This is a genomic window from Arthrobacter crystallopoietes, from assembly GCF_002849715.1.
GTDB lineage: Bacteria > Actinomycetota > Actinomycetes > Actinomycetales > Micrococcaceae > Crystallibacter > Crystallibacter crystallopoietes.
Map to the genome: position 1 here is coordinate 3977571 of NZ_CP018863.1, position 57671 is coordinate 4035241.

At 64.5% G+C, this 57671-nt stretch carries 46 protein-coding genes and 1 tRNA gene (2 of these 47 cut by a window edge); 30 read left to right on the forward strand and 17 right to left on the reverse strand.

All coding sequences use genetic code 11. The features are described from left to right. Positions 1-1468: the 3' portion of a transcriptional regulator gene (locus AC20117_RS18335; RefSeq protein WP_074702425.1), read on the forward strand. The gene continues 563 nt to the left of window position 1, outside the view; the window shows 1468 of its 2031 coding nt (coding positions 564-2031); the start codon falls outside the window, past its left edge; the stop codon is at positions 1466-1468. On the opposite strand, the gene pepN is transcribed toward AC20117_RS18335, so the two are convergent. Next, on the reverse strand, positions 1469-4090 hold the full coding sequence (gene pepN, locus AC20117_RS18340) for an aminopeptidase N (protein ID WP_074703417.1): 2622 nt from the start codon (positions 4088-4090) through the stop codon (positions 1469-1471). It abuts the gene before it with no gap. 102 nt (positions 4091-4192) lie between these two features. Between pepN and AC20117_RS18345 the strand changes: the two genes are divergently transcribed. From AC20117_RS18345 to AC20117_RS18360, 4 genes are read left to right on the forward strand one after another with little or no spacing between them, the layout of a single operon-like run. Beyond that, complete coding sequence (locus AC20117_RS18345) at positions 4193-5758, forward strand: circularly permuted type 2 ATP-grasp protein (RefSeq protein WP_074702424.1); 1566 nt, start codon at positions 4193-4195, stop codon at positions 5756-5758. Positions 5759-5795: 37 nt separating this feature from the next. After that, positions 5796-6722, forward strand: a complete 927-nt coding sequence (locus tag AC20117_RS18350) for an alpha-E domain-containing protein (protein ID WP_074702423.1) — start codon at positions 5796-5798, stop codon at positions 6720-6722. Next, positions 6719-7570 (forward strand): transglutaminase family protein, encoded by an 852-nt coding sequence (locus AC20117_RS18355; protein ID WP_074702422.1) that lies wholly within the window; start codon positions 6719-6721, stop codon positions 7568-7570. Before AC20117_RS18350 ends, AC20117_RS18355 begins: the two co-directional genes overlap by 4 nt. A gap of 17 nt (positions 7571-7587) precedes the next feature. Beyond that, on the forward strand, positions 7588-8583 hold the full coding sequence (locus AC20117_RS18360) for an adenosine deaminase (RefSeq protein ID WP_236777365.1): 996 nt from the start codon (positions 7588-7590) through the stop codon (positions 8581-8583). A 30-nt stretch (positions 8584-8613) separates the two neighbouring features. Here AC20117_RS18360 and AC20117_RS18365 read toward each other — a convergent pair whose 3' ends face one another. After that, positions 8614-10056 carry an SDR family NAD(P)-dependent oxidoreductase gene (locus AC20117_RS18365; protein ID WP_074702420.1) on the reverse strand — a complete coding sequence of 481 codons (1443 nt, stop codon included), beginning with the start codon at positions 10054-10056 and terminating at the stop codon, positions 8614-8616. 114 nt (positions 10057-10170) lie between these two features. After that, entirely contained in the window at positions 10171-11439 is a 1269-nt protein-coding gene (gene glgC / locus AC20117_RS18370; RefSeq protein WP_074702419.1) for a glucose-1-phosphate adenylyltransferase, read from the reverse strand. Positions 11440-11543: 104 nt separating this feature from the next. Here glgC and glgA point away from each other — a divergent pair, with 104 nt between their 5' ends. Further along, positions 11544-12740 carry a glycogen synthase gene (gene glgA / locus AC20117_RS18375; protein ID WP_074702418.1) on the forward strand — a complete coding sequence of 399 codons (1197 nt, stop codon included), beginning with the start codon at positions 11544-11546 and terminating at the stop codon, positions 12738-12740. A 53-nt stretch (positions 12741-12793) separates the two neighbouring features. On the opposite strand, the gene AC20117_RS18380 is transcribed toward glgA, so the two are convergent. Together AC20117_RS18380 and AC20117_RS18385 are read right to left on the reverse strand one after the other, a co-directional pair. Then, the gene (locus AC20117_RS18380; RefSeq protein WP_074702417.1) at positions 12794-14911 is read right to left on the reverse strand and encodes an acyl-CoA dehydrogenase family protein; all 2118 of its coding nucleotides are present in this window, start codon (positions 14909-14911) and stop codon (positions 12794-12796) included. 10 nt (positions 14912-14921) lie between these two features. Next, on the reverse strand, positions 14922-15653 hold the full coding sequence (locus AC20117_RS18385; RefSeq protein WP_083339861.1) for a TetR/AcrR family transcriptional regulator: 732 nt from the start codon (positions 15651-15653) through the stop codon (positions 14922-14924). Positions 15654-15728: 75 nt separating this feature from the next. Here AC20117_RS18385 and AC20117_RS18390 point away from each other — a divergent pair, with 75 nt between their 5' ends. Genes AC20117_RS18390 through AC20117_RS18405 form a run of 4 tightly spaced genes read left to right on the forward strand, consistent with a single transcriptional unit; the run spans position 15729 to position 20575 of the window. Beyond that, positions 15729-17078, forward strand: a complete 1350-nt coding sequence (locus tag AC20117_RS18390) for an acetyl-CoA C-acetyltransferase (RefSeq protein ID WP_074702415.1) — start codon at positions 15729-15731, stop codon at positions 17076-17078. A gap of 3 nt (positions 17079-17081) precedes the next feature. Continuing rightward, positions 17082-18425, forward strand: a complete 1344-nt coding sequence (locus tag AC20117_RS18395) for a 3-oxoacyl-ACP reductase (protein ID WP_074702414.1) — start codon at positions 17082-17084, stop codon at positions 18423-18425. Beyond that, complete coding sequence (locus AC20117_RS18400) at positions 18422-19321, forward strand: MaoC/PaaZ C-terminal domain-containing protein (RefSeq protein WP_074702413.1); 900 nt, start codon at positions 18422-18424, stop codon at positions 19319-19321. The genes AC20117_RS18395 and AC20117_RS18400 overlap by 4 nt, the downstream gene beginning before the upstream one ends. A 24-nt stretch (positions 19322-19345) precedes the next feature. Next, positions 19346-20575 carry a kynureninase gene (locus tag AC20117_RS18405; RefSeq protein WP_074703416.1) on the forward strand — a complete coding sequence of 410 codons (1230 nt, stop codon included), beginning with the start codon at positions 19346-19348 and terminating at the stop codon, positions 20573-20575. 58 nt (positions 20576-20633) lie between these two features. Here the strand turns inward: AC20117_RS18405 and mshA are convergent, their stop codons facing one another. Then, entirely contained in the window at positions 20634-21866 is a 1233-nt protein-coding gene (gene mshA, locus AC20117_RS18410; protein WP_074702412.1) for a D-inositol-3-phosphate glycosyltransferase, read from the reverse strand. 161 nt (positions 21867-22027) lie between these two features. Here mshA and AC20117_RS18415 point away from each other — a divergent pair, with 161 nt between their 5' ends. After that, positions 22028-22525: a DUF2231 domain-containing protein gene (locus tag AC20117_RS18415; RefSeq protein WP_074702411.1), complete on the forward strand. Its 498-nt coding sequence runs from the start codon at positions 22028-22030 to the stop codon at positions 22523-22525. On the opposite strand, the gene AC20117_RS18420 is transcribed toward AC20117_RS18415, so the two are convergent. The 3 genes from AC20117_RS18420 to AC20117_RS18430 are packed head-to-tail and all read right to left on the reverse strand — an operon-like array spanning position 22522 to position 25582. Beyond that, complete coding sequence (locus AC20117_RS18420) at positions 22522-23688, reverse strand: FAD-dependent oxidoreductase (RefSeq protein WP_074702410.1); 1167 nt, start codon at positions 23686-23688, stop codon at positions 22522-22524. The two genes, AC20117_RS18415 and AC20117_RS18420, sit on opposite strands and share 4 nt — an antisense overlap. After that, complete coding sequence (locus AC20117_RS18425; RefSeq protein WP_074702409.1) at positions 23681-24382, reverse strand: class I SAM-dependent methyltransferase; 702 nt, start codon at positions 24380-24382, stop codon at positions 23681-23683. The genes AC20117_RS18420 and AC20117_RS18425 overlap by 8 nt, the downstream gene beginning before the upstream one ends. A gap of 21 nt (positions 24383-24403) precedes the next feature. Then, a complete protein-coding gene (locus tag AC20117_RS18430; protein WP_074702408.1) occupies positions 24404-25582 on the reverse strand; it encodes a type III polyketide synthase in 1179 nt (392 codons plus the stop codon). A gap of 251 nt (positions 25583-25833) precedes the next feature. Here AC20117_RS18430 and AC20117_RS18435 point away from each other — a divergent pair, with 251 nt between their 5' ends. The 5 genes from AC20117_RS18435 (at position 25834) to AC20117_RS18455 (ending at position 30621) form a co-directional block, all read left to right on the forward strand. Next, positions 25834-26529 carry a phosphoribosyltransferase gene (locus tag AC20117_RS18435; protein WP_074702407.1) on the forward strand — a complete coding sequence of 232 codons (696 nt, stop codon included), beginning with the start codon at positions 25834-25836 and terminating at the stop codon, positions 26527-26529. A gap of 69 nt (positions 26530-26598) precedes the next feature. Beyond that, complete coding sequence (locus AC20117_RS18440) at positions 26599-27915, forward strand: ATP-grasp domain-containing protein (protein ID WP_074702406.1); 1317 nt, start codon at positions 26599-26601, stop codon at positions 27913-27915. Next, the gene (locus AC20117_RS18445) at positions 27912-29951 is read left to right on the forward strand and encodes a CocE/NonD family hydrolase (protein ID WP_074702405.1); all 2040 of its coding nucleotides are present in this window, start codon (positions 27912-27914) and stop codon (positions 29949-29951) included. Before AC20117_RS18440 ends, AC20117_RS18445 begins: the two co-directional genes overlap by 4 nt. 28 nt (positions 29952-29979) lie before the next feature. Beyond that, a complete protein-coding gene (locus AC20117_RS18450; RefSeq protein WP_418202259.1) occupies positions 29980-30180 on the forward strand; it encodes a DUF6480 family protein in 201 nt (66 codons plus the stop codon). A gap of 6 nt (positions 30181-30186) precedes the next feature. Further along, the gene (locus tag AC20117_RS18455) at positions 30187-30621 is read left to right on the forward strand and encodes a hypothetical protein (RefSeq protein ID WP_074702403.1); all 435 of its coding nucleotides are present in this window, start codon (positions 30187-30189) and stop codon (positions 30619-30621) included. A gap of 117 nt (positions 30622-30738) precedes the next feature. Here the strand turns inward: AC20117_RS18455 and AC20117_RS18460 are convergent, their stop codons facing one another. Continuing rightward, a complete protein-coding gene (locus AC20117_RS18460; protein ID WP_074702402.1) occupies positions 30739-31224 on the reverse strand; it encodes a hypothetical protein in 486 nt (161 codons plus the stop codon). Between the two features lie 223 nt (positions 31225-31447). Here AC20117_RS18460 and AC20117_RS18465 point away from each other — a divergent pair, with 223 nt between their 5' ends. From AC20117_RS18465 to AC20117_RS18475, 3 genes are all read left to right on the forward strand, one after another. Continuing rightward, on the forward strand, positions 31448-33124 hold the full coding sequence (locus AC20117_RS18465) for a glycoside hydrolase family 13 protein (RefSeq protein WP_074702401.1): 1677 nt from the start codon (positions 31448-31450) through the stop codon (positions 33122-33124). 85 nt (positions 33125-33209) lie between these two features. Beyond that, positions 33210-33623 (forward strand): CBS domain-containing protein, encoded by a 414-nt coding sequence (locus AC20117_RS18470; RefSeq protein WP_074702400.1) that lies wholly within the window; start codon positions 33210-33212, stop codon positions 33621-33623. 18 nt (positions 33624-33641) lie between these two features. Further along, positions 33642-35432, forward strand: coding sequence for a thiamine pyrophosphate-requiring protein (locus AC20117_RS18475; RefSeq protein WP_074702399.1), 1791 nt, complete (start codon positions 33642-33644; stop codon positions 35430-35432). A gap of 6 nt (positions 35433-35438) precedes the next feature. Here AC20117_RS18475 and AC20117_RS23580 read toward each other — a convergent pair whose 3' ends face one another. From AC20117_RS23580 to AC20117_RS18490, 3 genes are all read right to left on the reverse strand, one after another. Then, positions 35439-36557 (reverse strand): FUSC family protein, encoded by a 1119-nt coding sequence (locus AC20117_RS23580; RefSeq protein WP_074702398.1) that lies wholly within the window; start codon positions 36555-36557, stop codon positions 35439-35441. Positions 36558-36614: 57 nt separating this feature from the next. Then, positions 36615-37436, reverse strand: coding sequence for a DUF1684 domain-containing protein (locus AC20117_RS18485; protein ID WP_101632640.1), 822 nt, complete (start codon positions 37434-37436; stop codon positions 36615-36617). A 77-nt stretch (positions 37437-37513) separates the two neighbouring features. Next, positions 37514-38362 (reverse strand): metal-dependent hydrolase, encoded by an 849-nt coding sequence (locus tag AC20117_RS18490; protein ID WP_074702397.1) that lies wholly within the window; start codon positions 38360-38362, stop codon positions 37514-37516. Between the two features lie 217 nt (positions 38363-38579). Here AC20117_RS18490 and AC20117_RS18495 point away from each other — a divergent pair, with 217 nt between their 5' ends. After that, on the forward strand, positions 38580-39377 hold the full coding sequence (locus AC20117_RS18495) for an SRPBCC family protein (protein ID WP_083339859.1): 798 nt from the start codon (positions 38580-38582) through the stop codon (positions 39375-39377). 899 nt (positions 39378-40276) lie between these two features. On the opposite strand, the gene AC20117_RS18500 is transcribed toward AC20117_RS18495, so the two are convergent. Beyond that, positions 40277-40777, reverse strand: a complete 501-nt coding sequence (locus AC20117_RS18500) for a PGPGW domain-containing protein (RefSeq protein ID WP_236777366.1) — start codon at positions 40775-40777, stop codon at positions 40277-40279. Between the two features lie 313 nt (positions 40778-41090). On the opposite strand from AC20117_RS18500, the gene sbnA reads away from it, so the two are divergent. From sbnA to AC20117_RS18540, 7 genes are all read left to right on the forward strand, one after another. Next, the gene (gene sbnA, locus AC20117_RS18505; protein WP_074702395.1) at positions 41091-42164 is read left to right on the forward strand and encodes a 2,3-diaminopropionate biosynthesis protein SbnA; all 1074 of its coding nucleotides are present in this window, start codon (positions 41091-41093) and stop codon (positions 42162-42164) included. A 56-nt stretch (positions 42165-42220) separates the two neighbouring features. Next, a complete protein-coding gene (locus AC20117_RS18510) occupies positions 42221-45535 on the forward strand; it encodes a Pls/PosA family non-ribosomal peptide synthetase (RefSeq protein ID WP_101632755.1) in 3315 nt (1104 codons plus the stop codon). After that, the gene (locus AC20117_RS18515; RefSeq protein ID WP_074702394.1) at positions 45532-48123 is read left to right on the forward strand and encodes a non-ribosomal peptide synthetase; all 2592 of its coding nucleotides are present in this window, start codon (positions 45532-45534) and stop codon (positions 48121-48123) included. Before AC20117_RS18510 ends, AC20117_RS18515 begins: the two co-directional genes overlap by 4 nt. Beyond that, a complete protein-coding gene (locus AC20117_RS18520) occupies positions 48123-49115 on the forward strand; it encodes a TauD/TfdA family dioxygenase (protein ID WP_074702393.1) in 993 nt (330 codons plus the stop codon). Before AC20117_RS18515 ends, AC20117_RS18520 begins: the two co-directional genes overlap by 1 nt. An 11-nt stretch (positions 49116-49126) precedes the next feature. Further along, positions 49127-50194 carry a 2,3-diaminopropionate biosynthesis protein SbnB gene (sbnB, locus tag AC20117_RS18525; protein WP_074702392.1) on the forward strand — a complete coding sequence of 356 codons (1068 nt, stop codon included), beginning with the start codon at positions 49127-49129 and terminating at the stop codon, positions 50192-50194. Positions 50195-50245: 51 nt separating this feature from the next. Continuing rightward, complete coding sequence (locus AC20117_RS18530) at positions 50246-51388, forward strand: LuxE/PaaK family acyltransferase (RefSeq protein ID WP_074702391.1); 1143 nt, start codon at positions 50246-50248, stop codon at positions 51386-51388. Between the two features lie 765 nt (positions 51389-52153). Then, positions 52154-52462 (forward strand): hypothetical protein, encoded by a 309-nt coding sequence (locus AC20117_RS18540; RefSeq protein WP_074702390.1) that lies wholly within the window; start codon positions 52154-52156, stop codon positions 52460-52462. A gap of 41 nt (positions 52463-52503) precedes the next feature. On the opposite strand, the gene AC20117_RS18545 is transcribed toward AC20117_RS18540, so the two are convergent. Together AC20117_RS18545 and AC20117_RS18550 are read right to left on the reverse strand one after the other, a co-directional pair. Then, entirely contained in the window at positions 52504-54081 is a 1578-nt protein-coding gene (locus tag AC20117_RS18545) for a hypothetical protein (RefSeq protein WP_139186834.1), read from the reverse strand. A gap of 359 nt (positions 54082-54440) precedes the next feature. Further along, a tRNA-Leu gene (locus tag AC20117_RS18550) sits at positions 54441-54524 on the reverse strand. 197 nt (positions 54525-54721) lie between these two features. On the opposite strand from AC20117_RS18550, the gene AC20117_RS18555 reads away from it, so the two are divergent. Beyond that, the gene (locus AC20117_RS18555) at positions 54722-56026 is read left to right on the forward strand and encodes a M20/M25/M40 family metallo-hydrolase (protein ID WP_074702388.1); all 1305 of its coding nucleotides are present in this window, start codon (positions 54722-54724) and stop codon (positions 56024-56026) included. A gap of 14 nt (positions 56027-56040) precedes the next feature. Then, entirely contained in the window at positions 56041-57198 is a 1158-nt protein-coding gene (locus AC20117_RS18560; RefSeq protein WP_074702387.1) for an acyl-CoA dehydrogenase family protein, read from the forward strand. Between the two features lie 15 nt (positions 57199-57213). Here the strand turns inward: AC20117_RS18560 and AC20117_RS18565 are convergent, their stop codons facing one another. Next, positions 57214-57447 (reverse strand): DUF5703 family protein, encoded by a 234-nt coding sequence (locus AC20117_RS18565; RefSeq protein WP_074702386.1) that lies wholly within the window; start codon positions 57445-57447, stop codon positions 57214-57216. Between the two features lie 52 nt (positions 57448-57499). On the opposite strand from AC20117_RS18565, the gene AC20117_RS18570 reads away from it, so the two are divergent. After that, positions 57500-57671 carry the 5' portion of a hypothetical protein gene (locus AC20117_RS18570; protein ID WP_074702385.1) on the forward strand. It continues 116 nt past the right edge of the window, so the window shows 172 of its 288 coding nt (coding positions 1-172); it begins with the start codon at positions 57500-57502; its stop codon lies off the right edge, out of view.

Consider the following 57671-nt stretch of genomic DNA (forward strand, 5'->3'; position numbering starts at 1 on the left):
GGCCGCTGTCTCCGGTGAACTGGATGCCGTATCGACGGGAATGGTCTACTGCGAGCTCGTGTGCATGCTCCAGGGGCTCGCTCAGTACGACCTCGCCGAAGAGTGGACGGAGGCTATGGAGCGGTGGCGCCACGGAAACGGTATCGGCAGCACCCATGGTCGCTGCCGTGTCCACCGTGCCCAGATCCTGCGGCTTCGCGGGGCAACCGCCGAAGCGGAGCAGGTGGCCCTGGCGGCCTGCGCGGAGCTCCGGCCATACCTTCGGCGCGAGTTCGGGTGGCCGCTTACAGAATTGGGCCGCGTGCGATACCAGCTGGGCGACCTAAATGGTGCGGAGGAAGCTTTCCTTGCAGCTCGCCAGGCTGGCTGGGATCCGGAACCGGGACTCGCCCTTGTGCGGCTGGCCCAGGGCGATGTGGCTTTGGCGGCCGCATCCATCCGGGACTCGCTCGAACATCCCGTGACCGTCCCTTCCAAGGAACTCCCGCCGAACACCGCACTACGCCGGGCACCGCTGCTGGCCGCGAGCGTCGAGATCGAAGCGGCGGCCGGAGACCTCGTGGCCGCCCGTGACTCCGCCGACGAACTTGCCCAGATAGCCGCCTCGTTCAAGAGCAGAGCGTTGTCTGCCAGTGCGGCCATGGCGAACGGGCGGGTGCAGCTCGCTGCCGGTGAGGTGCCCGGCGCCCGGAGTGCCTTCCAGAGTGCCGTGCAGCTGTGGAGCTTGGTAGGAGCGCCCTACGAAGTCGCCTTGGCGCGCACCGGGCTCGCACAGGCGCACCGCGTCGCGGGGGATGAAATCAGTGCCGGCCTGGAGCAGGCGGCTGCCGATGCCGCCGTCGAAAGCCTCAGAGCAGGCCATAAGGCAGAAGAGCGCAAACGCGGGTCCAACTCCTTCCGCCGGACAGGCGACTACTGGTTCATCTCCTTCGAGGAAAACACTGTTGCCCTGCGCGATCTGAAGGGGCTTCACTACTTGGCGCGGCTCCTCGCACATCCCGGCAGGGAGTTCCACGTGCTCGACCTCGTAGCGAGCGGGACTGATCCGGCCGCAGTCCATGCGGGTCTGCCTGATCCCGAGCTCGCGTCCTCCGGCTGGGGAGACGCAGGCCCCATGCTGGACCACCAGGCGAAGAACGCCTACCGTCGGCGGCTCGCTGAGATCGATGAGGACCTCGATGAGGCCCGTCTCCTGCGGGACCGCGGACGCGTTGTCCAGGCGGAGGCGGAACGCGAGTTCCTCATCCGCGAGCTATCGAGGGCCGTCGGACTCAGCGGGCGTGGCCGGCGCGCCGGCTCCGCATCCGAACGCGCCCGCGTCAGCGTGACCCGGGCAATCCGCCATGCCATGGACCGGATTCGTGAGCACGACCCGCCGTTGGCGGAGCATCTCGGGCGGGCCATCCGGACGGGGACTTACTGCGTCTATCTCCCAGACTCACGCGTCAACGGGGCCTGGGTAACCTGATCAGAACGCCTGGACCAGCTGCCGCCCCTGCACGGTGAGGGCGCGGAGCAGATGGTCGCGCTGCTCGATGACGATCCGGCGCAGAGCGGCCGGCGCGTCGCTGTGGCCGGCCAGCCATTCATCGGTACGGACAACGACGGCGTGCTGCCGCGGTTCGGTGCCCGGCTCCAGGTCCTGGGCGAGGGGATAGAAGCCCCTGACAATGCGGCTGGCGATCTCGATGCTCTTCTGCGCCCAGACGCTTTCGATGCTCTGGAAGTAAGGCTCGATGTAGGGGTCCAACAGTTCATGGCCGGCGGCGGTAAAGCCGTCGATGGTCGCATCGAGCAGTTGGTTGGACAGTTCGGAGCCGGCCACTGCGTCTGCCCAGGCCTGCGCCTTAACGGCAGGATCGGGACGCGCAGTCATGGCTGTCAGGTGGCCGGCTCTGCCGGCTGCGGTCAGGTCCGACGCCAACTCCGTGTCCAGCTGCTCCTGGCTGGCGTGGCCGGTGGCGGCGATTGCCTGCCAGAAACGCCAGCGCAGGTCGGTGTCCAGTGTCAGCCCGGCAACGCGCTCAGTGCCCTTGAGCAGGTCTGCGATGTAGCCGGCACAGCGCGGCGTCGAGCGGGATAGCGCGGCCAGGGACCGGGCCCAGGTCAGCTGCTGGTCGCTGCCGGCCGCGGCCTTCCCTAGGTGCAGCCGCACGGAGTCAACAAACCGCTCCCGCTGTACCGTCCGCTCAGCCGCCGGCAGGTAGCGGTCCAGAGCGGTCCTGGCACAGTCGAGCAGCACCTGCAGCACGCCGTTGTCCGACTCGGCGGGAGCGAAGCGTTCGACGGCGCCAAGGTAGTCTGCCGGTGCCAGCAGTCCGTCGCGGGTCATGTTCCATAAGGCCGACCAACACAAGGCACGGGCCAACGGATCGGTGATCTTATCCAGGGCAGAGAGCACGGTCTGCAGCGAGGCGGCATCAAACCGGACCTTGGCATAAGTCAGGTCATTATCGTTGACCAGCAGCAGCGCCGGGGCGGGCCGCCCCGCGAGCTCCGGAACGTCCGTTGCGGCCCCGGCCAGATCCAGCTCCACTGAATCGGTCCGCACCAACGCACCACCGGCGTCGAAGTCGTAGAGGCCCAGCCGGAGCCGGTGCGGCCGGTCCACGGTCCGGGCGGTGACGGGATCCATTGCATCCTGGAGCAGCCGCACCCGAGCCAGCCGGCCGCCGTCGTACTCAATCTCCGGAACCAGCGTGGAAATGCCGGCAGTCTGCAGCCACAGTGAGGACCAGCGGGCCATGTCCCGCCCCGAGGCGTCGCTGAGGACGGTCAGGAAATCGTCAAGCGTGGTGTTCGAGTAGGCGTTGTCCCGGAAATACTGGCGGGCGGCACCGATAAAGGCGTCGAAGCCAACGTAGGCGACCAACTGCTTGAGCACCGAGGCGCCTTTGGCATAGGTGATCCCGTCGAAATTCTGCTTGGCGGCCTCCAGGTCCCGGATGTCGGCGACGATCGGATGCGTAGTCGGCAGCTGGTCCTGCACATAGGCCCAGGCCTTGCGGCGGTTGGCGAAGGCGACCCAGGCGTCCTTCCACCTGGTGGCTTCCACCAGCGCCAGCGAGCCCATGTAGTCGGCGAAGGACTCTTTGAGCCAGAGGTCGTCCCACCACTGCATCGTGACCAGGTTGCCGAACCACATATGCGCCATTTCGTGCATGATGGTGTTTCCGCGGGCCTGGTACTGGGCATCGGTGGCCCGGGATTTGAAGACGTAGGTCTCGGTGAAGGTGACCAGCCCGGGGTTTTCCATGGCACCGAGGTTGTATTCGGGCACGAAGGCCTGCTCGTACTTGCCGAAGGGGTAGGGGTACTCGAACAGCTCGTGGAAAAAGTCCAGTCCGGCCTTCGTGATCGCGAAGATTTCCGCCGCGTCGAAGGCCTCCGCCAGCGATGACCGGCAATAGGCGCCCAACGGGACCTCCAGTTCGGTGCCGTCCGCAAGGGTGCGCTTCCAACTGTCCTCGACGACGTGGTACGGCCCGGCGAGGACAGTGGTGATGTAGGTGGAGATGCGCTCTGTCGGGGCAAAGCGCCAGATTGAGAATCCGGGCGTGGAGGCCATCTCCTCACACACGGCCAGCGGGCTGTTGGAGGACACCTGCCAGTCCGACGGCGCAGCGACATTGAAGGTGAAGCTGGCCTTGATGTCGGGCTGTTCGAAGTTGGCGAAGACCCGGCGGGCGTCGGCCGGCTCATACTGCGTGTACAGGTAGATCCGGCCGTCCGCGGGGTCCACGAACCGGTGGAGTCCCTCACCGCTGCGGCTGTAAAGGGCAGTACCGACGATGGTGACTTGGTTTTCGGCGGCCAGGTCCGCGAGGTGGATGCGCGAGCCGTCCACGACGGCGTCCGGATCCAACTGGATCCCGTTCAGCATGACCGAGTGGATGCCATCGTGGATGAAGTCCACAAAGGTCCCGGCTCCCGGTTCATTGCACTTGAACGTGATGACGGAGCGGGAGATGTAGCCGGTTGCCTCCGGGTCCAGGACGCTGCGCAGGTCCAGCGCTACGTCGTAGTTCTCGACTTCGATCAGTTCTGACCGTCCGCGGGCTTCCGACCGGCTAAGATTCTCGTTCTTCACCCGGCCCATTTAACCACGGCTGCCGCTGCACCGGTCCGCTGTGAACACGCTGTTGTGGGGCAAAAGCGTGTGCCGGAGCGAAATACGTGAAACGCTTTTGCCATGTCGGACTTGTTTGAGGACTACGCCACCGCGGCGAAACGCAGCCCTGCCTTCGACGAGATGTTTGGCGCGGGCCAGTTGCCGCGCGCCGAGTATGCGCATGTAGCGGCCGCGCTGGGCGAATTGACGCTGGCGGATGTCACTGCCCGGGCAGATTCCATGGCGCGTACCTTCCTGGACCGCGGAGTCACCTTCGACTTCGCCGGCGAGGAACGTCCTTTTCCGCTGGATCTGGTGCCCCGGATCATCTCCGGGTCCGACTGGAACATTCTGGAGCGCGGCGTCACCCAGCGGGTCCGGGCGCTGGAAGCCTTCCTGGACGATGTCTATAACCGGATGTCGGTGGTCGCGGACGGCGTCATCCCGCGCAGGCTCATCACCTCCAGCGCCAACTTCCACCGCGAAGCGTACGGCTTCGATCCGGCCGGCGGAGTGCGGGTGCATATCGCCGGAATCGACGTGGTCCGCGACCAAGCCGGCACTTTCCGTGTCCTGGAGGACAACGTCCGAGTACCCAGCGGCGTGAGCTACGTGATCGAGAACCGACGCGCCATGGCGAAGGGCCTGCCGGAGGCATTCGGGCAGCAGCCCATCCGGCCGGTCGAGGAATACCCGCGGCGGCTGCTTTCGGCGCTGCGCAAAACCGCACCTGCCGGCGCAGAGGATCCGACCGTCGTCGTACTTACTCCCGGCGTTTTCAACAGCGCCTATTTCGAGCACACCCTGCTGGCAGGACTGATGGGCGTGGAACTGGTCGAGGGACGGGACCTGATCTGCCGCGGCAACCGGGTCTACATGCGCACTACCGGCGGCGAACAGCGCGTGGACGTGATCTACAAGCGGATTGACGACGAGTTCCTCGACCCGCTGCAGTTCAGATCCGATTCTGTGCTGGGCTGCCCGGGCATCGTCAATGCGGCCCGTGCCGGCAATGTGACCATCGCCAACGCGGTTGGCAACGGCGTCGCCGATGACAAACTGGTATACAGCTACGTGCCGGACCTGATCCGCTACTACCTGAGCGAAGAGCCCATCCTCCCCAACGTGGACACCTTCCGGCTGGAGGAACCCCAGGCCCGCGAAGAAGTCCTGGACCGGCTCGACGAACTGGTGGTCAAACCGGTGGACGGTTCTGGCGGCAAAGGGCTGGTGATCGGGCCCGATGCCACCAAGGAGGAGCTGGAGACGCTGCGCGCCAAAGTTCTCCGGGATCCAAGGGGCTGGATTGCCCAGCCGGTGCTCCAGCTGTCCACGGTGCCCACCATGTCCGGCGGCCAGTTCAGTCCCCGGCATGTGGACCTGCGCCCCTTTGCGATTAACGACGGCGACGACGTCTGGGTGCTGCCCGGCGGATTGACCCGGGTGGCGCTGAAGGAGGGGTCGCTGATCGTCAACTCCAGCCAGGGCGGCGGGTCCAAGGACACCTGGGTGCTGGCCGACGATTCGGCCGACGCGCAGGTCGAAACGATCGGCAGTCCTGCGGTTGTGCCTGCCCCGCCGGTGCGGGAACGGGCGAGTGTCTGGCCCGTGGATTCAAACTGGCCCGACAGCCAGCCGGAACAGTGAAGGACGTTGTGACAGTGAACCAAGGAGGCAGGAACCGATGCTGAGCCGCATTGCGGAATCCCTGTTCTGGATAGGCCGGTATGTGGAACGAGCCGATGGCACGGCGCGCATTCTGGACGTCAATCTGGAGCGGCTGAACCAGTTGCAGCCGGACGAGCAGCGCCTGGTAGCGCGGCAACTGCTTGGGATCATGGGCTCGCGCCCGGACACTGACGATTTCGGCCTGGGTGATCTGCTGAACAAGCTCGCCTATGACCGCGTGAGTCCGACGTCCATCGCCGGTGCCCTCGGAGCCGCACGCGAAAACGCCCGCCGGGCGCGCGAGACCGTCTCCTCAACGCTCTGGGAAGGGCTGAACACCACCTGGTACGGGCTCAGCCAGCACCGCAAGGATGTGGTGGGCACGTACCGGTTCTGCCACTGGGTGCTGGAACGCACGGCCATGATCAAAGGCCTGGCCGATACCACTATGAGCCACGACGAGAGCTGGCAGTTCCTTGCCTTGGGCCGCAGCCTCGAAAGGGCGGACATGACGGCCCGCATGCTCTCCACCCAGGGGGTGCTCTCTGCGGGGCTGTCCTGGGTGAATATGCTGCGCTGCGCGGGAGCTTACGAGTCCTTTCTCCGCACCCGGCGCGGGGCCTCGGGTGAAGAACAGGCCGCGGAGTTCCTGCTGCTGGACCGGTTGTTTCCGCGGTCCATTGTTTACGCGCTGAGCGACGCCGAAAAGGCTCTCGAGCGCCTGGATCCGTCCTACCAGCGGATCGGCTTCATCAACGACGCGCGCAGGATTGTCGGCCAGGCCCGCACCTTCCTGGAGTTCCACCAGCCCGATGACCTGCTGGCCGAGTTGCCCGAGCATATGGACCGCGTGCAGAGGGCCTGTGCCCAGGCTTCCGATGCCGTTACCCGGACCTACTTCGCCCAGCCCATTGATCTGTCCTGGGTAGGGGAAGTGTCATGAGCAGGCTGCGCATAGAACACCGGACCGGATACCGTTACGACCGCAGCGTCACGCTCTCCTACAACGAGGCACGGATGACGCCCCTCACCGACTCCCAGCAAGTGGTGCTGGAATCATCCCTGACGGTCAGCCCATCGAGCGCCGTCGTCAGTAACTACCGCGATTACTGGGGCACCCGGGTGACGGCCTTTGACATGCAGACGGCGCACGACTTTCTCGAAGTCACGTCTCTGACCACGGTAGAGGTCCACCGCAGCCAGCGGATCCCGGCAGCGGAGGAACCAGCGGACTGGGACGTGCTGCGGTCGGATCCGGTCCTCGACGACTATGCCGATTGGCTGCCGCAGACCCGTCTCAGCGAGCCCGGCGAGGAGGTCGGGAAATCCGTGCGCGAATTGACGGATGGCCTGCCGCCGCATGAGGCCGCCCACGCCCTGATGGCCTGGCTCAAGGCGGAAATGCAGTATGTCCCCGGCGTAACAGGGGTGCAGTCCAACGCTGAGGAAGTATGGAACCACCGCAAGGGCGTCTGCCAGGACCTGGCGCATCTGGGCATCGGCGCGCTGCGAGGCCTCGGTATCCCGGCCCGGTACGTCTCCGGGTACCTGCATCCCAAGCCGGACGCGGGGATCGGGGAGACGGTAACGGGGGAGTCCCACGCCTGGCTGGAGTGGTGGGACGGAGAATGGCGCAGCTGGGATCCCACCAACGCCGGCCCGATCAGCGACCTGCATGTGTCCGTGGCACGCGGCAGGGACTACCGCGACGTCTCTCCGCTAAAGGGCATACTCTCCGGCGGCGGACGGTCCGAACTCAAGGTGCAGGTCGAGGTAACCCGGCTGGCATGAAGACGCAGAGGAGCGAAATGACCGAGCTACCTACCGTGGAACTCCACATCCACATCGAGGGAACGCTGGAGCCGGAGCTGATCTTCCGGCTCGCCGAACGCAACGGCATCGAGCTGCCGTATGGAGATATCGAAGAGCTGCGCCGGCACTATGAGTTCATCGACCTGCAGTCCTTCCTGGACCTGTACTACAGCAATATGGCCGTACTCCGGACCGCGGATGATTTCGCCGACATGACCAGAGCGTACCTAACGCGCGCGGCTGCCGCGGGGGTACGCCACGCGGAAATCATGATGGACCCGCAGGCCCACCTGTCCCGCGGAATTCCCTTGGCCACCTCGGTGGGAGCCGTTGCCGAAGTGCTGGCGAAGAGTGAATCCGAATTCGGAGTCAGCACCGAGCTGATAGCCGCATTCCTGCGGGATCGCCCCGCGGAAGAGGCACTCGCCGTACTGGACGAGCTGCTTGAGATGGAAGTACCGATCATCGGTATCGGCCTGGATTCAGCCGAGCGGGACAATCCGCCCCGGAACTTCGTGGCGCTATACGAGAGGGCCCGCCAAGCGGGCCTCAAATGCGTAGCACACGCAGGGGAAGAGGGGCCGCCCGACTACATCCGCGAGGCGCTGGACCTGCTGGCCGTGGATAGGATCGACCACGGTATCCGGTGCATGGAGGACGAGGAACTGGTAGAGCGCCTCGTTGCCGAGCAGGTTCCGCTCACTGTCTGCCCGCTATCCAATGTGCGCCTGCGGGCAGTGGACACGTTGCCCGAGCACCCGCTGCCGCAGATGCTGCAGCGCGGCCTGAACGTCTCGGTAAACTCGGACGATCCAGCGTACTTCGGCGGTTATATGGACGAGAATTTCCGCCAGGTACGTGCGGCCTTCGGTTTCAGCAGTGCCCAGTTGGCCGATCTGGCCGCAAATTCGGTGAGGTCAGCCTTCCTGACGGACACACGCCGGCGCGAATTGCTGGCCGAGGTCGAACAGTGGCGGCAACAGCACCAGTAGCACCACATAGCTCTCGGCTTGTGACCGGCCCTACCATGGTGAGGGCTTGTAGTCCTTCAGGAAGCAGCCGTAGAGATCCATGCCTTCTTCGCCCTGGACCACGGGGTCATAGACACGGGCGGCACCGTCGACGAGATCCAGCGGCGCGTGGAAACCCTCGTCGGCCAGCCGCATCTTGGTGTGGTGCGGCCGCTCATCGGTAATCCAGCCGGTGTCCACGGCAGTCATCAGGATGCGGTCTTCGGTGAACATTTCTTCGGCGCTGGTCCGGGTGAGCATGTTCAATGATGCTTTGGCCATATTGGTGTGCGGATGGCCGGGCCCCTTGTAGCGGCGCGAGAACTGGCCTTCCATGGCGGACACGTTCACGATGTACTTCCGCCGTGCGGGAGAAGCAGCCATGGCGGGTCGCAGCCGGCTGACCAGCAGGAACGGCGCGGTCACGTTGCACAGCTGGACTTCGAGCATTTCCAGCGGATCCACCTGGTCGACAACCTGCGTCCAACTGTTAATGTGCGTGATGTCCGGCACCAGTCCACCGGCGTCGATCGCTGTTCCGTTGCTAATCCGGTCCGGCGTTGCAGAACGGGCGGTCAAGGCCAGGGCCGTGATCTCGTCCGCCGCGAGCACGGGATGGGAGGAAACCGAGCCGGCCAGGGCGATCGGATGCTTGTCATGGGCGTGGCCGAAGGTCACCAGTTCGGGGACAGTGCCGGCCCCGGCAGGCAGCGGCTCCGATTCGGCGTCCACGAGTGGCCGGTAGGCATTGGGGGAGCGGCGCACGGTCTGGGCGGCATTGTTGATGAGAATGTCCAGCGGTCCCGCTTCGGCGACGGAATCTGCCAGGGCGATAACCTGTGCCGGGTCGCGCAGATCGATCCCGACAATGCGCAGCCGGTGGATCCAGTCCGCACTGTCTTCCAGCGCCATGAAACGGCGTGCGGCATCTTTGGGGAAACGGGTCGTGATCGTGGTGTGGGCGCCGTCGCGCAGCAGCCGCAGGGCGATGTACATGCCGATTTTGGCGCGGCCGCCGGTCAGCAGGGCACGCTTGCCGTGCAGGTCGGCCCGCGCTTCCCGCTTGCTATGGCTGAATGCGGCGCACTCCGGGCAGAGCTGGTGGTAAAAGGCGTCCACCTGAGTGTACGGCTGCTTGCAGATGTAGCAGTTCCGCGGCCGGAGCAGATGTCCGGCCACATCGCCCCGGGCGGAGGAGGTTAGCTGCAGCCCCTGGGTTTCGTCGTCGATCCGGTCCTCGGCCGCGGTAGCAGTCCGCGACATGACCTCCCGGTCGGCGGCAGCAACGGCGTCGCGCTTTTGGATCTTGCGGTGCCGCTTGACGGACTTGAACATCTTCCCGGTGGCGCGGCGCACTGCCACATAGTCCGGATGGTCCTCATCCAGGACATGGATCTGCTCGAGCACTTTCACGCACGCGGCGATTTCTTCCGGGGTCAGGTCTGGCTTGCTCATGTGGTGCTGTTTCACTCCGGAAGACTTGGCAGGGGAAGGCCCGCATCGATACCGGGCCTTGCCAAGTTTACTGCCCCCGGGCTCCGTCCGTTGAACCCGGGGACAAGGGCCTGCCTACGGGGTGACCACCGGCGACGGATTCTGGAGCAGGACTTCCTGGCCCTTGCTCAACACCGTCAGTCCGGAATCGGTCACGGTAAATCCACGCGCGCGGTCCAACTCGGCGTCGACGCCGATGCTGGCGCCGGCAGGTACGTGCACATTCTTGTCCAGAATGGCCCGGCGGATGACAGCGCCTTCGCCCACAGTGACCTTGTCCATCAGCACGCTGTCCGATACTTCCGCCCGCTCAGCCACAAACACATTCGTGGCGAGAACCGAGCCGGAGACCTCGGCACCCGAGACCACAACACCTTGGGACAGGATCGAATCGAGCGCGGTCCCGGCGGCCCCGCTGACACCGCGGACCAGTTTGGCCGGCGGGGAAACGGACTGCCGGGTATAGATGGGCCACTCCAGGTTGTACAAGTTGAACGCTGGCAGCGGGCTGATCAGATCCATGTGCGCGTCATAGTAGGAATCCAGCGTTCCGACGTCGCGCCAGTACTGCTGGTCGGCAACCGTTGAACCGGGCACGTCATTGGCCGTGAAGTCGTAGACGGCAGCCTCACCGCGGTTCACGAAATACGGGATGATGTCCCCGCCCATATCGTGGTTAGTATCCAGCCGTTCCGCGTCGGCTTCCAAGGCAGCCAGCAGCGCATCGGTATTGAACACGTAGTTACCCATGGACGCCAGGAAACTGTCCGGATCATCCGGCAAGCCCGGGGTGCTGGCGGGCTTTTCGACGAAGGCCTTGATCCGTGTCGGAGCATCCGGGTCGGTTTCGATCACGCCGAACTGGTCAGCCAGCTTCAGCGGCTGGCGGACGGCGGCCACAGAGGCCGGGGCGCCGCTGGCAATATGGTCTTCGACCATCTGGGAGAAGTCCATCCGGTACACATGGTCGGCACCAATAACGACGACGATGTCCGGGTTTTCGTCATGGATCAGGTTCAGCGACTGGTAGATAGCGTTGGCACTGCCCAGGAACCAGCTCTTGCCGCGGCGCTGCTGCGCCGGCACGGACGCCACATAGTTGCCCAGCTGGGTCGCCATCCGCCAGGTCTCGGAGATGTGCCGGTCGAGACTGTGCGACTTGTACTGGGTCAGCACCACAACCTTCCGGTACTCCGAATTGACCAGGTTGGACAGCGCGAAATCGATCAGCCGGTAGCTGCCGGCAAACGGCACGGCAGGTTTAGCCCTGTCCGCCGTCAATGGCATCAACCGTTTGCCCTCGCCGCCTGCTAAGACTACGGCGAGAACTTTCTTCTGTGGCATTGCACTTTCCCCGTTCGGTCGCTTAGTTCGTCCGTGAACAAACTATGAAGTTCCCCACGACTTCAGACTAGAGGAGAACCCCCCGGTGCACTACGTTAGGTTTCGTGCGGATAGATATTGTGACGAAGGAATTCCCCCCTGCCATTTATGGCGGCGCTGGTGTTCATGTGGCCGAGCTCAGCCGTGTGCTGGCAGACAAGGTGGACCTGCGCGTCCATGCCTTCGGGGCTGACCGCCCCGCCGACTTCCATGGGGCCACGGTGCGCAGCTATGCGGTGCCGGCGTCCCTGAACGAGGCCAATCCGGCGGTCCAGACACTCGGAGTTGACCTCGAGATGCTCGCGGGTATCGAGGGCGCCGACCTGGTCCATTCACACACCTGGTACGCCAACATGGGCGGACATCTGGCCGGCCTGTTGCACAACATTCCGCACGTGTTAAGCGCGCATTCACTTGAGCCGCTGCGCCCGTGGAAGGCCGAGCAGCTCGGCGGCGGCTACGCGGTTTCTTCCTGGGTGGAGAAGACCGCCTATGAGGCCGCGGCGGCAATCATTGCGGTGTCCGCTGGCATGCGAAACGACATCCTGCGCAGTTACCCCAACGTGGATCCGGACAAGGTGAAGGTCGTCCACAACGGCATCGACGTCGAACTGTGGCAGCGGGATGAAAACGACGACGCCGTTCGCGCCCTGGGTATTGATCCGTCCCGTCCCAGCGTGGTGTTCGTGGGCCGGATAACGCGCCAAAAGGGCGTGCCGTACCTGCTGCGCGCGGCCAAGCTGCTGCCGCCCGAGGTGCAGGTTGTGCTCTGCGCCGGCGCGGCCGACACGCCGGAACTCGGTGCCGAGGTCAACGCCCTGATCGAAGACCTGCGCGCGGAACGTGACGGCGTGGTGCTGATCGAGCGGATGCTTCCCCGGAACGAGCTCATCCAGGTGCTCAGCCATGCCACGGCCTTTGCCTGCCCGTCTATTTATGAACCCCTCGGCATCGTCAACCTCGAAGCCATGGCCTGCGGTGCGGCGGTCGTCGCCAGCGCCACCGGAGGCATTCCGGAGGTCGTCGACCACGGCGTCACCGGAACGCTGGTTCCACTGGAACAGGTTCAGGACGGCACGGGAACGCCGCTGGATCCCGAAAAGTTCGTGCAGGATTTCGCGGCCGCGTTGACCGAGACGGTCAGCGATCCGGCCCGTGCCCGGAAGCAGGGCGAGGCCGGACGCCGCCGCGCGGAGGAGCATTTCTCCTGGCATTCCATCGCGGAAACCACCCTTGAGGTCTACCGCAGCGTTCTGAAGTAGAGCGCAGAGCCCCGCCGAACGGGCAATCTTGGTCGGCGGGGCTGAGCGTTAGGTCAGTTCCCGGCCGCTGCCCGGCGTTTCTCCCGCTTGGCCGCGGCCTTCTGGCGGGCGATCAGGATTTTCTCGTCCACGGGAGCCTCGCCGCTGGCCCGGCGTGTGCGTGCGTACGCCATGGCTTCTTCCTGGCGCATGCCTTCCGCACCGGATGCGATCTTCGCGCGCAGGTGCTCCGGGCCGTAGCCAAAGGCATCCACCAGATCCAGCGAGAACGGGCGCAGACGGGCAAGCAGCCTGTTGATGTAGTCGCCCAGCGTCCGGGCGCGCTGCGCGGAGAGCCGGCCGTTCATCAGGTACCAGCCCAGGTTCTTCTCCACCAGACCCAGCCCAAACAGGTCACGGACCCAAGTGAGGACCTGGCGGGTGTCCCGGTCCTCGATGCCGGGCAGCGCCCGGGTGAAGGCCTCCCACTGCAGCAGCTCGGCATGCGCGCGCGCCGCCTCGATGAGCTCGTTCTGGTGCTCGTTGAACAACGCGGCGGCATCGGCCTGCGGCATTCTGCTGGCGCTGCGCAAAGCGTTGCCCGCCTCCTTGACCATCGCGGACACCCGTTCCGTCAGCAATTGGCGCTGGGTATTTTCATCCTTGAGGTAATTCGCGGACTTTTTCCCGGAACCGCTGTCGACAAAGGTCTGGGCGACCTGCCGCAGGCCGGTCCTATGCAGCGTGGCGTCAGCGGCCTTGTGGGCCACCCAGCGGGCCATCACGCCGAAGTCGGCATGGCGGAATTCCTTGGCATAGTCCGCCAGCAAACGCTTGGCGACCAGCTGCAGCAGGACGTTGTTGTCCCCCTCAAAGGTCGCGTAGACATCCAGATCTGCGTGCAGCGACGGGAGCCGGTTCTCGGCGAGGAAACCGGCGCCGCCGCAGGCCTCGCGGCACTCCTGAATGGTGTCAAGGGCATGCCAGGTGCTCAAGGATTTGAGGGCCGCGGCCAACGTTTCCAGGTCCTGCCGGTCTTCGTCGGTGTCGTGGGTTCCCGAAAAGACACCGTCGAACTGCTCGAGCAGTTCCTCGTGGGCAAACGAGGCTGCATAGGTAGTCGCAAGCCTTGGCAGCAGGCGCCGCTGATGGCGCTGGTAGTCCAGCAGCACTTCCTCGGTAGTCTCCGAAGCCGCGTTGAATTGCCGCCGCTCGTTGGCATACTTGATCGCGATGGACAGCGCTACTTTGCTTGCGGCTACGGCCGCACCGTCCAGGGACACCCGTCCCTGCACCAGCGTGCCCAGCATGGTGAAGAAGCGCCGGCCAGGGCTGGCAATCGGGGAGCTGTAGGTGCCGTCTGCCGCGACGTCGCCGTAGCGGTTAAGCAGGTTGGTGCGAGGGATACGGACATGGTCAAAATGCAACCGGCCGTTGTCGACACCGTTCAAACCGCCCTTAAGGCCATCATCCTCACCGCCGACGCCGGGCAGGAAGTTCCGCTGTTCGTCGCGGATGGGGACAAAGAAGGCATGCACACCGTGGTCGACACCGCGGGTGATCAGATGCGCAAAAACGACGGCGGCAAGCCCGTCCTTGGCCGCGTTGCCCAGATAGTCTTTCCACGCCGCCCGGAACGGTGTGTGCAGCACGAACTCCTGGCTCTGCCGATCGTATGTCGCGGTGGTGCCGATGCTGGCGACGTCGGAGCCATGCCCCGTTTCCGTCATTGCAAAGGCGCCCGGAATGTCCATGTTCATGATCCCGGGTAACCACTTGTCGTGGTGTTCCTTGGTGCCCAGGTGGAGCACGGCTGAGCCGAAGAGCCCCCATTGAACGCCGGCCTTGATCTGCAGTGACGGATCCGCCACTACGAGCTCCTCGAAGCCTGCAATGTTGCCGCCATGATTGTCTTCTCCGCCGAGGTATTTCGGGAACGCGCGGTGGACCGCGCCGCTGTCCACGAGGTATTTGAGCTGACTGGATACCCGCTCCCGGTGTTCGGTCATGGTCAGCCCGTCAATACCCTGGACCTCGGGTCGGCCAGCCAGCTCGCGTGCCTGCCGGCGAATGTCCGCCCAGTTGCCGAGCAGGTGGCTGCCCAGTGCGGCAACATCGACGGCGGCAGGCGCCGTGATGCCGTCTTCCGGGAGTTCGGGGGCGCTTGCGGTGGGGACTGTCACTTGGGTCATCCTTGATCCTTCAGCTGGTCGTTTTGTTCTTATTGCTAGTACTGCCGCCGGCGTTCGACGCGATCTGGGCGATGCCGTCAAAGAGCCAACCGGTGAGCTGCTCAGTCATTTGCTCCCTGCTGGGCTTGTCGTCGCCTTCGGGCGCTCCGAGCCAATGCTCGCCGGCCGCGCGGACCATGCCGATGGCGGCGGGAGGCCAGTATGCGGCGGCTTTGAGCTGGGCCTCGGTGCTCCTGCCCGCCGTGAGATGGGCAAGGAACGGAGCCTCCATCATGGCCGTCACGGCCGCGAAAAAGTGGCTCAGGACCGCTGCGCCGCCGACGCCGTCGGGCTCGATTCCTGGTGCGGCCGATGGATCTGCTCCGCCGGGCCGGGTAACAAAGGCATAGACATGGGGCGATGATTCAGCCATTTGCAGGTAGACGGAAACCATCGCATGCAGCCCTTCGCGGGCTGTTGTTGCGGTCTCCGCGGCTTCCTGCAGTTTGCTCTGCATCCGCCCGATCACCACTTCGCCGACCGCCCGCTGGAGACCCGCCTTATCGCCGAAATAGCGGTAGAAGACTGGTTTCGAGGTGCCTGCCGCCGTGGCGATCTCTTCCATCGAGGCGTCCGGGCCCAGCCGGTGAACAGCCTGCCGGGCGGCCCTGATGAGCTCACGGCGCCGTGTAGCCCGGTGGGCATCCCAGCGCGCCGATCGTCCATCTGCTGCAGGTTGTCCGTGCGCAAGAGCTGTATTCACGATACCCAGCGTATCAGGTACGCTAGGTAGCAGTAACTACCCGATCTGCCACCGAACTCCAAGGAGAACGCCCCCATGGCTGCTTCACCCGATGTGTCCGCCGCGTCCACTGACTCCGCCGCTGGTGCGGGAATCCGCAAGGCGGTAGTCATCGGTGGAAACCGCATCCCGTTCGCCCGCGCCAATGGCGCTTACACCAAAGCCAGCAACCAGGACATGCTCACCGCAGCCCTCGACGGCCTCGTTGCCCGCTTCGGCCTGCAGGACGAACGCATCGGCGAAGTCGCCGCCGGGGCGGTGCTCAAGCATTCCCGGGACTTTAACCTCACCCGCGAAGCCGTGCTCGGCTCCGCGCTCTCGCCGGAGACGCCCGTTTACGACCTGCAGCAGGCCTGCGCCACGGGACTGGAAACGGTCATGGGACTGGCGAACAAAATCAAACTGGGTCAGATCGAATCGGGAATCGCGGGCGGTGTGGACTCCGCCTCCGATGCACCGATAGCAGTCAGCGAGGGACTGCGCGCAGTGCTGCTGGAGATGAACCGTGCGAAGACGTTGCAGCAGAAGCTCACGGCCGTCGCCAAACTCAGGCCGAAGGACCTGGCGCCCAATGCCCCGGGTACCGCTGAACCACGTACGGGGCTGTCGATGGGGGAGCACCAGGCCCTGACCACTGCGGCTTGGAATATCTCCCGGGAAGCACAGGATGAACTGGCCCTGGCCAGCCATAAGAACCTGGCCGCTGCCTACGACCGCGGCTTCTTCGACGATCTGGTCACCCCGTACCATGGCCTCACCCGCGATGCTAATCTTCGCGCCGACACTTCGCTGGAGAAGCTCGGCAAGCTGGGTCCGGTATTCGGCAAGAGCCTTGGCGAGAAGGCGACCATGACCGCCGGCAACTCCACGCCGCTGACCGACGGTGCATCGACCGTCCTGATCGGTTCGGAAGACTACGCCCGCGCGCACGATCTGCCCATGCTTGCGGACATCGTCGACTCGGAAGCGGCAGCCGTAGACTTTGTGCACGGCAAGGAAGGGCTGCTGATGGCACCGGCCTACGCCGTCCCGCGGTTGCTGGCACGGAACAACCTCACCTTTGAGGACTTCGACTACTTTGAGATCCACGAAGCCTTTGCCGGCACCGTGCTGTGCCACCTGGCGGCGTGGGAGAGCGAAGAATTCTGCCGCAACAAGCTCGGACTGCACAAGCCGCTCGGAGCCATCGACCGCAGCAAACTCAACGTCAACGGTTCCTCGCTCGCGGCCGGCCACCCCTTCGCCGCCACCGGGGGACGGATCGTAGCGACGCTGGCCAAGCTGCTCCACGAAAAAGCGGCAGCCGAGGGCAATCGCGGACGCGGACTGATCTCGGTCTGCGCAGCAGGCGGCCAGGGCGTCGTCGCCATCATGGAGGCCCGCTAAGCCATGACGGATTCCTACCTGACGCTCGTCAACAGCGGACTGTCCAAGAACATCGCGAAGAAGCTTGGCCTGCCACGGCCGGCCATCCTGCGGCGCTACCACCCGGGCCAGCCCTTGGTTCCCGGACCCGTGCTACTGATTGGCAGCAGTGCCGGTACCGAGGCGCTGGCCACGGAGCTGCTGGCATGGGGACTCGATGTTCGCCGGCACGCCGGACCCAAGGACAAGCTGGGGGCGATTGTCGCGGTGCTGGACGAGGTGTCCGATCCCGAGGACCTCGCCGAGCCGATGTTGACCGTCGGAGCCTCGCTGCGGAGCCTCCTTCCGGGCGGGCGCGTCGTGACGATCTCCCGCCTGGCGTCCGCTGCGGAAGCCCCGGCACGGGCGGCAGCCCGGCAGGGGATCCAAGGCGCACTGCGCTCCCTCGCGCATGAACTGCGTGGCGGTGCCACCGGCAACGGCATCCTGCTCGACGACGGCGTGGATGCCAAGGCACCGAGCGCATTGGCAGCGCTGCGCTTCTTCCTCTCCGGACGCAGTGCCTACGTTGATGGCCAGTTCCTGCTCGTCGGCTCGCCAGAAGGGCAGCTACCGGCAGACTTCGACCAGCCGCTGGCGGGGCAGGTCGCCGTCGTTACCGGTGCAGCCCGTGGCATCGGCGCTGCCATAGCCAAAGTCCTGCACCGCGATGGAGCGCGGGTTATCTGCGTGGATGTACCGGCCGCCGGCGAGCAGCTGGCGAAGGTATCCAACGAAACCGGCGGAACGGCGCTGCAGCTGGACATCACAGGTGAAGCCGCCGGGCAGAAAATCCTGGAACACGCCCACAGCCGCTACGGAAGGCTGGACATTGTGGTGCACAATGCCGGCATTACGCGGGACAAACTGCTGGCAAACATGGATGAGGCAAAGTGGAATTCGGTGATCAACGTCAATATCGCCTCCCAGCTGCGGATCAACGAGGTCCTGCTGGCCTCCGAGCTGTTCCCGCAGGCTCCGCGCGTGGTCTCGCTTGCCTCGACGAGCGGCATCGCCGGCAACCGGGGGCAGACCAATTACGCGGCTTCCAAGGCCGGCGTCATCGGCATGGTGGCCGCCTCTGCGGGAGCCTTCGCCGAACGCGGCGGTTCCATTAACGCCGTCGCTCCCGGCTTCATCGAAACCGAGATGACGGCGAGGATTCCTATGGCGACGCGGGAAATCGCACGCCGAATGCTGCCGTCCCTGCAGCAGGGCGGACTTCCGCTCGACGTCGCCGAGACGATCTCCTTCCTGGTCAGCGATGCCGCCGGCGGCATAAACGGACAGACCCTGCGCGTCTGCGGCCAGAGCCTGGTGGGCGCATGAGCACCCGTGAAGCCATTGCGCTCCCGGAACTGCCTTCCCTGTCCAAGCTGTATGTCAGCGCTCTCTCGACGGCCGCGAGGACCAAGCTGGGATCACTGGAACGCAGCCATGCCCTGCCCCACGTGCAGCACACCGTCACAGACGTGCAGGTCAGTCTGGAGCACGTCACCACGTTCCAGCACCTGCTGCACGGCACAGTGCGGGACAGCCTGCCTTCTGTGTTCGTCCACTCGGTAGCGTTCCCGGTAGTCATGAGTGTGCTGACGCGTCCGGATTTCCCGCTCCCGCTGCTGGGCATGGTCCATCTGGGAAACCGGGTGCGGCACCTGCGCAGCATCGACTTCAGCGAACCCCTGACAGTCACGGCGTGGGCGGAAAACCTGGCCGGACATCACGCGGGCACCTGCCTGGACGTGCGCGTCGATGTCCAGGCAGCGGGGGAGAACGTCTGGGAAGGCACGTCCACCTACCTGGCCAAGGGACTGTACCTGCCCGGCCTGGACAAGACGAGCCGCCCCGAACGCCAGGACTTCGTGCCGCCCCAACCGACGGCCAAATGGCGTCTTGGTCCGGAAGCAGGACGGGAGTATGCCGCCGTCTCCGGCGACTTCAACCCGATCCACCTGAGCGCGCTGTCCGCCAAAATCCTCGGTCTGAAACGTTCAATTGCGCATGGCATGTATTTGGCCGCCCGGGTCATCAACAGTGTCGAGGCTGTCGCAGCCGAGCCGTTCGCCTGGGACATCGAGTTCGCCGCACCGGTATTCCTGCCCGCCACGGTTGCCCTGCGGATCGAGGACCACGAAGTGGAGGGCCGGTGGGATTCGGCAGACTTCACCGGCTGGGGCGAGCGCAGCCACCGCAAGCACTTCAGCGGCAGCGTCCGCGCCCTATGACCCGCCGGAAGTATGCTTGGCACCATGACTGAAGACCACGGATTGCTGAAGCGTGCCCGCGAGCTGGACGCAGCGGACCAGTTGGCGTCGTTCCGGGCCCGCTTCGTGGGGCACGACGACGCCACGGTCCGCTCGTATCTGGACGGCAACTCCCTGGGACGCCCGCTCCAGGCCAGCGTGGAGCGGGTCCAGGAACTGATGGTGCACCAGTGGGGCGGCCGCCTGATCCGGGGTTGGGACGAGACATGGCTGCAGTTGCCGAAAAGCATCGGGGACCAGCTGGGCCGGGTGGCGCTGGGCGCCGCGCCGGGCCAGTGCATCGTGGCGGATTCCACCACCGTGCTCCTGTACAAACTGGCCCGGGCTGCGATCCAGGCCCGCCCCGGTCGTAACAGGATTGTCATTGACCGCGACAATTTTCCGTCCGACCGGTTCATCGTGGAGGGCATCGCTGACGAATGCGGACTCGGACTGGACTGGCTCGAGCCACCGCAGGATGGCGGCGTGGACGCCGAGCTGGTCCGGTCGGCCGTCGGTCCCGATACGGCACTGGTGCTGCTCAGCCACGTGGCCTACCGGTCCGGATATCTGGCCGACATGCCCGCGATTACGCAGGCAGTGCACGACGCCGGGGCACTGGTCTTGTGGGATCTGTGCCATTCCGTTGGTGTCATCCCGGTGGAGCTGGACGCCTGGGGCGTGGATCTCGCCGTCGGATGCAGCTACAAGTACCTCAACGGCGGTCCCGGCGCCCCGGCCTGGGCCTATGTCAGCGCCGAGCATCAGCAGTTCCGGCAGCCGATCCAAGGGTGGATCGGCAGCGCCGCTCCCTTCGAGATGGGGCCGGGCTATGAACCTGCGCCGGGCATCGGCCGGTTCGCAAGCGGTACGCCGCCGATCATCGGCATGACGGCCATCCAGGACATGGTGGACCTGATCGGCAGCGCCGGAATCCAGAATGTTCGTGACAAGTCCGTGGCCCTGACGGAATTTGCCGTCGAGGTGACGGAGGAGCTGCTGGCGGGCTACGGCGTCGTTATTTCCTCGCCCCGGGACCCCGCGGAGCGCGGCAGCCATATCACCATCGACCATCCGTCATTTAAGAAAGTGGTGGGCAGGCTCTGGGACCAGGGAATCATTCCGGACTTCCGCGAACCCGACGGCCTGCGGCTGGGACTGTCGCCCTTGTCCACCAGTTTCGAAGAGGTCTACGTCGGGGTGGCAGCGATCGAGGCGGAACTGGCGCTCGGCTGATCAGGCTGCTCGCCCGCAGGCCCGGTGGCAGCACCGCATGTGAAGGGCGACGGCGCCACTACGCGAAGTGGTCCACGGCATGCTGGTAGCTGTGCGCGGTCAGGGCAGCTGTCTGTTCCCAGCCAAAGGCGGCGGCATGGATCGACGCGCTGGCCCCGAGGCGGCGGCGGAAGTCCGGGTACTCGTACAGCTCGCGCAGGGCCGAGGCCCAATCCTGTGCCGCGTGCCCGTCGACCAGGAGCCCGGTAACGCCGTGGCTGACCGCCGAGGGCAGGCCTCCGACGTTCGTGGCGACCACCGGTGTGCCGCAGGCCTGTGCCTCAAGCGCCACCAGGCCGAAGGACTCGCTGTAGGAGGGCACCGCCACCACGTCGGCGCTGCGGAAGTGTTCGGCCAGTTCCGCAGCGCCCACCGGCGGCAGCAGCCGGACGGTCTCCTCCAGGCCCAGCTGGTGGATCAACGGTCCCAGTTCCAGCTTGCTCGTGCCGCTGGCTTCACCGATGACGGTGATCTGCAGGCGCATGTCCGGGCAGAGCTCCTTCAGCCGGGCCGCCGCGTTGACCAACACCTGGGGTCCTTTCAGGGCCTGGATCCGACCGGCGAAGCAGATGTGGAAAACGTCCGGGGCGATGCCTGCGCTGCGCCGCGCCTCGTCCCGGCCTTCCGGCGTGAAGTTCGACAAATCCACCCCGGGCGGAACCACATCGATCTTGTCTCCGGCGGTCCCGTACAGCTCCTTGAGTTCAGTGGCTTCGGTAAGCGTGTTGGCGATGAGGCGGGCAGCGCCGTCAGCGATGTCCTGCTCGCCGGTGATCCTGATCTGCGGCTCCGGGGATTCGCCGGACTGCAGGTGGCGGTTCTTGACCTTGGCCAAGGTGTGCATCGAATGAACCAAGGGCACGCGCCAGTCGTGCTGCAGCTGAAGCCCCACGGCGCCGGAGAGCCAGTAGTGGGAATGGATGACATCGTAGGGGCCGCCGTTGTCGGCGGCCGTGAACCTGCGCAGTTCTGCCTCCAGCCGCGGCAGCAGCCGGGGGAGTTCCTCTTTGGCCACGGTGTCCGCGGGGGCGCCGGGCAAGTGGATGACCCGTGCTCCGGGCCGCGGGTATTCAACCGGCTCCTGGTCTTCCACCGTGGAGCGGGTGAAGACATCCACCTGCGCCCCCATCGCGATCAGTTCCCGGGAGACTGCCCGGACATAAACGTTCATGCCGCCCGCATCGCCGCCGCCGGGCACGGCCAGCGGCGAGGTATGGAGGGAAAGGACCGCGATTCGGCGCAGGGTGCGCATGGGCTTCCTTCCCTCAGGGCTGGCGGACGTAGCATCAACTTTAGTCGCTGCTGAACCTTCTGCCGCCCGGACGCGTCTGGATCAGTAAACGCATTCGGGTCGATGAAACGTCACAGCCGGCCGCAGCAACGGAAGCCATCGGAGTTAAGGGGAACACCGCCATGGAGTACGAAGTCAATGGGCTGCCGATGCATGTACTGCTGGTCCATGCCACGGTCATCGTGATTCCGGTTGCAGCGCTGTGCACCATTCTGAGCCTGGTCTGGCCGACGGCGCGGCGACGTCTGGGCATAGTCACCCCGCTGATCGCCCTGGCCGCGCTGGTGCTGGTTCCAATAACAGAGCAGGCCGGGGATTGGCTGCTCACGCGGATCGATGTAACACCTCTGGTGCAGGAGCACCAGAGGTTGGGTGAACAGATGCTGCCCTGGGTGATCGGCATCTTTATCGCGGCCTTGGGCCAATGGTTGTGGTTCCGCTACGGCACGTCCGCGGCGGCCGGCATCCGCCGCAAGCTCGGCGCGGCCGGGACCCGGGTACTTGCTGCCGTGGCCGTACTGGTGGTTGCGGCCGTGTGCGTGGGAGCCACGGTCATGATTGTCCAGGTGGGCGAATCGGGCGCCCGGGCCGTATGGCAGGGCAGCTTCAGCGAGGATTAGTGCATTGTAAACCGGCGGGCCACCATGGCGGCTGCACCGGGGATTGCCAGGGCGGGCAGCAGCAGGCTGTTCCGGGCATCCAGGACCGCTGGCCGAAGCGGGCGGCCAAGCGCCATATTCAGGTGGGCCTGCCATCCTGCCGTGGCGGCTGCGGCACGCCGGCTGCTGTCGAACACCCGCAATTGTTCTCTGGTGTCCTGTCCCTGAAGTGCCGCGGTGATGATCGGGGCAAGCGCGGCAGCGTCCAGCCACCCCAGGTTCATGCCCTGTCCGCCGATGGGGCTGATTTCATGCGCGGCGTCCCCGATCAGGGCAACGCGGCCGTGAACCATGCGGCGGACTCTCCGCGAGCGCACGGCGAACGAGCTGAGCATTGAATTGCTGGCGACGTCCACGGTCCGGCCGGTGCGCCCGGAGATCAGATCGGCCAGCCGGCCGGGCTCCGGTTCAGGGTCCAGGGCGTGGGTCCGGACCACCCAGCGGCGGAGGCCCCCGGGCAACGGAAACGACTCGACGATGCCGTCCGGCTCCAGGTAGAGAACGGCGGTGTCTCCGTCGGAGGTGTTGTCCGCGAAGTCGCCCATCAGGTAAGTATCGGGATAATTCCGCGATGTCAGGGGCGCCTTCAGAAGGTCCCTGATGGTGGAACGGGCACCGTCGGCCGCCACGGCCAGCCGGGCTTGGACCGTCTCCCGTCCTTCGTCGATGCTGCCCCCGGCACTGCCAGCGGTCCCGCCGCAGCGGCTGGCTTCCAGCGTGACCCGGCCCCCGCCGTCGTCAATCCTTTGGGCTGTCCTGCCGTAATGAACCCTGCCCCCAAGCGCGCGCAACCGTTGCTCCAGGATCCGTTCCGTCATTACCTGTGGCACTGCGAGCACGTACGGATGCGGTCCGGGCACGCGCCCGAAGTCCAGGACGGCGATGTCGCGGCCGCTTCGGCGCGCCACTCCGTCCCTGATCCGCACACCGGAGGCAACCAGCTGTTCCGCAACCCCGGCTTCGGCCAGCACGGCGAGCGCGGGCGGGTGGATCCCGATCGCACGCGAATGATCACTCCGCCGCCTGCGCTGCTCGAGGATAACGACGTCGATGCCCCGCTTCCGGAGCAGAATTCCGAGCAGCAGTCCTACCGGACCGGCGCCCACGATGGCAACGTCATGCATGGTTGAGAGGCCTGTAACTAAGCAGGTGGTGGAACGGCCTCTTGGTGCTGACGGTCCAGCCTCGCGGCACAAGCTGTTGCAATTCGCCCGAGGTGTAGCTGCGGCGGATGGAAGTCAGCCCGTCCTCGCGGATGAAGGAACCGGGGAAGAACGGCAGCGTCCCGACGGAAAAAAGTGCATAGGCCAGCGGGCTGCGGCGGATGTCGTTGTGCATGACGGCCCGGCGGCACAGCTGCTGCGAGTCTGACAGCAGCGCCGCCAGCTGGGCCCCGTCCAGATGGTGGAGCAGGTGGTTGGATGTCACGAGGTCGAAGGAGCGTCCTTGTGCCACCAGCTCGGAACTGAACGCGCGGCGGAACACCAGACCGTTCACCTTGGGCCGGGAGACGGCGAAGGCATGCGCCCGCTCATCCGGGTCGATCGCAGTAATGTCCAGCGGGATGCCGTCGCGCGCGGCCCACTTGGCGATGGCCCGCGGGATATCGCCTCCGCCCGAGCCGATATCCAGCAAGGAGTTGGGACCATTCGGCCTCAGCAACGGGCGCAGCTGCCGCCGGTAGATGCCGTGCCAACCCGACACTGCCCAGTTGATGAGCGGAAACTGCCGGTACGTGCGCTCCAGCTTCCGCACATCACAGTCAGCCCGGTCCATCTCCTCGACGGCATCGACCGCCCGCTCGGCCAGAAATCCCACTGCTACTGCTGCCTGCCGCGCCTAGACAGTAGCCGGCTCGCTGGCCGCTGCCGGCGTCGTCGTGAGCGTCGGTGCGCCGCTCTTGGTGAACAGGCCGGTCTCCACGGTGAGCCCCGGACCGAAGGCCATCGAGCAGATCCGTTCGTCGTCTCCTGCGAAGGGCGCGTCCATAATGTGCTTGAGCACGAACATCACCGTGGCGCTGGACATATTGCCGTAGTCGCGCAAGGTCTCCCGGGCCGGGACCAGCTGGTCTTCGCGCAGCTGCAGTTTTGCTTCCACCTTGTCCAGGATGCTGCGTCCACCGGGGTGGATGGCCCAATGCTCGATCTCCTCGTAGGGCCGGCCCTGCACGGCGTCATCGCGGGCCAGCAGGGGTTCCAGCGCGCCGACGATATGCTCGTCGATGATGTGCGGTACATAGGTGCCCAGCACCATCTCGAAGCCCTCATCGCCGATGTTCCAGGCCATGGATTCCTCGCCGACAGGGGTCAGCACCGTCTCGAAATGATCGAGCACAATACCAGGGGACGACGACGGCAGGTCGCGGGCGGTGACAATCGCCGCGGCGGCGCCGTCGGCGAACAGGGACGAGCCCATGATGGTATCCGGGTCATTGGAAGTGCGCACGTGCAGTGTGCACAGTTCCGCGGTGACCACAAGGACAACTGCGTCCAGATCAGCCTCGCAGAAGGACTTCGCGGCGCGCAGAGCGGGAAAGGCTGCGTAGCAGCCCATGAAGCCCAGATGGTAGCGCTGGACAGCGGGGCTCAGCCCGAGAGCCCGCACCACCTTGTAGTCCGGTCCGGGATTGAAGAACCCCGTGCAGGAAACGGTTACCACGTGGGTCACATCGGCAGCGGTGATTCCGGGACACGCGGCCATAGCTTTCGAAGCCGCCTCGATGAAGAGCGGAGTGGCTGCATCCGCAAACTTGTCGTTGCGGACCTTCGTACTGGGACTCAGGATGAGCCGGCTCTCCGGATCGAAAAAGACCGGAGTGTCCGAGCGGCGCTGCAAGGTCAGTTCTTCTACCGCCGTATAGCGCGTCTCAATACCGGAGTAGTCAAAGGACGTACCCACCAGCCTCTGGCCCAGGCGGGTCAAGCCGGGTTGGGCGGCGAAGACGTCGCGCACCTGGGACTGGACCAGAACGGTTTCGGGAACGGCGGTTTTAAGGGACCTCATGGTGACCGGCATAGTTCATTCTTAGAGGAGCCGGGTTCGGAAAACAATGGCTCGGAGCCGATCAGCACCCGGAGGCCGGCGACTTTGTTGTTCCGCTCCCCGCTGGTCCAACCTGGGTGTGATCCCGCAGCCCATGGCGCCAGTCACACCTTCAGCAAGCTCCTTGTCACCTTCGGGTATCGGTCATACGGTGGAGGAAACGCCACGAACTGAACAACCGCCGGCATGGGTAACGGAACCAACTGCCAAGGATGGGAAGTGCAATGACTACTAACCGGAACCGCAGGGAGCGCTACGCCGACCGGCAGGACGCTGGCAGAACGCTCGCCTCGGAACTGGACTCCTACAGTGGCCGCCGGGATGTTCTGGTACTCGGCTTGCCTCGGGGCGGCGTCCCCGTAGCCGCAGTCATCGCCGAAAGCCTCAAGGCCCCGCTGGACGTAGTCCTGGTCCGCAAGATCGGCGTTCCGGGTCATCAGGAGGTGGCCATGGGAGCGATGGCTTCGGTGGCCGGCTCCATTGACACCGTGCGCAATGAAGACGTGCTGGCCAAATTCGCCAAACGATACGGCGACTCGAGTGCCTTTGACCAGGTTGCTGCAAAGGAACGCGCGGAACTGGACCGCAGGGAACGCGTTTACCGCGCTGGCAAGCCGCCGCTGGACGTTGCCGGCCTGACACTCATCGTGGTGGACGACGGGCTGGCTACCGGTGCCACCATGCGGGCAGCGATCACCGTTCTGCGGGAACTATCGCCGGCGCGCATCGTGGCGGCTATTCCGGTTGGCCTCAGCGGCACCTGCCGCGACGTGGGCAGCATCGCCGATGAGGTGGTGTGCCCTTGGAATCCGCAGGATCTGGTCGCCGTCGGCCAAGCCTATGACCGTTTTGACCAAGTGGATGACGCCGAAGTCATCAACCTGCTCGCGCAATACCAGCGGCCGGCGCAAGCCGGCTGAGCAGATCGTTGGGGGGAACCATAGACCACGGCGGGCAAACTCGGCCGCCAATGGAGAAGGGACGGCACAATGACAGCCAAGAATGTATTCGTACTTGCACTGACTGATGTTCAGCGGGGGGAACTGGAAACTGTCAACGGTGCCGAAAACTACGTATTCCGCAACCTGCTCGACTACGAGAGCGTCGTAAACACCCCGGAGATCGATTTCGAGGGCCTGCTGGCCAAAGCGCGGAGCGAATTGCAGGAATTCGATGGGCCTGTAGATGCCATCGTGACGCACTGGGACTTCCCGGCCAGTGTAATCGGGCCGTTGCTGGCGAAGGATCACGGACTGCCTGCACCCTCGCTGGAGAGCCTGCTCAAGTGCGAGCACAAGTACTGGAGCAGGCTCGAGCAAAAAGCCTCGATACCTGAATGCGTTCCGCAGTTCGCCTCTTTCGACCCGTTCGACGACGACGCTCTATCGAAGATCGACATCGAGTACCCGTTCTGGGTCAAGCCGGTGAAGTCCCACTCCTCAAACCTTGGCTTCGAGATCCAGAGCGAGGAACAGTTCAACGAAGCGGTCCAGGAAATCCGCGATCAAATCGAACTAATTGGGGACGCGTTCAACGACGTACTCGCCATGGTCGACCTGCCGCCGGAACTCAAGAACGCGGACGGCAACACCTGCCTGGCCGAGGGGTTCATTTCCGGGATCCAGGCCGCCCCTGAAGGCACGGTGTTCGGCGGAAAATTCCAGGTCCACGGGGTTTTCGACATGCACAAGGACGAAGCAGGAACGAGCTTCGAACGCCTCGATTATCCTGCCAACAGCGTCCCGGAGAGCGTACAGCAGCGCATGATCGACCTCACCGAGCGCTACATGCACCATGTCGGTTTTGACAACGGCTGCTTCAATGCCGAATTCATGTGGGACGAAGTTGAGGACAAGCTGTGGCTCGTGGAAATCAACACCCGTATCTCGCAGTCCCACAGCGACCTCTTTGCCAAGGTGGACGGCGTTTCCAATCACGAAGTAGCTATTGACATAGCGCTCGGCCGCGAGCCGAAGATGCCTTACCGCAAGGGCAACTTCGCCGTCGCATCACAATGCATGATCTTCCACGACGAGGATGCCGTAGTGACGCGCGTACCCAGCGCCGAAGATAAGGCAGCCATCCGGAAACGCTATCCGGAAACTACCGTGACCCTGCAGGTCAAGGAAGGGGAGAAGCTCTCGGACCTGCCCGGCCAGGACAGCTACCGCTACATCCTGGGCAAGCTCTACATCGGTGCAGATAACCGTGAGCAGCTGGTGGAACGGTACAACGCAATCCTGTCCGAGTTGCCGTTTGAGTTCGCACCGGCAGATCAGACTGCCGGCCACAAAGGAGCCGTATGAAGACCATTACCGAATTTCCCCACGAAGTACGGGTCATCGAAAACACCTTCATTCCCATGCGCGACGGCGCCCAGCTAGCCGCCCGGATCTGGCTTCCGGTAGACGCCGAGGAGCTTCCCGTTCCCGCCGTGCTGGAATACATTCCGTACCGTAAGCGGGACAGCACGCGGGGCCGGGACGCCATGAACCACCCCTATATCGCGGGCCATGGTTACGTCGCGGTCCGGGTCGATATGCGCGGCAGCGGCGACTCCGACGGCGTCATCGTGGATGAGTACCGGCCCCAGGAACACGAGGACGCTGAGGACGTCATTGCCTGGCTCGCAGATCAGCAGTGGTGCGATGGCAACGTAGGCATGATGGGCATTTCCTGGGGTGGTTTCAACAGCCTGCAGATCGCCGCCCGCAGACCACCGGCGTTGAAAGCCATCATCAGTGCCTCCGCTACCGATGACCTGTATGTGGACAACATGCACTACATGGGCGGATGCCTGCTGGCAGACAACCTGTCGGAGGCCACCGTCATGTTCGCCTTCAACTCGCTGCCGCCGGATCCGGCCATCGTAGGGGACCGCTGGCGGGACATGTGGCACGAACGCCTCGCCGGCAGCGGGCTCTGGCTGGAAACCTGGCTCGAACACCAGCGCCGCGACGACTACTGGAAGCCTGCCTCGGTCTGCGAGGACTACAGCGATATCCAGGTTCCGGTGATGGCGGTAGGCGGTTGGGCCGACGGCTACACCAATGCCATCTTCCGTTTGATGGAGAACCTGGATGTGCCGCGCAAGGGCTTGATCGGTCCGTGGGGACACAAGTACCCCCATATCGGCATTCCTGGCCCGGCCATCGGATTCCTCCAGGAAGTCGTGCGGTGGTGGGACCATTGGCTCAAGGGCAAAGACACCGGCCTGATGGAAGAGCCGATGCTACGGGCCTGGATGCAGGACAGCGTCTCTCCGGAACCGTCCTACGCGGACCGTCCCGGCCGCTGGGTCGCCGAGGACAGCTGGCCCTCGCCGGCCATCGAAAAACGCCGCTACCACCTGCGCCGCCATGGCATCGAGCAAGGCGACGCCAAGGACGAACCAGGCCACGATGTCACGCTGCAATCACCCTTGAGCGTGGGTATGTTCGCCGGTAAATGGGCCTCCTATGCCGCCACCCCCGATCTTCCGTTCGACCAGCGCGAGGAAGACGGCGGAGCACTCGTCTACGAGACGGATCCGCTTCAGGAAACGATGGAGATCTTCGGACTGCCCTCGGTCACCTTCGAAGTCTCCGCGGACAAACCTGTCGCAATGCTTGCGGTCCGCTTGTCCGATGTGGCACCGAACGGCGAAGCCACACGGTTCACCTATGGCCTGCTCAATCTGACCCACCGCGACGGCAGTGAAAACCCGCAGCCGCTGGAACCGGGACGCAAATACCGCGTGGAGATTGACCTAAACGGTATCGCCCAGACGATCCCTGCGGGCCACCGGCTCCGGCTGTCGGTATCCACGTCTTACTGGCCCTTGGCCTGGCCGTCGCCGGAGGCGGCCATGGTGACGCTGACGGCTGGCGCAAGCACGCTCACCCTGCCGGTCCGCCCTCCGCGGCCGGAGGATGCTGCCCTCAGGGAATTCGGCGAGCCCGAAGCGGCGCCGGACTTGGAAATCACCCCATTGACACCGGGCGAGCACCACTGGCGAGTCTCCCGCGATCTGGTCACAAATGTGTCGACCTTGGAGGTGGCCAACGACCAAGGCAGCTTCCGTATCGACGAAACGGACACCATAGTCCGGCGCAGCACCAACGAGTGGTACAGCTTCCGCTGGAATGAGGTCAATTCCGTACGGGGCGAAACCCGGACGGTCCGGCGCTTCGAGCGCGATGACTGGAGGGTGGAAATAGTGACCCGGACGGTGTTGACGTCAACGCCGACGGACTTCCACATCAGCGCGCAGCTCGATGCCTACGAACTCGACACCCAGCGCGGGAATCCGCGTGTCTACTCCGAGAATTGGCAGCGCGCGATTCCACGAGACCTGGTTTAGGACGACGAAGGGCAGGATCATGAGCAACATGGACAAGCAGGAACCCAATGTTCCGGATGTGGAGCCGGCGGTGAAAGAGGATAGGTCCTCGCAGGAGAAAGCGGACACTGTCAATCCCGATCCGGAGACGGAGAACATCACCGGCTTGGAACCCGGCGGCGGGGTTCCGCCGGGAGAAACTCCACCAGCGGAGGACCAGATGAGTTCGGACCAAGGCCATGAGGAGTAGAGGGCGATGAAAAACAAACTCATATTGGGAGCCGGGCTCGCGGTCGGGTTCGTCCTCGGGTCACGAGCGGGCCGTGGCAGTTACGAGCAACTGAGGGACGCCGCACAGGAACTGTGGGCCAGCAACGTTTCCAGGAACATACGCCAAAATGATCCGGTTCGGAGCGGGTCGTCACCGGGTTCGCGGGCAGGACGCCGCGCGTCGTCCTGGAATGCGTGGAACAGCGACGCCGGTGCTTCTTCGGCACGGACCGGAGCAGCCGGCTCCGGCGCGGCGGACATCGGGGCGGCAGAGGCAGGGCGGCCGGAAACAAGGCGGGATGTCTCATCCGACCCGGCGATGGATGACCGTCCGGGCGGAGAGTGGGCAGGCGAAGGCGGTGCACTCGCGGACGGACCTGCCACCGGTACCGATCCCGAAGAGAATCTGGGCCACTCCTGAGCGGCTGATGCGGTCATCTTGGAACCGGAACGCTGCGGCCGGGGTGCCCGTCGGCTGCCCGGCCGCTGGGCGTCAGGAGCGGAGCCGCCGGCAGCTTCGGGCAGACCGGCTGGCGTCTCAGCCAGCTTCCCTATGCTCCGTCAGACCGGGCCCCTGCTGCATGTCCCGTCGTCCCTGTTCACCCGACGGGAGATCGGGCAAGCCGGCCAGATGAATATGGCCTACTTTGAGCCGACCCCCGCGGAAGTTGCCCGCGGGTACGGCCAGCGCCACCACAAAGCGTGCGCCGTCGTCGTCCCTTGACGTAATTGTCAGGCTTCTGGTTCCGGCGGGAACGGACGGCGTAAAGACCTGCAGGTGGCGGGAACCGATGCTTGCGCTGCTTTCCAGCGAATACTCGGTGCCGAAATGGTCCTGGACGGCAATCCTCGGCTGCGGCGGCTGCGAACCATTGGCGGGCGGCAGCTGCATGTTGACCACGATGCCGGTGCTCCAGATCTCTACGCAGAGCACGGTGAATTCCGTGACCGCGGTCTGGTGCCGGCCGAACTTCTGGGGCAGCAATACATATTGGAGGGAGCCGCCGGGTATCGGATCTTTCATCGCGTGTCCTTCCTGCAGCCCCGGCAGAAACTAATTGACTAGAGCATTCCATTTTAGTAAGGCTGCTGCCCGTTTGTCATCAAAAAGGGGCGAACGATGCTGGTACATCTCGACAAGGCCCAAACGCAGTGCTAGACAGAGGGGCAGTGGCCGGAACCGGACGGAGCAACCATGCGCATGGCCGACACCGCCGTTCCCGCGGCAGGAGAGGAATGAACCGACTGTGACCGACACTTTTGACCAGTTCAAACCCAAACCTGACCCGAACTGGTGGCGGCAGGCGGCCGTCTACCAGATCTACCCGCGAAGCTTCGCCGATGCAGATGGCGACGGCCTGGGCGACATCCGCGGCATCACCGCCAAAATTCCCTATCTGGCGGCGCTGGGCATCGACGCCGTGTGGCTCAGCCCGTTCTACCCGTCGCCGCTGGCGGACGGTGGCTATGACGTGGCCGATTACCGGGATGTGGATCCACGTCTGGGCACGCTGGAGGACTTTGATGAAATGGTTGCGGGGCTGCATGCCGCGGAAATCAAGCTCATCGCGGACATCGTACCGAACCATTCCTCCGACCAGCACGAATGGTTCCAGCAGGCGCTGGCCGCGGGGAAGGGTTCACCTGAGCGGGAGCGGTATATTTTCCGCGATGGTCTGGGGAACGACGGCGGAAAGCCGCCCTCGGACTGGGTGTCCCACTTCGGCGGCAGCGCCTGGACCCGGATCACCGAGCCTTCCGGCGAGCCCGGCCAGTGGTATCTGCATCTCTTCGCCAAGGAACAGCCGGACTGGAACTGGGAGAACCCGGAAATCCGCGAAGACTTCCTGAAAACGCTCCGGTTCTGGTCGGACCGCGGGGTAGATGGCTTCCGCGTGGACGTGGCCCATGCGCTTGCCAAGGACATGAGCGAACCTCTGCGCAGCAAACCGAGCGTGGCGGACGAGCTCACCCCGGTGGACGGCAAGGATCCGCTCTTCGACCGGGACGAGGTCCACGACATCTATGCCGAATGGCGCAAGGTCTTCAACGAGTATGACCCGCCCCGCACCGCAGTCGCGGAGGCCTGGGTTCCCGCGTCGCGGCGGATGGCGTACGCGAGTCCGGAAGGTTTGGGACAGGCCTTCAACTTCGATCTGCTGCGCGCGGACTGGGACGTGGAGCAGTTCCGCTCCATCATCACCAACAACTTGTCCCAGGCGGAAGAATCAGGCGCGTCCTCAACCTGGGTATTTTCAAACCACGACGTCGTACGGCATCCCTCGCGCTATGGGTTGCCGGCCGGTTTGGACTATGGCGCCTGGCTCATGGCGGACGGTTCCGAACCCGAGGTGGACCAGATCGCAGGGCTCCGCCGCGCCCGTGCCGCTACCCTCCTGATGCTTGCCCTGCCGGGGTCGGCCTATCTCTACCAAGGCGAGGAACTTGGCCTGTTCGAGGTGCCGGATCTGCCCGCCGCCACCCTGCAGGATCCCATTTGGCAGCGAACCGGGCACCAGCGCAAGGGCCGGGACGGCTGCCGCATCCCGCTGCCCTGGACCACTGAAGGGAAATCCTTCGGGTTCGGGACCGATGGAGCCCACCTGCCGCAGCCGGACTGGTTCGGCGGCTTCTCCGTCGAAGCCCAGGACGGCATTGCGGGATCCACACTGGAGTTCTACCGCCATGCCCTGAAACTGCGAGGGCAACTGCAGAGCTATGAGGACTTGGAGTGGATCAGCGGAACCGGCGAATCTGTGCTGCATTTCGAGCGCCCCGGCCAATGGCAGTCGGTCACGAACTTCGGCCGCGAGCCGCTGGCTCTGCCACCGGGCAAGGTACTCATCAGCAGCTCGAAGCTGACCGCGGGTCAACTGCCCCCGGATACGACGGCGTGGCTCACCGGGTCGGCCCAGAAGACCTGAGGCCCGGTAAGGGGTTCAAATCCTCTGCGGTCAGTGATAGACAGTAAGTATCCTTAGTAAAGCCAACGATCGGGAGTTGATACGGATGCTGACAGCACGCGAAATCATGACAGGCGGCGCCGAGTGCATTGGCGAGAATGAAACCTTGGAACAGGCAGCGAAGAAGATGCTGGACCTGGACGTGGGTTCGCTGCCGATCTGCGGCGAAGACAACCGGCTCAAGGGCGTTGTCACCGACCGGGACATCGTGGTGAAGTGCCTGGCCAAGGGCGGCGATCCGCGGAGCGTGAAGGCGGGAGAACTCGGTGAAGGCAAGCCAGTGACCATCGGCGCGGATGACAGCATCGAAGAAGCCATCAAGACGATGCAGGAGCATCAGGTCCGGCGACTGCCCGTGATCGACGGCCACGACCTCGTGGGCATACTCAGCCAGGCGGACGTCGCCCGCAATTACCCCGAGGACAGGGTCGGGGAACTCGTCGAATTCATCTCCTACTAGACCGGCCGGAGGAAGCGGATGCCGCAGCGTCTCGTTGCCGATGCCATTGTCGAACGGCTCGAGGCGTGGGCGGTGCCGCGCGTCTTCGGCTACAGCGGCGACGGCATCAACAGTTTCATGGGCGCGCTCCGGCGGGCCGGAACAGTGGAATTCGTCCAGGCCCGTCATGAGGAAAACGCGGCCTTCATGGCCGTGGGCCACGCGAAATACAGCGGCGGCGTCGGCGTAGTGACTTCAACCCAGGGACCCGGGGCGGTCCACCTGCTTAACGGTCTCTACGATGCGAAACTGGACAGCGTTCCCGTGGTGGCCATCATCGGGCAGCAGTCGCGCAGCGTGCTCGGCTCCGGTTACATGCAGGAAGTCGATCTGCTGGACCTGACGAAGGACGTGGCCTCGGCATTCCGCCAGCAGGTCAACACGCCGGAAGCGCTGCCGATGGTCCTTGACCGGGCTTTCAAAGCCGCGCTCGCAAACAGGGCGCCCGCCGTCGTTATTGTTCCCCATGACGTGCAGAAGATGCCGGCTCCGGAACTGGAGCATAAGCATGGCATCATTGCCACCGCCCCGCGCTGGGAGCAGTCCGCCAGCGTACCGGTGGAGGACGATCTCAAGGCGGCAGCGGAGGTGCTCAACGACGGCAGCAAAGTGGCGCTGCTCGTAGGGCAGGGCGCCCGGCACGCCTGGAAAGAGGCTGCCGCGGTGGCCGAACGCCTCGGTGCCGGCATCACCACGAGCCTGCTGGGCAAACCGTACGTGGACGAGTCGCTGCCGAATGTTGCAGGCACCATGGGGCATCTGGGTACCAGCGCCAGCGGCCAGGTACTCGGCGGATGCGACACCCTGCTGATCATTGGTTCCAATGACCCGTGGACCGAGTTCTACCCACCGCCCGGGGCGGCACGCGCCGTCCAGATCGACACGGACTCCGGCGCCATCGGCAACCGGTACCCCGTGGAGGTGCCGCTGCCCGGGGATGCGTCCCGGACCCTGCAAGCGCTGCTGCCCCTGCTGGAGGACAAGCATGATCTGCCGTGGCGCGGCCAGGTGGAGCAGTGGGTCTCGCACTGGCACGAGCTTTCCGCCGAGCGCGCCATGACCAAGGCGGATCCGGTCAATCCGGAACGGGTGCTGTTTGAGCTGAACAGCAGGTTCCCTGCAGATGGCCGGCTCGCCGTCGATGTTGGCAGTTCGGTCTACTGGTACGCCAGGCAGCTGAGGCTACCGCTTGGTGTGCCGGCCCACTTATCCAGCACGTTGGCCAGCATGGGCTGTTCGGTGCCGTACGGCATCGCCGCCAAACTGGATCAGCCGGGGCGCCCGGTGCTGCTAGTTACCGGTGATGGTGCCATGCAAATGACGGGTATCGCTGAGCTCATCACTGTCAGCAGAATGTGGCGGACCTGGCAGGACCCGCGCTTTGTTATCTGCGTGTTGAATAACCGGGAACTGGCCGAGGTGACCTGGGAACAGCGCGAGATGGAGGGGGAGCCCCGCTATGAAGCCAGCCAGGCTTTGCCGGATTTCGACTACGCCGGCTATGCAAAACTGCTGGGCCTCGATGGCGAGCGGGTTGATGATCCTGAACACGTCGGCGCCGCTTGGGATGCCGCACTGGCAGCAGATAGGCCGTATTTGATCGAAGTGGTCACGGATCCGGAAACGCCGCTGCTTCCGCCGTTCCCCGCCGGAGAGCAGAAGGCCGGAAGCATGGTCGATGCCTTGGGACAGGAGAGTGCCGAGTCTGCCGACCGTGCCACGGAGCTGCTGCGGACGTATGTCGACCAGGAGAAATCGAACTTCTCCTGAACGTGTCTACGTTGCCTCAGCATCCTGCTTGATGCAAGGTTCCAGGGTGTCAAGAATCCGCCGTACCGCGGTAGCCACGCTGGCGGCCGGACTAAAGGCCGCGGCGCCGGCGTCGCGGTGTGCATCGACTTGGCCGAGCAGCGCGTTCAAGGCCCGTTGCGCTTCCTCCCACCGGTCCTGAAGCTCCGATCCGGATTCCCAGGCCTTCAGCATCTCGGCTGCACCCCGGAGCGCCTCGCTGACCGGCTGAAGCAGCTCGGTCGGCAGTTCGTTGGACAACGGTTCCTTACCGCCGGTGCTAACGCCGGCAAGGGTGTCGGTAATGTCCTTGACATGGAACGACACGGATTCCAAAGCGCGGAGGTCACGGTAGTCCTGCGATAGATTGCGCCGGTGCAGCCTGGCCCGCGGGTTGCCTTTGCGGCTCTCATCCGCATGGTAAACCGCTTCCCGCACGTCATGCCCGGCCGTGGAGAGCTCATCGTTGTAGCGCGTCCACTTCTCCGGTTCCGGCGGCCATTCATCGGTCAGCGCGTCAGCCATGCCTTCCAGGTGCCGCGCCAGCATGGTGCGGAAGCGGGACAATTTAAGAATCGCTGCGTTGAAATTCAGCGGTGGCAGGATCACGGCATTGACCAGGAGCCCGCAGCCCACGCCGACGGTCATCTGTACCGCATAGCCAATGGAATAGGACTCAACGTCCTGCCCGCCGATGATCAGGACGAAAAGTGCCGCCATCGGAACGTAGTCTTTGCCATGACCGAGCCAGCGGACTCCGGAGAACAGGACGGCGACGCCAACCACCGCCGAAATCGTGAGGAGGTTGGGTTCTGCGAACAGCACAATCAAGCCTGCCAGCAGGATCCCGAGCAACAGTCCGAGGAGGGTCTGCAGACCTGCCTTGGCTGACCCCATCAGGGTGGGATACATGCTGACCAGCGCGCCCAGCGGCGCGTAATAGGGATAGTCGTCGACCACGCCCGGCATGTAACCAGCTACAAACCACGCCATTCCGACGGCGACGGCTGCCTTTATGGCCAGCATGAATCGCGGACCGGTCACACCGGCCTTGATCCAGGACAGGACGCGCTGGACGGAATTGCGCGTTGGCTGCTCCAGGTTCATACGTTCATAATCACAGCATCCGCAGGACCGTGCCAACCGCAGGTGGCCCTGCTGCAGTTACGGCAGTTTCTCGCCAGCCTCTATAAGCGCGTTGATCTGGTTGCCACGGATGGGCCGCGGGCAGGTGCCGTATGGGGTAAAGGCGCTGGGATAGTTGATGGCGCGGTTGAAATCGATGATGACGCTGCCGTCCGGACGCGGCTTCGCGGTGGTGACCTTGCGCCAGTCGTAGGTGCTGGTGCCATTGGTGAGATCGTGGAAGTTCAGCGTCAGGCCGCCCAAAGTGCCCGGCTCCGCAACCAGCCGGTAGCTGGCGCCACCTAGTTCGAAACTGACTTCCCCTACTGCCGTCGCTGTGCTCTGCACCTGCGGATGCGATGTGGCGATCGCAACCTGGCGTTCGTCGTCGTACGCTTTGAAATGCCCTGTCACCACCAGATCAGGATTGAAATCGAACGTAGGCACCCCCCTGAATCCGGTGTAGACGGGGGAGTCGAGGTCGCGGGTGCGGATCGCATAGCGGTCTGCGCGGACCGCAAGTTCCACCATGATGTTGCCGAACCGTACCCAGTTCATCGACTCCTCGTTGGCCAGCCGGGCTGTCACGCTGCCGTCGACAGGCTCATCGGTGTCGGCAACGACGAGGTCATCTGCAGCAGTAGCGGTCAGCGTTGCAATTCCGCCTGACGAAGCGGAGGCGTTGGCGCTCCAGAGACCGGGAAGCAGTTCAACGGTTGTCGGTTCCGCCCCAAGCCACTGCAGCGAAGTGAGGGTGAGCCAGCCGAACTCCGCGGCCAGCGCCTCATGCCGGCTCTGCCGGTAACGGGCAAATCGCAGCTGCTCGCGGTCTACGGCGCTGGGTGCTCCGGCGCTGGTCATGGCGTTCCTCCTGATGGACTAGCTTGCCAAAGGTTCAACACGGCAGGTCGACTATTCATTTCCGAAGAGCACCTGGACTAACGCGAGGCGACAAAGGTGGACATGCCGACCTCCCCGAGGTCGGCGGTAGCACCGGCGAGAACCAGCACGACGTAGAGGCTGACCGGAATCAGCAGCAGCCACTCCCGCCACGAACCTGCGTTCCCAAGAATCGGTAAGGCAAAGTATCCGTTGGGACGCCAGATCCAACGTAAAACGGGAATTCGCCGCCAAGCCCTGGGCGGTTTGATCCGCAGCGGCCAGGCCAAGTTCACTCCGCCTGTTGTCGCCATGTCACCCAGGATGTGCATGACTACTCCGATGGCCATGGCCAGCGGAAACCAGTTCTGTTGTTCGGGGGCGAAAAAGGTGATGAATCCTGCCACGAAGATTCCGACCGCCCAAGGGGTCTTCTTCAAACGGTCAGGTATGAACCTGAGGGCTTTCGCGGCGAAGGCGACCAGCAGGATGCAGAGGACACCGGCGGCCGGGTAGATGGATCCAAACCGCTCTGTCTCCCATGTCACCAAGCCCGCCATCCATGCGATCAGGACGAAGATGCACATCCCGATGATGGAATGGGTTCCCTTGCGGTGGCCGCCGGCCAGCGTGCCTACGCCGACGCAGACTGCATTGGATACGGGCGGAAGCGAATGGGCAATCGTGGCCCGGTGATGGTCCGCATCCGGAACCAACGCAGCTCCGGCTGTGACCAACGCGCCGGAGATGATGCCGATCGGTCCCACATCCAGCAGACCCATGCCCAACAGCACGGAATGGCCGCCGAGGCCCACAGGCTCGACCAAGGGACCGAGAGAAACTTCAAACTGGGTGGTGAGCGCTATCCAAGCGGCGGCTCCACTGGCGGCATGATGGGCTCCCAGCATGGTGAAGAGGTTCCTTTCAATAACTGGTTCCGCCGCCAAAGATGCGGTTTATCGTTCCAGTGGATTGCGTGAATTCTATCGACTCTTACCGTGGCATACCGCACTGACAGAATCTGAAGGTTGCTCGCGCACTAGCCCAGAAGAGACAGAAACGATATGGTAAGCATGCTGATCAATCGAAGGCCTCTACGGTCTTTTCCAATCAAAAGGAGACGCAATGAGCACGAAGGTCGAGAAGCAAATCATGGTTAACGTGCCGGTGAGCACGGTTTACAACCAGTGGACCCAGTTCGAGGAATTTCCCCACTTTATGGGCGGCGTCAAGAGCGTGAAGCAGCTCGGCGATAACCGACTCGAGTGGGTTGCCGAGATCGGCGGAGTCCGCCGGCAGTGGGAGGCGAGGATTGTTGAGCAGGTGCCGGACCAGAAGATCGCTTGGGCGGCAACCGAAGGCGCCACGAACGCCGGAGCGGTGTCCTTCGAGGACGTGGGTGGCGGCCAGACGTCCGTACGCATGACGCTCGAATACGAGCCCGAGGGCATCTTGGAGAAGGTGGGCGATAAGCTCAACGTCGTGGAGAAGCAGGCGGAAGCGGACCTGCAGAAATTCAAGGAGTTCATCGAGGCCGAGGGCTACGCCACGGGGGCCTGGCGCGGCTCAATCAATGAAGGCGGGACAGCAGGAACTCCGGGCGTGGAGGACGCTGCCGCATCCCGCGGTGACAGCGGAAAGGCCGGCGTGTCCGGTAAGGTTGCGGCCGCCGGGGTCGGTGTAGCGGCAGCGGCTGCAGCAGGCGTGGCTGCCGCTAAGAAGGACAGTGCCGATAAAGACGTGACGGTCACGCCTGTAGTGGAACCGGTCCCTGCAACACCCGTGGTGGAGACTGCGCCGGTCGTCACCGAGCCGGTTGTAGACACCGGGGCCGCCCTGACCCCGGAAGAGATTGCCGCGAAGTCCGACCGGGTGCGCGAAGACATCGAGGACGACGGCAGGAACCGGGGCGCCGGAATCTAGACTGCGATGACATAGAACGACGGCGGCCTCCCGCCGTCGTTCTATGTGTCCACGTTGGACGACGTGTGCTGCAGCCGACGCATCTTGAGCCAATCTTGAGCTAAAGCAGGCCGCAGCGTTGAGCTTGCTCAGCCATGCTTGATGCAGCAGATGGCGAGAGCTGGAGCCGGAGTCCGAATACTGGGGAGTACACGGATCTTCAAGGCCAGCTCGTCTCAGCTCATCGGGTGCGGGGCACGGGCAGACTTTTGGGGAGGCTGCCCGCCCCGGCACTCGGGTCCGGGACCAGCCGGCTGCATGCCTCCAGCGCCGGCTACAGATTCCCGTCGAAAGCTTTTGCTGATTCCATGGATGAAACGGTTGCCAGGGGTGACAATGGAGTCGTCGGTAGCGAAGGAACGGAGGAAGCAACATGCGCGGAAGCAACCTTGTCTGGACAATCGTTGGCATATTGTTGGCGATTGCCCTGATTATCTGGATCGTTTCTGTCATCTAGCGCAGCGGAGACCTAGCCGTATGGCGTGGCCACCTGTGCGTTCCAGTTGCGGAACTAGAAGAGCCTCGGCAAGGGCGGGCCGGGGCTTTTCTGCGGGAGTTTTCCACCGGGGCCGAACACTATCCCCGGGAGCCACCGAAACTCTCGCGGGCATGTCGGCACCCTCGCGGAGATCTTGAGCTAATCTTGAGCTAAGAATGCGCGAGCATTGAGCTTGCTCAGCCACTCTAGAACCAGCAGATGGCGAGAGCTGAAGCCGGAGTCCAGCTACTGGGGAGTGCATGGACATTCGCGGGCGGCTCGTCTCGGCTCATCCGGTGCGGGGCACGGGCAGGTCTTTGGGGAGACCGCCCGCCCCGGCACCCGTCTCAGATCGCGTACGCCAGTTACTCACCACCGCAAATCATGGGGAAGAGTCCCGGCGGTGGGACGAGGTGCGTGTCAGACGGAACTTGCGGAAGCTGTAGGTCATCAGGGCAAGGGCCACCAGTCCGGAGACGATCAAGGTCGATCCCACAATCCAGCCTCCTGAAAGCCACCAACGGTCGCCGAAAGCCCACCAGTCCGGCGTCGGCGGCCGAACGCCCCACAGGATTCCTGCAGCAATAGCCACGAGCCCTCCCAAGGCGCTGGCCACGATGCGCGGCCAAGTCTTCACTTCCTTCTGGGCTATTTTGAGCGCCTCGGTCTTGATCGGCACCAGCAGACGCTCGGCCCAGGCGTATCGCAGGGAAAGAACCACCAGGCCGGCGGCGAGGGCAAGCAGCCCGGGTCCGGGCAGTACAAGTGCGGCGAGTCCGACGGCGATGAGTGCCCAGCCCAGCACTTCAATGCCCGTTCGACGCAGCCAAGGCGGAATGGCGTCGGTCCTCCCCATGAGCACATCCTCCCACAGCAGTGTCATTGGCTAAATGGAAGTCCCCCGGACGGCGCGCCACTCGTTGGTTCAGGGTCTACTGGAACGTCTTAGGAAGGCTTCGCTCGGCCAGCAGTTCGTTGAGGGCAAGCCGGGCGAGGGGACGCCGGTTTTCGGCCTAACTTGCCGATAACGGGGCAATAACGGCGTGATAACGGGAGCGGGGTTCCACTGTAAGGACATTGCAAACTTGCAGCTTCATTGGGGTTCTGTTGGGGAACAAAGCGATGCTCACTGATCCGACCCGCCATTCCCTGGCGACCCTTGCGACCAAGCTCACGGCTGGAAAACGAGGGAGACCATGTCGATTATTAAGGATCCGCACCTGTTCAACGAGCAGAGCCTATTCGTCGACCTGGAAGGGGTGCTTGGCCGCCGCCTCTACCTGAAGATCGAGGGGTTCAACTTCGCCGGCTCGATCAAACTCAAGCCCGCGCGGGAAATGGTCGAGCGCGCCGAGCGGGAGGGGCTGATCGGGCCCGGCTCCACCCTTGTGGAGTCCTCGTCGGGCAACCTCGGCGTTGCACTCAGCATGATCGCGGCCAGCAAGGGATACCGCTTCGTGTGCGTTGTCGATCCGCGGTGCAATCCAACAACCCTGCAGCTGATGGAGTCACTCGGGGCAGAGGTTGACCTGGTCACCGAACCGGATCCCGTCGACGGGTTCCTTGGGGCCCGGCTCAACCATGTCCGGGAACTGTGCGCGTCCGATGAGGGGTACGTCTGGCTGAACCAGTACGTCAATCCCGGCAACTGGGGCGCACACTACCGCTGGACTGCCCCCGAAATCGCTGCCGAATTCCCCGACCTCGACGTGCTGTTCGTCGGAGCCGGCACCACGGGAACACTAATGGGTTGCGCGCGGTACTTCCGTGAGCACCGCCCCGACGTCCGGATCGTGGCGGTTGATGCCGTCGGATCGGTCTCCTTCGGCTGCCCGCCGGCGCCCCGTCTGATCCCCGGCCTCGGCATGAGCGTGCGGCCACCCCAACTCGACGAGTCCTTGCTCGATGACGTGGTGTTCGTCGAGGAGCTGGATACGGTGCGCGCCTGCCATCGCCTGGCCGCGAGCGGGTTGCTGCTTGGCGGGTCAACCGGGACCGTGGTCCACGGCGCCATGACGTGGCTTGACGACCACCAAGCCCAAGACGTCACCGCGGTGACCATCTCGCCCGACCTGGGCCGCCCATACCTGGACACCATCTACCAGCCCGACTGGGTGCTCGACCATTTTGGGGCCGAAGCGCTTGCCAGTGCGGATCAGACGGCAGACCTCGGTCTACAGTCAGAACCGCTGTCGGGGCCACAACTTCCCGCAGCCGCCCGGTTGAAAGACTCCGTGGCCGCTGCCTCACTAAGGAGCTTCTCGCAGTGAACAAGTCCGTGGACACACTGTCAACGTCGCCAGGTCCCACGATTCCAATCATTCCGATGAATCCCCCGACTCCCGCGGCGACCGCGGCTCAGGCTGGGAACGGCTCTCCAGCAACTCCGGCCTCGGGCGCGGGCATTGCCCTGGAGCGCCGGCTGGCGGATCTTCTAGCAGCAGTGGTGAAGAAGGACGACGTCCCTGTGGACGCCAACTTCTTCCTCGAATTAGGCGCGGACTCGCTGGTCATGGCGCAGTTCTGCGCTCGGGTGCGCAAACAGCCGGACCTGCCCGCCGTGTCGATCAAGGACATCTACCAGCACCCATCGATCTCGGCGCTGGCGGCGGCCCTGGCACCGCCGGAAGCGCCGCCTGCGACGGCGCAGGTGAACGTGCAGGACCAGTTGGCGGAGGTGTTGGCCAGCATACTGAACGTCGAGCACGTCTCGGTGGAGGCCAACTTCTTCCACGACCTGGGCGCGGACTCGCTGGTCATGGCGCAGTTCTGCGCCCGCGTGCGCAAGCAGCCGGACCTGCCGGCGATCTCCATCAAGGACATCTACCAGCACCCAACAATCTCGGCGCTGGCCGCGGCCCTGGCGCCGGCGGAAGAGGCATCGGCGACGGCGCAGATGCAGGACCGGTTGGCGGAGGTGCTGGCCGGTGTACTGGGCGGCAGGCAAGTGGCGGTGGACAGCCACTTCTTCCAGGACCTGGGCGCGGACTCGCTGCTGATGGCCAGGTTCTGCGCCCGGGTGCGCAAGCAGCCGGACCTGCCGGCGATCTCTATCAAGGACATCTACCAGCACCCGACGATCTCGGCGCTGGCCGCGGCCCTGGCACCGGCGGAACCGGCGACATCGCCGGTGCAGGACCGGCTGGCCGAGATGCTGGGCGGCGTGCTGGGCATTGACCATGTCCCGGTGGACAGCGACTTTTTCCAAGACCTGGGCGCGGACTCGCTGGTGATGGCCAAGTTCTGTGCCCGGGTGCGCAAGCAGCCTGACCTGCCCAAGGTGTCCATGAAGGACATCTACGGCAGCCCGAATATCTCCGCCCTCGCGGCGGCCTTGCAAGGCCCCTCGCAGCAAGAGCAGCGGCAGGAGCCCTCCCCGGCTCTGGCATCCATACCGGAGACGCCGCGGCCGATGGACGTGCGGACCTGGGAGTACGTCACCTGCGGCGCCCTGCAGGTGCTCGTCTACGTCGGCTACTGCCTCCTCGCCGGCTGGCTCGCGATCGTAGGGTACCAGTGGATCTTCCCGGAGGCGGGGCCGGGTAACCACGACTGGCTGGGCCACGGGATGAGCTTCGGGGAAATCTACCTGCGGTCGATCGCTTTCTCTGCGGCGACTTTCGTGCTGCTGTGCATCCTGCCGGTGGCGGCGAAGTGGATTTTCGTGGGGCGCTTCCGGCCTCGGGAGATCCGTATCTGGAGTCTGGCCTATTTCCGGTTCTGGCTGGTCAAGGCATTGATGCGCACCTCGCCACTCTCATTGATGACCGGTTCCCCTCTGACGACCTTCTACCTGAGGGCCATGGGCGCGAAGGTTGGCCGCAACGTGATGATCATGACCAATCGGCTGCCGGTCTGCACCGATCTGCTGACCATCGGGGAGGGGACGGTGATCCGCAAGGATGCGGTCCTCAACGGCTACCGCGCCCATGGTGGCGTCATCCAGTTGGGTGCGCTGACGCTGGGCCGGGACGTAATCGTCGGAGAAGGCAGTGTCCTGGACATCGACACGGGAATGGGGGACGGTTCGCAGTTAGCCCACCGCTCCACTTTGTACACGGGCCAAATCGTGCCCGCAGGCGAACGGTGGCACGGTTCGCCGGGCAGGCGCACCGATGTCGACTACGGCGGGGTCGAGGCGATGTCTTACCGGCCGTGGCGGCGGGCATGGTTCGCCATATCCCAACTCGTTTCCACCCTTGGGTTGGGCCGCACCATGTGGAGTCTGGCCATCGCACTGGTCATCCTGGCGCAACCGCGCGTGGCGGCGCTTCTGGAGGTGCAGCCTTTCGCGTTTACAGACTGGGCCTTCTACGCTGATGCTATTACCTACGCCGGTCTGGCCGTCTTCGGCGGAACGGTCATGGCATTGGTCGTCATAACGACCGTGCCGCGGTTGCTCCAACTCGCCGTGAAGCCCGACAGGGTGTATCCGCTGTTCGGACTGCGGGACGCGGCGGCGCGGGCGGTGGCGAGGTTGACCAACAGTCCCCTGCTTGGAGGGTTGTTCGGCGACAGCTCGTACGTCGTGAACTATGTGCGGGCCATTGGGTACAAGCAGCCGCAGGTCCAGCAGACCGGCTCGAACCTTGGCACGGTATTCAAGCACGATAACCCGTTCCTTACGACGATCGGCAGCGGGACGATGATTGCCGACGCCGTGTCGTTCATGAACACCGACTACTCGGCGACGTCCTTCAAGGTCAGTCGGGCGGCGATTGGGGCGCACAATTTCCTTGGCAACGCCGTTCTCTATCCGGCCGGGGCCAAGACCGGAGACAACTGCCTGCTCGCAACCAAGGTGATGGTCCCCATCGACGGACCGGTGCGCCATGACGTGGGCCTGCTCGGATCACCCGCGTTCGAGATTCCCCGCTCGGTCCTGCGGGACGCCCTTCCCGAGGAGCATGCCAGCCGGAGCCACTTCCGCCGGGACCTGGCGGCCAAGAACAGGCACAACAGGCACACGATGGCCCTCCTGATGCTTACCCGGTGGTTCAACATGTCGCTTGCCATGGTGATCATGCTCGCCGCCCTCGAACTGTCCGACCAGTTTGGTTTCCTTGCCCTCAGCGGGGCGTTCGTCGTGATGCTCTTCGTCGGCTTGCTGGTCCCCATCGGCATCGAGCACCTCGTGACGGGGTTCCGGAGGCTCCAGCCCCGGCTCTGCTCCATCTACAACCCATACTTCTGGTGGCACGAGCGGTACTGGAAGCTGATGACCCAAAGCCGGTACATGGCCATCCTCAACGGGACGCCGTTCAAGCCGCTGGCTTGGCGTCTGCTGGACGTGCGGATCGGGGCCCGTGTCTTCGACGACGGTTGCGGAATCATCGAGCGCAGCCTCGTGACAATCGGCTCCCGCTGCACGCTGAACGCCGGCAGCACGGTTCAATCCCACTCCCAAGAGGACGGAATGTTCAAGTCCGACCACAACGTCATTGGCGACGACGTCACGCTCGGCGTCGGAGCCTTTGTCCACTACGGCGTGACCGTCGAAAACGGTGCCGTCGTCGCTGCCGACTCCTTCGTAATGAAGGGGACGACCCTCACCTCGGGATCCCTGTGGGGTGGCAACCCGGCCGAAGAGGCCCGAGCCGCCGCCACGACCCCCGTCGCACTGGAAAGGCCCGTATCATGACCACCACCTCTGCGCTGACCTGCCGCACCGCCGCCGACCACTCGTCCGATCCGGGCCGCAGCCGGCTCGCCCTTCCAGCAGCCGCCCCGACGACTATTCCCAGATGGACACGGCATCCCCAGGCCGGACAGGAGCGGGTTGAGGTGGCGGTTCCCGAGGACCTGCGCACCTCCGTGAGGCTGACGGCCCGTGCGTTGGAGACGACACCCGGCTCGCTCTGGCTGGCGGCCCATGCGCGGGTACTGCACGCCTTATCCGGCGAGACGGAAATCGCCATCGGATGCGTGGACTCTGCGGGGACCTGGCGGTGCGACCTCGTTCTAAGCCACGTGTCCTGGCGGAGCCTGGTCGCCGAGGCACATGACCGACAGGCCCTGGCCGCCCGCGGGGAGGCCCGTCACAAAACCGCATCTCCGGGGTACGAGGTGGTGTTCGACCTTCAGGGCGGCGATGCAGAGCTACCGGAGGGCATCGTCCTCGGGGCCACCGTCCCGACTGTAGCCGGGCGCGAGGTGCTCCTGCTCCGATACCGGCGGGACGTCCTCGACCACGATGCTGCCCTCAGGATCGCCGGCTACCACCTGGCCGCCCTCCGCCACCTGGTCGCCAACCCTGAAGCGGAGCCTGCCGACGCCGACCTGCTCGATGCGGACGAGCGCCGCCTCCAGCTCGAGCAACTGGCCGGACCAGAGCGTCCCCGCCCCCGACGACGCTTCCACCAGTTGTTCGAGGAGCACGTCCGGCTTCACCCCGAACGCATCGCCGCGGTCCAGGACACGCGCGAGTGGACGTACGCGGAGTTGAACGGCCGTGCCAACCGGCTGGCCCGCGCCCTGCTGGCGCGCGGACTACAGTCCGAGGACGTCGTTGCGGTCGTCGCCAAACGAGACCTGGAGTGGATGGCCGCGGTCATCGGCATCCTCAAGGCCGGAGGCGCGTACCTACCGATCGAACCGCAATTCCCCGCCGACCGGATCGCCAGAACACTCACCCGGGCAGGGAGCCGCATGGCCCTGACCGAGGAAGGCAGCAGCGCCACGCTGGATGATGCACTCGACGGGATGCCTTCGGTCACCAAGGTCCTCTTCGAGGACATTGAGGCCGAAGGGCACGCCGCCGACGATCTCGGCGTGGAGGTGCGTCCGGACCAACTCGCCTACGTCTACTTCACCTCTGGCTCCACGGGCGAACCGAAGGGCGCGATGTGCGAGCACGACGGGATGGTGAACCACCTGTACGCCAAGATCGAGGACCTGGGGATCGGCCCCGGCGACGTCGTCGCCCAGAGTGCCCCCCAATGCTTCGACATCTCGCTGTGGCAACTGGTCTCGGCCCTGCTCGTCGGCGGCCGCACACTCATCGTCTGGCAGGACCGTATCCTCGACGTCGAGCGGTTCGTCGACACCGTGGAACGTGGGGCGGTGGCGGTCTTCCAAGTCGTCCCGTCGTATCTGGACGCGGTGGTCGCGTACTTGGCCGGAAAACCCCGCGCGCTACCGCACCTCCGGTGCGTCTCCGCGACCGGAGAGGCTCTGAAACGTGAGCTGGTCCGCCGCTGGTTCGACGTAATGCCGAACGTCAAGCTGGTCAATGCCTACGGACTGACGGAAACCTCGGACGACACGAACCACGAGGTAATGAGCGCAGCGCCCGCGGGCGGCTCCGTGCCACTTGGCCCGCCGATCCCGAACGTCCGGATCCACATCCTCGACGAGCGGCAGCGGCTCGTGCCGCTCGGGGCACCGGGCGAGATTGCCTTCTCCGGGGTGTGTGTGGGCCGCGGCTACATTAACGACCCGGACCGCACGGCACAGGCCTACTCCGCTGACCCCTACGTGGACGGGGCGCGGCTCTACCGGGCTGGCGACTATGGGCGCTGGTCACCGGACGGCAAGCTGGAGTACCTTGGCCGGCGAGACAACCAGGTCAAGATCTCCGGGTTCCGCATCGAGATCGGCGACATCGAGAACGCGCTGTTGCATGTTCCCGGCGTCCGCGACGGCGCCGTCGTCGTCGGCGAGGGCGGCGGGCAGTCCAAGTTCCTGGTGGCGTTCTACTCTGGCGACCGGCCCCTCGAGGTCGCCGAGATCCACAGCGAAATGGCCTCGCGCGTTCCGGGCTACATGGTTCCGTCGACGTACAGGTGGCAGGAGGTCCTGCCCCTGACCGGCAACGGGAAGATCGACCGGAAGGCTTTGACCCGCATGGCGGGGGAGGTCGTTCCCGAGGCCGGCAGCCCCACGGAGACGCTCACGGCCACCGAGCAGCGGCTGGCCGAAGCATGGGCGAGCGTCCTCGGCATCCCGGCAGGCCGGATCGGTGGTCAGGACTCGTTCTTCGCGCTGGGCGGCACCTCCCTGTCCGCGGTGAAACTCGCCGTCCTGCTCAAGCGCGCGGTGTCGATCAAGGACATCATGCAGACGCCCGTCCTAGCTGACCTGGCGATCCTGCTCGAGGCCTCGTCCTTGGAGAACGCTGCCGAACCGCCCGCACCCACGCGAGCGGGAACCGCCGCAGAGCCCGCCTCCATGTCCCCGACACCGACAAGACACTCCAATCCGCTACCCGTGAAACGAAAGGACCTCTGATGTCGTCTCCTTCACCCAAGATCCAGATCGATATGGAACGCCAAGCCGGCCGGGCACCGATGCTCGCCGTCGAGGACGGCCACGACCCTGTGCAGTGGGCCGAAGAGAACCGCGAGGCGCTGCGCGCGGCGGTGGACGAGAATGGGGCCGTCCTGGTCCGCGGGCTGGGCCTCAGTGATCCAGCCCAGGTGGCCGAAGTCTACCAGCGGCTGGTTCCGGGCGGCCTCATGCCGGACCGGGAGGCCTTCGCCACCAGGCAGCCCTACCTGGACGGCGTGTACTCGTCCCTCACCTGGCCCGCGAATCAGCCTATGTGCATGCACCACGAGCTCAGCTACGCGCTTGAGTTCCCCGGCCTGATGCTCTTCGCCTGCCTCCAGGCACCCAGTGTCGGTGGCGTGACCGGTATCGCGGACGCCCGCTCGGTGCTCGAAGCCATACCGGCCGACATCGTCCGGCGGTTCGAAAGCGAAGGATGGCTGCTCGCCCGCAGCTACAACGAAGATATCGGAGCCACCTACGAGGAGGCGTTCGGGGTCGCCGACCGCGCTGCCGTCGAAAACTACTGCCGGGCCCACGCGATCGAGTTCGAGTGGCAGCCCGACGGGGAGCTCCGCACCCGCCAACGGCGCCCTGCCGTTGTCCGGCATCCGGTGACCGGCGAGCGCTGCTGGTTCAACCAGGTCGCGTTCTTGAGCGAATGGACCATCGCGCCGGAGGTGAGGGAGTACCTGGTGGACGTTTACGGTCCCGATGGGCTGCCGTTCAACACCCGCTTCGGCAACGGCGAGCCGATCGGCGAGGACATCATCGCTCTCTTGAACGAGGTCTACGAGGCCCACACCCTTCGAACGCCGTGGGAGACCGGGGACTTCATGCTCGTAGACAACGTGCGCATGGCCCACAGCCGCGAGGCGTACGAGGGTCCAAGGGAGATCCTCGTTGGCATGGCCGAGCCACGCAATGTATTCGATCTCGATACCCACACCTAGGACGGTGCACAATGACAGAATTCGCCATTTCCCCAGTGATAGCCGCGGCTGAACCGAAGACGGTTCCCCCCTTCGCGGTCATCTCCGGAGCCCAGGTACAGCAGGTGCTCCAGGGTCGCGAGAAGCAGGTCGTCGAACTGGTCGAGCAGACCTACCGGGTGCATGCGGCCGGAGACTCGGTGAACCCGCCGTCCTATTTCCTGCGCTTCCCGGACCGGCCCACCTCCCGCATCATCGCCCTGCCCGCCTCAGTCGGCGGGGAGGTGGAGGTTGACGGCATCAAGTGGGTCTCCAGCTTCCCGGACAACGTGGCGTCGGGGATTCCGCGTGCCTCCGCAGTGTTGATCCTCAACGACCGGGCGACGGGCTACCCCTTCGCATGCATGGAGAGCTCCGTTATCAGCGCCTCCAGGACAGCTGCATCGGCCGCCGCGGCTGCGGACTGGCTCAGTCGAGGCCGGGGGCGTCCCAGACGCGTCGGGTTCTTCGGCGTGGGGCTCATCGCCCGCTACATCCACACCTTCCTGAACGCGACCGACTGGTCCTTCGACGAGATCGGGGTGTTCGACCTCTCGGGCGAGAGCGCGGAGGGTTTCAAGGGCTATCTCGAACGCAGCGGCACCCGAGCCCGGGTGACCGTGCATGAGGGCCCCGAGCAGCTGATTCGGAGCAGCGATCTCGTCGTGTTCGCCACGGTGGCGAGCCAGCCACACGTGCACGACACGACGTGGTTCGCGCACAACCCGCTGGTGCTGCACGTGTCCCTGCGCGACCTGGCCCCGGAGATCCTGTTGGCATCGACCAACATCCTCGACGACGTCGACCACTGCTTGAAAGCCGGGACGTCGGCCCACCTCGTGGAGCAGATGGTCGGCCACCGGGACTTCGTGGACGGGACCTTGGCCGACGTCATGGACGGCAGGGTCTCGCCGGCGGCTGATCGCCCTGTCGTGTTCTCGCCGTTCGGCCTGGGCGTGCTCGATCTGGCGGTGGGCAAGTATGTCTACGACGAACTTGTCAGCAGCGGCCAGCTCCGGGTGGTCGAGGACTTCTTTTCCGAACTGCGCAGGTACGGCTGACCCGGCGGCCCAACCACGCTCATCAATTCGCACCCACCGAGGAGTGACACAATGCTCTCGTTACCGCAGATGCTGGGGAATGTGTCCAAGGCACACGTCCAGTCCCCTGAGGACTGGGCACGGTCGGTCACCGACGTCCTGCGGGACGCCGCGATCTACCACCAGGCCCATAACGGCTTCTACCGTGCCCAGTGTGACGCGTTGGGAGTCGATCCCGCCGCGATCAACGACATCAACGACCTGCAAGACCTGCCCCTGTTGCCGGTCGGCATGTTTAAACGTCCCGACGCCCAAGTGCTACTCACCTGCTCCCTGGCCGACGTTGAGACCGAGACCAGCTCCAGCGGAACCCGCGGTGTCCCGTCTGTCGCCCGCCGCAACAGCGAGACAGTGACCCGGGCTCTGGTTGGCCTGATCGGGACTTACCGGGAGTTCTTCAGCCTGTCCGGGGGCGCGGGTCTTTTCTTGAACCCGTCGGACTCCGAAGCTTCGGAGATGGGTCTGCTCAAGGACTTCAACATCCTGAACAGCGTCTTCGACCACCACGTATATCTCGTTGCCGACCAGTCGTTCGATGTCAGGGAGGCCCTGGAGCACCTGCGCCGGTGGAAGGGCCACATGACCCGGCACATCGTCTGTCCGCCGTTCCTCATCGAGCGGCTCCTCCGGTTCCTCGAGCAGGAGAAGGTCAATGTGCGCTTGGACCCGTACAGCATGATCATTACGCTCGGCGGTTGGAAGCGGCACACGTCCGAAGCCATTCCTGCCGAGGGCTTTCGGGAGCAGTGCCACGACCTGCTCGGTGTGCGCCCGGGGAACGTGCGCGACATGTACGGGATGATTGAGTCGAACATGCTCGCTGTCGAATGCCACCTGCATCGCAAGCACGTTCCGCCTTGGTGCTACATCTCCATCCGGGATCCTGGCCAGATCGGCAGGGAGCTCGATCCGGGGGGCACCGGCACAATTGCCGTACTGGACGCCCTCAACACCAGCTACCCCGGTTTCCTCCTCACCGACGACGTGGGCGACGTCGAGACCGGCACCTGCGGGTGCGGGAGAACCGGCCAGGTCATCAACTTCCGCCGTCGGGGGCAGGGCGGCGGGTTTGGCCACTGCCCCGTCAGCCTCGAGCGCTACCTCGGCTCGGGTACCACCGCCAACGATGAGGCGGCGGCTCTCATGAGGGCCTGATTTCGCGGTGCCTCAGCCGGCGCTCCTCCTTCGTTGCCGCGCCCTTGCGAAGCGACGCTCGATGCTGCCGAGCGGGACCGTCGCGCTCATGAGCGTTTCGGTCATCTGCTCCAGCACGGCCATGTCGACGTGCGACTTGGCCTCGAATGGTGGCCGGCATCGTCCACCCGCCGCCGGTCTTCGCTCGAATTATAGTTCCCGACGTCGGCGGCCTGTAGGTCACCAATTCATTGGCTCCGGCGATCAGCGCGGTCTCACGTGTGTCCTCGGAAAAGCGTGGGCGGTAGCCGTTGATGCTGTTGTATGGCTATGAGGCCGGAGTCCGGTTTCTGGGGCGAGCAGGACATTCGCGGGCGGCTCGTCTCGGCTCATGCACGATCAGGTCCTTGGGAGGGCCGCCCGCCCCGGCATACGCGCATCAAGACCGCTCCGATGGGGCCACTGGCCCCAACCGGAGCGGGCCAACCGGCTGACGACACGGCAGCGCGAGGTCATGCTGCACATGGGGAGGGTCCTGCTCAACGACGAGGAGCATCCTTCAGCAGGGAGCACCGAGCGAAATGGTCCCGAAAACTAGGGGGCAACCGCCCCTCATCCGGGGCTTACCGTCCTGGTGAATGGATTGCACACTAGGTATATCCGTTCCGGCAGCGACAATTCCCCCCACCGAAGGGACGGCCGGTCGAGCCGGAGCCTACGTTTCCCAACCCGCTGGCTCCGGCTCGACACCTGTCATTACCGGGGTCCAGCTGGCACAATTCGAGCATGATCGTGCTGCCGCCGCCGGGGCCGCCCGAACTGAAGCCGGAGGAGATCGGGAGCCTGAACCCCTATGCCGACGATATGGCCGGCTTCATACAAGCAGCGCTGGTCAGTGAACGCAACAGCATCGCCAGCCAGCACCATGGCCTCGAAGGCAGCTTCCATGACGGCATCGCCCGACGGCAAGAGTCGACGAGCAGGCTCTCGCCATTCAGGCCGGTTTCCAACTGCACCGATCCGCCGTCGAAACGTTTCCGTCACGGGTCCCGTCGCTGCAGCCCGCGAGGCACAAGACCGCGGCGGCCGGCATGATCCGGCGCATCCTCGCGCCTAAGGGAGACACAGGTCAGAGCCTACTTGAGCTTCACTTTGGCCAGCACCATGTTGTGGTCGGATGCGGGGGTGGAGCGCAGCCGACCGTTGCGGTCGATGTCCAGGACGTTTTCGTAGGAGACGGTGCCGGCGATGTTCTTGGTGAAGATGTAGTCGATCCGTCCGAACGTGGATTTCTGCTGCTTCTTGAAGCTGTTGGTCGTGGGGTAAAGGAAGTCGGTCTTGGCGGCTGAGGAGGCGGTGTCGGTCCAGCCCGCCTTGATCATGGCCTCGTGCGGCAGGTTCGAGGGTGTCACGTAGAAGCTCGAGTTCATGTCACCGCCGCTGACCACTGGGAGCTTGCGGATGTTGATGGCCTTCATCCGCTTTTCGATCAGCTGCATCGTCGAGGTCTTCGACACCGCGCCCTTGACCGGGAGCTTGGGGGAGACGTGGAAGGAGACGGCGTAGAACTGCTTGCCGGTCTTCTTCGATTTCAGCAGGGCCCAGGCGGCGCCCCGTTGATCCTCGCCCTTGGCGACCGGGAGGGCGAAGGTGCCGCGCTTGAGCAGCGTGTATTTGGACGTTTTGTAGGCGATCCGGTTCACGTACTGCTGGGTGCCGGCCTTCTCTGGAGTGCGGTCGAGTGCGTAGCCAGCCTTCTTCAGGTGTCCCTGGAAGTCGGTCATCGCTTTGGTGTTCCTGGTGCCGGGGATATTCACATTCAGCGCCTCCTGCAGGAGGAGCACATCCGGGTTCTTGGCTTTGATGGTCCGCAGGTGGGTCATCTTGCGGGTGTTCCAGTGCGGGACGCTGATGCCGGAGAGTTTGCAGCTGGCGCAGAGCAGGTTCTGACTGGCCACGGTCAGCGTCTCGGTGCCGCGGACCCCCGGCGCTGCCGGGTAGGCAGTGATGCGTGAGGACGTGCGGGTCTTGAAGGTCTTGTTGTGCGCCTGCACGCGGATGAACGTCGGGTACGAGGACCGGGAACCGGCGGTGAGGTTCTTGATCGTGAAGCTGGTCCCGGTGATGTTTCGGTAGGTCCTGGGCCTCAGGGTCATGGCCATGTTGTCGGCGACCAGCACTGTGTAGTGGGTGGTGTACGCGGTCTTGTTCCAGCTGACCGTAATGCTGTCCGTGCCGCCCTTCGTCTTCAGCGGCGTGAATGCACCCGGGTAGTTGGCCCCGGTCATGGTCTTCAACGTCGCGGACCAGGGCGAACGATTCCATGTTCCCCACGGCTGGCCCTTGACGGGTGTGAGCGCACGGTACTGGATGTAGTAGGTGGTCGCGTTGGTGAGGCCGCCGATCCAGCGGCTGTTGACCTTCTCCTCGATTTTCGCGCCGACGAAGTCTGCGCGGGTGCCGTAGCGGACTTCCCAGCGTCCGACATCGCCGAACGCCGGCCACACGAGGGTCATACTGTTATAGCCCGGTGCGGCAGCGGTCTTCGGCGCCGGCAGGGGAGCCTGGCTTGAAGTGACGACTATGACTTTGCTCGCGGCAACGGCAGACGCAGAGGCAGCCGGTGCGGCAAAGGCTGTGCCGGGCACGGCAGCCGCGGTCAGGGAAGTGGTGAGCAGCACCGCGGCGGCTCGGCGCAGAAGAGAAGTTTTCAATGGGACGCTCCGGGTGACGAGGTGGGCTACAAAGGAGACACGCGCCGAAACTCCGAAACCAGCCCCCGGAGAAAAGTATGGGGCAAAAACGGGGGATTGGGGAAACGCTAAACCGATGCAAATTGAAAGCAGTCGCACACTCTAAAAGGGCTGAAGACGCCGTGCCCATGTCCGGTTCCACAGCCTCGGTTCGGTCCGTTCTTCCTCCTGCGCGGTTCGATGAAGGCCATGAAGAGACGATGCTGCCGGGCCTTCCTACGGCCGTCGCACTTAGCCGGCGTGTGGATGAAAAGCACTTTCCCATGGCCGGAGGCAACAAAAAACCCCGGAAACCGTTAGGTTTCCGGGGTTTTCTCCTGTGCGCGGAGGGGGACTTGAACCCCCACCCTCAATAAGAGGACTAGCACCTCAAGCTAGCGCGTCTGCCATTCCGCCACCCGCGCAGGTGGTGTTTTCGCTCAGTTTCGGCGAACCGATTCCTTCGAAAGCAGCGAGAAAAACTCTAACACGTTTTGGCCGAAGTGTTTAATCGGGGAGATTCCTATCCTGCTGAGCCGCGTTTCTGTGACTTTTCGGCTGCCGCGCCGGGAGCAGATCGCTAGGCTGGAGCCAAGCACCCCCGTCAGCAAGGAGCCCGAAAATGCCTGCCCTTCGTCCGCAAGATGAAGTTGTCCGCATCTGCCAGGAACTGATCCGGATCGACACCTCGAATTTTGGTGACAATGCGGGTCCGGGAGAGCGGGCAGCCGCCGAGTATGCGGCCGGCCTGCTGGAGGAAGTGGGTCTGTCCACGGAGATCTTCGAATCATCTCCGGGACGCGCTTCAGTCGTCACCCGCATGGCAGGGGAGGATCCTTCGGCAGACGCGCTGGTGGTCCATGGACATCTGGATGTTGTGCCGGCGCAGAAAGAAGACTGGCAGGTTGATCCCTTCAGCGGCGAGGAAAAGGACGGTCTAATCTGGGGCCGTGGAGCGGTGGACATGAAGGACATGGATGCCATGATCCTGTCCGTGGCCCGCGACATGGCCCGAACCGGAACCAAGCCGAAGCGCGACATCGTATTCGCTTTCTTCGCCGACGAAGAGGCCGGCGGCAAATACGGGGCTCGTTGGGCAGTAGATAACCGACCCGAGCTTTTCGACGGCGCCACGGAAGCGATTTCGGAAGTCGGTGGGTTCTCTGCCAACATCGGCGGGAAACGTGCCTACCTGCTCCAGACTGCCGAGAAAGGCATCGCATGGCTACGCTTGGCTGTCAGCGGGCGGGCTGGGCACGGCTCGCAGATCAACACGGACAACGCGGTGACCACGTTGGCAAGCGCCGTGGGCAGGATCGGCGCCCATCAGTGGCCCATCGAGCTGACGGACACGAGCCGACGGTTCCTGGACGGCGTAACGGAACTCACCGGCGTCGAATTCGATCCGGACAATCCGGACATTCTGCTCAAGGAATTGGGCACCGTGGCACGCTTCGTCGGTGCCACTTTGCAAAACACTTCCAATCCGACCGTGCTGAAAGCCGGCTACAAGGAAAACGTCATACCTGGCTTGGCCGAAGCCCGGATCGACGCACGGACTCTGCCGGGCCAGGACGAACTGGTGCTGGCCAAGATCCAGGAGCTGGCGGGGGAGGACGTCGACATCTCCTACATCCACCAGGACTCGGCGCTCGAAGTACCGTTCGCGGGAAACCTCGTGGATGCAATGGTGGATTCGCTCAGGCATGAGGATCCGGACGCAGTGGTTCTGCCGTACACGCTTTCCGGCGGCACGGACAACAAGTCGCTGGCCAGGCTCGGGATCACCGGATACGGGTTCGCACCGCTGCAGCTGCCCGATGACCTGGACTTCACCGGTATGTTCCACGGCGTGGACGAACGCGTTCCCGTGGACTCCCTGAAGTTCGGCACCCGGGTACTGCACCGGCTGCTGACCAGCTACTAGCGCGGGACGGACCGATGACCAAGACAGCCGAAGAGCTGCTGCCGGAGACGATGCTCGCCACATTCCGCTCCCGGGCGGCCGGCTATGACGAGGCCAACTCCTTCTGCCACGAGGACTTCGCTGATCTTCAGGCCGCGGACTATTTGAAGATGCTTGTGCCGGATGTCGACGGCGGGCTCGGCTACGGCCTGCGGCAGGCCTCCCTGGCCCAGCTCCGGCTGGCCAGTGCGGCCCCGGCCACGGCATTGGCTGTCAACATGCACCTGGTCTGGACAGGCGTCGCCCAGGTGATGCGGGCCCGCGGGGACCGGAGCCTGGACTTCGTGCTCGAAGAAGCAAGCCGGGGTGAGATTTTCGGATTCGGCGTATCCGAAGCCGGAAACGATCACGTGCTGTTCGACTCCACCACCGTCGCTGCGCCACAGGACGACGGCGGCTACTCCTTCACGGGAACCAAGGTTTTCACCAGCCTCTCGCCCGTATGGACGAGGCTGGGAACTTTCGGGCGCGACGACGACGGCGACGAACCACAGCTGGTCTGGGCCTTCATCGACCGCGAAGCACCCGGCTACCGCATCAAGGACGACTGGAACACGCTTGGCATGCGGGCCAGCCAGTCGAATACGACGGTGTTGGACGGCGTACGCGCCCGACCCGAACGGGTCTTCCGGAAGCTGCCGGTCGGGCCGAACCCGGACCCGCTGATCTTCGGCATCTTCAGTTGCTTCGAAATCCTGCTGGCCTCCGTCTACGCCGGCATCGGGGCGCGAGGGGTGGAGCTGGCGGTGGAGAACGTCCGCCGGCGGACATCCCTGAAGACCGGCAGGAGCTACGCGCAGGATCCGGACATCCGCTGGCGCATAGCCGATGCTGCGATCGAAATGGACGGGCTCTACCCGCAGCTGGAATCCATCGCCCGGGATGTAGACACTCTCGTCGACCACGGACCGATGTGGTTCCCCAAACTGGCGTCCGTCAAGGTTAGGGCGACCGAAACGGCGAAGCGCGTCGTCGAGCACGCGGTAAGGGTCTCCGGGGGCGGCGGGTACTACCGCGGCAGCGAGCTGGAGCGCTTGTACCGGGATGTGCTGGCCGGGCTTTACCACCCCTCGGACGACGAATCAGCGCACGGCACAGTGGCCAACGCCTGGCTTGGCCCTATCGAGGACTAGGCCCCGCCGGACAGGTCAGACGGTGGCCTCGACGCGCAGGACTTTCCGGCGCATCCAGTACTTGCGGCTGCCGCCCATGTAGAAGCGGGTCCGGATCAGGTCCCACTTGCCGTATTCGGCGTGCTCAGCCAGCGCCCGGCGGGCCTCCTTGACAGATTCGCCCTTATTGACCGTCAGCACAAGATATTCGTACTGGCGGAGGTGGTCGCGTTCGCGCTGGATGGAGCCGGTGCTAATTTGTTCTCTCATTGGCCCTCCAATCTCTTCACTTATTCTTCCCACAACCGCTAACGTCTACTACATGGCAATTGATCCGCGTGTCGCACTCCAGTCGTTTACAGCTGCCCTTGAGGAACATCTTGCCGCATCCGCCAGCCGGCGCGGTGAGGATGATCCTGCGGTGGAGGCCGCCTTCTCCTCCATAATGGAAACCTTCGAAGCCTATGAAGACGCACTCTACGACGCGTACGGTG

Coding starts and splice junctions, on each gene's coding strand:
- AC20117_RS18485 (WP_101632640.1), bottom strand. CDS start 37,436: ATGACCAGCGCCGGAGCACCCAGCGCCGTAGACCGCGAGCAGCTGCGA.
- AC20117_RS18475 (WP_074702399.1), top strand. CDS start 33,642: ATGCCGCAGCGTCTCGTTGCCGATGCCATTGTCGAACGGCTCGAGGCG.
- glgC (WP_074702419.1), bottom strand. CDS start 11,439: ATGCCACAGAAGAAAGTTCTCGCCGTAGTCTTAGCAGGCGGCGAGGGC.
- AC20117_RS18560 (WP_074702387.1), top strand. CDS start 56,041: ATGACCAAGACAGCCGAAGAGCTGCTGCCGGAGACGATGCTCGCCACA.
- AC20117_RS18520 (WP_074702393.1), top strand. CDS start 48,123: ATGTCGTCTCCTTCACCCAAGATCCAGATCGATATGGAACGCCAAGCC.
- AC20117_RS18495 (WP_083339859.1), top strand. CDS start 38,580: ATGAGCACGAAGGTCGAGAAGCAAATCATGGTTAACGTGCCGGTGAGC.
- AC20117_RS18360 (WP_236777365.1), top strand. CDS start 7,588: ATGACCGAGCTACCTACCGTGGAACTCCACATCCACATCGAGGGAACG.
- AC20117_RS18355 (WP_074702422.1), top strand. CDS start 6,719: ATGAGCAGGCTGCGCATAGAACACCGGACCGGATACCGTTACGACCGC.
- AC20117_RS18460 (WP_074702402.1), bottom strand. CDS start 31,224: ATGAAAGATCCGATACCCGGCGGCTCCCTCCAATATGTATTGCTGCCC.
- AC20117_RS18405 (WP_074703416.1), top strand. CDS start 19,346: ATGACTGAAGACCACGGATTGCTGAAGCGTGCCCGCGAGCTGGACGCA.
- sbnA (WP_074702395.1), top strand. CDS start 41,091: ATGTCGATTATTAAGGATCCGCACCTGTTCAACGAGCAGAGCCTATTC.
- AC20117_RS18350 (WP_074702423.1), top strand. CDS start 5,796: ATGCTGAGCCGCATTGCGGAATCCCTGTTCTGGATAGGCCGGTATGTG.
- sbnB (WP_074702392.1), top strand. CDS start 49,127: ATGACAGAATTCGCCATTTCCCCAGTGATAGCCGCGGCTGAACCGAAG.
- AC20117_RS18515 (WP_074702394.1), top strand. CDS start 45,532: ATGACCACCACCTCTGCGCTGACCTGCCGCACCGCCGCCGACCACTCG.
- AC20117_RS18565 (WP_074702386.1), bottom strand. CDS start 57,447: ATGAGAGAACAAATTAGCACCGGCTCCATCCAGCGCGAACGCGACCAC.
- AC20117_RS18365 (WP_074702420.1), bottom strand. CDS start 10,056: ATGAGCAAGCCAGACCTGACCCCGGAAGAAATCGCCGCGTGCGTGAAA.
- AC20117_RS18415 (WP_074702411.1), top strand. CDS start 22,028: ATGGAGTACGAAGTCAATGGGCTGCCGATGCATGTACTGCTGGTCCAT.
- AC20117_RS18420 (WP_074702410.1), bottom strand. CDS start 23,688: ATGCATGACGTTGCCATCGTGGGCGCCGGTCCGGTAGGACTGCTGCTC.
- AC20117_RS18450 (WP_418202259.1), top strand. CDS start 29,980: ATGGACAAGCAGGAACCCAATGTTCCGGATGTGGAGCCGGCGGTGAAA.
- AC20117_RS18540 (WP_074702390.1), top strand. CDS start 52,154: ATGATCGTGCTGCCGCCGCCGGGGCCGCCCGAACTGAAGCCGGAGGAG.
- AC20117_RS18510 (WP_101632755.1), top strand. CDS start 42,221: ATGAATCCCCCGACTCCCGCGGCGACCGCGGCTCAGGCTGGGAACGGC.
- AC20117_RS18455 (WP_074702403.1), top strand. CDS start 30,187: ATGAAAAACAAACTCATATTGGGAGCCGGGCTCGCGGTCGGGTTCGTC.
- AC20117_RS23580 (WP_074702398.1), bottom strand. CDS start 36,557: ATGAACCTGGAGCAGCCAACGCGCAATTCCGTCCAGCGCGTCCTGTCC.
- AC20117_RS18430 (WP_074702408.1), bottom strand. CDS start 25,582: ATGCCGGTCACCATGAGGTCCCTTAAAACCGCCGTTCCCGAAACCGTT.
- mshA (WP_074702412.1), bottom strand. CDS start 21,866: ATGCGCACCCTGCGCCGAATCGCGGTCCTTTCCCTCCATACCTCGCCG.
- AC20117_RS18470 (WP_074702400.1), top strand. CDS start 33,210: ATGCTGACAGCACGCGAAATCATGACAGGCGGCGCCGAGTGCATTGGC.
- AC20117_RS18440 (WP_074702406.1), top strand. CDS start 26,599: ATGACAGCCAAGAATGTATTCGTACTTGCACTGACTGATGTTCAGCGG.
- AC20117_RS18400 (WP_074702413.1), top strand. CDS start 18,422: ATGAGCACCCGTGAAGCCATTGCGCTCCCGGAACTGCCTTCCCTGTCC.
- AC20117_RS18445 (WP_074702405.1), top strand. CDS start 27,912: ATGAAGACCATTACCGAATTTCCCCACGAAGTACGGGTCATCGAAAAC.
- AC20117_RS18345 (WP_074702424.1), top strand. CDS start 4,193: ATGTCGGACTTGTTTGAGGACTACGCCACCGCGGCGAAACGCAGCCCT.
- AC20117_RS18555 (WP_074702388.1), top strand. CDS start 54,722: ATGCCTGCCCTTCGTCCGCAAGATGAAGTTGTCCGCATCTGCCAGGAA.
- AC20117_RS18500 (WP_236777366.1), bottom strand. CDS start 40,777: ATGACACTGCTGTGGGAGGATGTGCTCATGGGGAGGACCGACGCCATT.
- AC20117_RS18380 (WP_074702417.1), bottom strand. CDS start 14,911: ATGACCCAAGTGACAGTCCCCACCGCAAGCGCCCCCGAACTCCCGGAA.
- AC20117_RS18435 (WP_074702407.1), top strand. CDS start 25,834: ATGACTACTAACCGGAACCGCAGGGAGCGCTACGCCGACCGGCAGGAC.
- AC20117_RS18395 (WP_074702414.1), top strand. CDS start 17,082: ATGACGGATTCCTACCTGACGCTCGTCAACAGCGGACTGTCCAAGAAC.
- AC20117_RS18530 (WP_074702391.1), top strand. CDS start 50,246: ATGCTCTCGTTACCGCAGATGCTGGGGAATGTGTCCAAGGCACACGTC.
- AC20117_RS18390 (WP_074702415.1), top strand. CDS start 15,729: ATGGCTGCTTCACCCGATGTGTCCGCCGCGTCCACTGACTCCGCCGCT.
- AC20117_RS18490 (WP_074702397.1), bottom strand. CDS start 38,362: ATGCTGGGAGCCCATCATGCCGCCAGTGGAGCCGCCGCTTGGATAGCG.